Raw genomic sequence first — 57,671 nt, forward strand, 5'->3', positions numbered from 1 at the left:
CATCTTCGTCACTGCGCGGGCGACGACCACGTCCGCGACCCCGGTTCCGACCGCGGCCCCGGTCTCTTCGCGACGATCGATCGTCTTCTTCGACGCGATTGTTGGGCTCGTCTTGATCTTGTTCGCCGGTATCGACATCCAATGTGTCGGTTTCGTCGGTCCCTTCATCCAGAAAGATTCCGTCGAAGCCTTTAAAGTCGTCGTCGCTCGTTGCGCGGGACTTGGGCGCCGAGGTGCCCATGATCTTGGAGGCCCGTGTCTCTTCGGGCGAACGCTCCAGGGGCTCCTTGAAAGCAGCCAGGTGAGGGCTTTCCGCTTTCTTGGGCTCTCTCTTAGGAGCAGCGGGCTTTTCCGCTTTGACGATCACCTTGGGCTCTTCGACGACCTTTGCGACTTCCTCAACAACTTCTTCTTCGTCGTCGTCTTCCTCTTCTTCTTCGGAAGCGGAAAGGCCGAGCATCGAGGAGAGGGAAGCCCAGTGACTGCGTTTCTTAGGCTTCTTCTTTTTCGGTTTAGGAGCCTCTTCGGCTACGACTTCTTCGGCTTGAGCGACCGGCTCTTGGTGCGGCGGCTCGACGATCTCTTTATTGTCGGCAGGGCCATCGGCAACCTGCGAAAGCTCGTCTTCAGGCTCAATCGCGTCCTGAAACGCATCTTCGGCTGCCTCGATATCGGTAGTAGCCGCTTCTTCGGTTGGTTCGCCCGGAGGTGGGCTGGCCTGCTTCTCAGCGGCCTCTTTGGCTGCCAATTCTTTCGCAGCGGCTTCTTCGGCCGCTTGCTGCTCAGCCTCTTTAGCAGCAGTTTCGGCTGCTTCGGCTTTTTCGAGTTCGTCTTGAGATATGGCGCCAATTTGGGCGGCGAGAGATAGCCAATGCCCAGTTTTGTTCGAATTGCTCATGTATTACGTTAACGATTGCCCGAGTTACGGGCCATGCCTTCCTGCATAAAGGGGATCCCCCGCCCTAGGTAATTACGGGCCAATTGTGGCTCTTCGCGGCGACCTCACGCTACTTACGACAATTTTTGTGGTCGCCAACCCGGATGGCGGGGATGCTTGCATAGTCTCGCCTATCATACCGTGGGGGCAGAATCTTGGGAAGGTGATTCGCTGTTTGAAGATACGACACACCACCCGCAACCCGAATAAGCTCTAGAACCCTCAAGAACGCAAGCAAGCCGAGTCCTCTCGCGAAGGACTCGGCTTGCTAAATCCCCCTACGGATTGCCGATTATTCGGTCGGATACATCGAGAACGTACCGTTATGCGCCACATTAAACAGGGGGCGATAGTAGTTCTTGCCCGCACTAGCCGCGCTGGCCGCACGAGGGTACCAAACCAAGTTGATTCCGATATTCCAGGTTTCACAGGCACAAGGATCTCCGTCATCTTCGTTGCTATGACGAGGGACCAGGTACAGGAAATTAGTCTCCACAGCCAGGCTTTTGGTGATCGGCACGTTCAGGTCCGCACCCAGCAAACCGAGTTCATTGTCGGTCCAGCCGCCTGAGAATCGCATTTCGCCTCCGCAAACGTCCAGCGGAGTCCGGTAGAAGAACGCGAACATATTATGAGGTTGGAACGATTCATCGACGAAGATCGGTGCGGTACCGCCCGGCAAGTTGATCTGCTCGTCGATATCGCTCGTTTCGTCCGAAGCGGTAAACCAGAAGCCGAACTCGCCTTTGCACTGAAACTTCCAGCTGAGTTCGCCGCGGATCTGGCTGGCATCGATGTCGTAGTACCAGTGATCGCTCATATGGTCGTAAACAAGACCACCCTGCCAGCCCCAGTCGACGCGGCGGAAAAAACCGGCGGTCAAGAAGAACTGATCTCGATGATCTTCAGTAAAGCTTGCTCCGTGCAAGTTAGCATTGGTCCCGTTCACGCCCAATTGAACGCCGAAACCATTATCTCTCGAAAACAACGGAGCACCCCAGTTCACGCCGTACAGAAAACCAAAGCTTCCATCCATGCCTGCATTCAAAGGGCCTTTGAAGCCTTGAACACCGGCTCGGAACGAGAGGTTTTCCAGCGGTAAATTGAAACAGAGGGGAAAGCAGATCGTTGGGCAACAAGGGCCGCACGAATCGCACGTGTCGCTGCCACAACTCGTTCCACCTTGGCAAGACGAACAGCCGGGGCCGCCTTGATAAGTCGTGGGGTTGTGAATGCCAGCCACAGCATGGCCTTCCATCACAATTTCCCCTTCCATGGGCATCGTGCCGGAAGCATCGTGCAAGACCGAGTAATCCACCGTATCAATGTCGCCGGCTTGCACCTTGGAGGCAACATAGCTGGCTCGTGCAACCCGCTGCCGGGCCGCGAAGACCCGATCTTGATCGGTCGAGAACAGGCTCCGAATCGCTTTAACAGGCGACGGAGGACGATTGTAGTCATTGGAAACCACATCCTGCAGCTTTGCAGGTTCACGTGGTTCTGCTGCGGTCGCGAGATCCGCATTCATGCTGCCGCACGCGGCGGTTAGCAAGGTCAGAATCCAGGGGAAGACTCGCATGGTCTTTCCTTCCTTCAACAATTGAAACACCGAGGGGGGGACGGTTTACGGAAGCGCAAGACTGCGCTGTCCGCATCTAGGTATCGGCACCGGCAAAGTCGACACTTTCGGAAAAGTCGAGATAATCCGCAAAGTTTTCCCAGTTCGCCGAATGGCAGAGGCAACAGTAGCTACGCAGTCTTCCCAGACAACCCCTTTGGTTACCCTGTGGAATGATAGGTGGTTTGGAAAGGGAATGCCGGTCGATCTGGTTATTCTGTTTTTTTGTGTGGTAACGACTCGATAAATGATTCCATCGACGAAAACTTTTCCTTTGCCATAGCGCGTCACCCGGACGCTTTTACTTTCGAGAAGGATCTCAACCGATGAAAACGCAACTTCTGGCTGCCGCTGTCGTGCTGGCTACCAGCATCCAAGCCTACGGACAATCTTGTGGTTGCGAGAGCAACCATGTTGCCACCCGTTCTGTTGCTAGTTGTGGGTGTGACCGTTGCTGCACACCTTGCTTCAACCCACTAGGCGAACTGGTCGAAGGGGTTGGCTTTACGCTGAAGACTGGCGCTTGTGCCGTCAAACGCGGTGTACATAGCCTGTTCCACCCGATTCGATTTAACGGGTGTGGCTGTGATACGACACCTTCGTGCGGCAGTTCGTGCGGTTGCGATACTTGCGGCAGTGGATCGAACTGGGATGGCTACCATTCGCACCAACCCGGTGTGGAATACATCGAACAAGGCCATCCTTCGGTGCCGACCATTCCCGGCCCTCCGATGACCCCGACCTCGGAACCCACCCTCATGCGCGAACCAGGCAAATGGCAGCCGGTCGGCACCCAGGCCAAACGATCGAGCAACCAGGTTTCCCACTACTCGAAGCGGGTCGCCGCGAAACCCACCACGCGATCAGCGACCTATTACGCTCCGACGCCAGCCAAGTAATCGCCCCTTACTAGCTAGCCAAGCGGCGTCCTGCCAACTTAAAAAGGGGAGTCCCACTGGACTCCCCTTTTTGCATGCGCTGATACGTTTTTCGCGATGAGGTGCGTTCTAGATCAGATCGAGAACTTGCCCAAGGTCGGCGATCAGATCGTCCGCCGCTTCCAGTCCCACCGAGATCCGGATCAGCTCATCTTTGATCCCATGCGCCAGGCGGTCGGCTTTGTCGTAGCTGGCATGCGACATCGAAGCGGGTTGCTCGATCAACGATTCAACCGCGCCCAAGCTCACGGCCAGCTGAAACAACTGTGTCTGCTCGCACACCTTCTTCGCGGCCGCGAAACCACCTTCAACCTCGAAGCTCATCATCGCCCCGAAACCGCCGTCCATCTGCTTGGCGGCGATGTCGTGTCCGGGATGAGACTTCAGGCCAGGGTACAGAACTCGGGTAACCTTGGGGTGATCGTTAAGATACTCGGCGATTTTCTGAGCCGTACGGCATTGCTCACGAACCCGCAGTTCCAACGTCTTAATCCCGCGTGAGGCCAGAAAGCTGCCGAACGGATCGAGCACGGCCCCGGTCGCGTTTTGAATGTAGTAGAGCCGATCGAAAAGCTCTTGATCCTTCACCACCAAAGCCCCGCCCAGCACATCGCTATGGCCGGCCAGGTACTTGGTGACCGAATGCTGCACGATATCGATGCCCAATTCCAGTGGCCGCGTCAGTACCGGCGTGGCAAATGTACTGTCGACACCCAGCAGCACGCCGTGCTTCTTAGCAACCTGAGCACATGCGGCCAGATCGGTGATCGACATTAACGGATTGCCGGGGCTTTCGACCCACATCATCTTCGTGTTGGGCTGAATCACCGCAGCCAGGTTCTCCGGGTTGGTCGCATCGACAAGCGTGATCGAGATGTTGTTTTTCTGCGTGATCTTGTGCAGCAAACGATACGTGCCGCCATAGATATCGGTGCCGGCGACGACATGATCGCCAGCTTCCAGCAGCATTGTCGCACAGTGCGTCGCGGCCATGCCGGAAGCAAACGCCAACGCTCCACAGCCCCCTTCCAGTTCAGCGAGGGTGGTCTCTAAATTCTTGCGCGTCGGGTTGCCGCTGCGCGAGTAATCGAACTCGCCCCACTCCCCTGCTCCAGGCTGCACGAACGTGGAAGCGATATGAATCGGCGGAACAACGGCCCCGGTTTGTGGGTCCTTCTTGTTGCCGACATGGATGGCCCTAGTGCGAAAATGCATGGCGGATTCCCTTCTATGCGTTGTCGAGCGCTTGCTTCAAGTCTGCGATCAAATCTTCTGTGTCTTCAATGCCACAGGCGATACGGATCATGTTGTCGTAGATACCGAACTTCGCTCGGTTCTCAGGCGTTTGCTGGTAATAGCTCATCACCAACGGCTGCTCGATCAACGATTCGACGCCACCCAAACTCGGCGCGATTTTGAAGATCTTCGCGTTGTCGACCACGTTGGCCGTTTTTCGCCAGTCGGCACCCTTCACATTGAAAGTGACCAGCCCGCCGAAGCCACGCATCGTGGCCTTGGCGATGTCGTGGTAAGGGTGCGAAGCCAGTCCCGGATAATAAACTTTCTCGACCATCGGGTGATCTTCCAGGAACTGGGCGATCGCCATACCGTTGGCATTATGTCGCTGCATTCGAAGCGAGAAGGTCTTCAGCCCGCGAAGCAACAGGTAGCAATTGTGCGGAGCGTTGATGCCCCCCATCACGCCGCGCAGTTGACGCACATCGGCCAACTGCTGTTCACTGCCGATGATTGCCCCGGCCAGAAGGTCGTTGTGACCGGCGAGGTACTTCGTTGCCGAATGCAAGACATAATCGACGCCATATTCCAGCGGACGCAAGTTGTACGGCGTCGCCAGTGTGGCATCGATCAGCGTTTCAACGCCATGCTTCTTACCAATCTCGGTGAACTTTTCGAGGTCGACACAGCTCAAATGCGGATTGGTAGGCGACTCACTGATGAGCATCTTGGTGTTGGCGTCGATGGCCTTTTCCATCGCATCGTAATCGCCGGTCTTTACCGTCCTGGTTTCGACACCGAAGCGGGCTAGGTGCTTGCCGCAGAACTCGCGACTGCGGTGATAACACTCGTCGAAGAAGACCACGTTGTCGCCTGAGCTGACCTTGGCCATCAACAGCCCGACGAATGCCGCCATGCCGCACGAATAAAGGACGGCCGACTCGCCTCCTTCGATGGCGGCCAGTTTGGCTTCGGCAGTTTTCTCGCCCGGGTTACCGTAGCGGCCGTACTCTTCGCGAACCTGATTTTCTTCGATATAGCGAATAATCGAATCGGTATTGTCGAAGGTGTAGGTCGACGCGCAGAAGATGGCGTCGGTGATCGCATTGCCCGGCTTCATGCGGGCCTCGCCACCTTGCACGGCGGTGGTGGAGGTGCCTTGATTTGCTTTTCGTTCTGGAGCCACTGACATGACGGGTATTCTCGCAATCGATGCGGGAAGTAGCAGATCAAAGACGAGTACGCCTTACAAGAACGCCACGGTTCCCAGATGTTTGACAGGGCCGCAGCATGTGATCTGTTCTGAAGAAAAATTGCCGCTGGGAGGAGCGACAACGGCACTTTAGCAGACAGGCTGCAAGCGGCCACAAATCCCTATTAAACCAGCCCTGAGTGTAACCGAGCGCAATCTGCCCCGCAACGGGCCGCTTTCTCTATTTTCTCAAGGGGCAACCTATCTCATTCCCGGCTTATCAAGCCCCGTTTATGCGAGGGGATTGCCCCTAAGCGTTCAGGGAGTGTTAGCACGAAAGTTTACCTAATCGTCAAATCCAGCCACTTGCTATCGAGTTGAAATGCCCTTAAAACCGAGGCTTCGTTTACCGTCCCAGTTACGGATTTCGGATGGTAAGACCCGCTTCGTTTCCCGCCCACGGAGGTTGTTCTTTCCCATGACCCGATTGCCCCTTGCCCTTTTATTGATGCTGGTTTTGTCCACGTCGCTCGTTGCCGCCCCTGCCACCACCGACGGTAATCCCAAGCCGAAGGACGACGAGAAGAAGGAAATGGAAACCAAGAAAGCCGACGCCCAAGCTCCCGGCGACGACTTTCTGCATAAGCACCCCACGCTCGTGAAGATGTGGCATCACTCGAATCAGGTTCGCGCACGGTATCAGCTACCGGCTCAGCGGATCAGCCCGGAACTGACCAAAGCGGCCCAAGACCATGCCTGGTACATGGCGCGCACTGGCCAGTTCAGCCATTCCGTGAATGGCAGCTTCGTCTCGCGGGCCCGGCGACATCACTACCCAGGCTCACCGCACGGAGAGATTATCTTGTACGGTTCGAGCAGCATTTCCGAGTGCTTCAACGGCTGGCTCAACAGCCCTGGCCACCGAGCCATCTTGCTTAGTGGTGCGCGAGAAGTTGGCTACGGTTACGCCATCGGCCGCAACGGCAGAGCCTATTGGGTCGGCGTGTTTGGTAACTAATACGCTTGTGCTGATCGGACGAACTCAAAAGAAAGCGGCATCGAAACCTAAGGTTTCGATGCCGCTTTTTAGTTTGCCATTCTCGCGCAACAACCTTAATCGACTAGTTCGATCACGCCCAAATCGTTGTCGTTTTCTTCCACCGTGATTTCGATGCCTGACTTCTTAAAATTCGCGTAGCGGCTCGGCACGAGGTTCTTCTCGCGAATGCCGCCCGGCTCGCGGATCTCGGTCACGATGTTTCCGCTGGCATCGACCATCTGCACCTTGTGGACTGCCACGCGGTGCGTTCCTGGAGTGAGTCCATCACCAGAGTCGTACGTCTGGGCTTCAAAGTACCCCTGAGCGTCGGTAACGGCCGAACCCCCTTTGCCGGTATCGCCGACCGGTTGAAAGGTCACCACAGCATCGGCCAGGGGCTTACCTTGATAGGTGACCTGCCCCGTGGCCTCGTACACTGGCGGTCGTCCGCGGGTCCACTTGTCTTCTTTTTTACTGCTACAGCCGACCAGCAGTGCTGAGGCGACGGCCACCATCACGAAGACCTTGGCCGCCGATGGAATCGTATTCATAGAACGTCCTCCTGTTGAATCACAAGCGTTACAGCGAGGCGTTCGCTTCGCCGCCGGCCTTCGATCCGATCGCACCCCAGACACCAAATGGACTGATGCCAGAAGTAACCGGAGACGTCGATAAGTTGCCGGTATCGATCGTTTCCGGCACAAACCGGACCGATCCATCGGCAAACATCGAAAGGACGCCACCAGGATGACGGCTGGATGCCGAGTAAATACCGCCACCGCCTTGCGAACTGCACGTCGCACTATTGGGCGGCAGCACGGTGGTAATTGCGCAGTAACCGGGTCGACCATCTTGCCATCGCTGACCGTGGCAGCGGTACTGCGAGATGAGCGTAGCGGACGGGTAATCGTTGCCGACCAGATGAGCGCGACAGGCCAACGGATTATTTGTGGAGGAACCGGTTGCCCGTCCCAACTGCGATCCTGAAGGGGCAATGATGGTTTCTGAGACGGCCATCGTGTTGCTCAATCCATCGGTAATGTCGCGGAAACGTGTATAGATGAGATATCCGAAGATACCACGGACGTTAGTTTCGGGATCGGTCGCCGTACTAGACCCACCGAAGCTGAAGTTATCCCCCATGCACAAACCATAATTCAGCGGCGCATACTCGGCTGCGCGATCACCGCCAGATGGCGAATAGAGACCATCCGAAGGGCAGATGAACGCATCGATTTCGCCCACGTAGCCAGAAGTCGCACTGCTGCTCCAGGCAATCTGCTTGCTGGCAGTAATCTGATCGTATCGCGAGTTGGCTTCGATAAACGGCAACAGGTTCACAAACGCACTATGCCGGGTTGCCGGAGCCCCGGAGACCGTCGTCCAATCGGCACCACCCTGGCGCGGAGGCAGCGCCAGAAACGTATCGTGGTAGTTGTGCATGGCGATCCCGAGTTGCTTCAAGTTATTCGAGCAACTCATGCGGCGAGCCGCCTCACGGGCTTGCTGCACGGCGGGAAGTAACAAGGCAATCAAAACGCCGATAATGGCAATGACGACCAACAATTCAACCAATGTGAAGCCCCAACGGCCTCGACGAGCGCGGAACATTTGACAGACTTTCAATATCGAAGAAGGTGAAGGATGAGTGGTCTAAAGCAGAAGAGACGAATAGATTGTCGGCATTACAGGGGCGAACTATTACCCATTGCCTAGCTATTACGGTATTGTTCCATCTTTAGGCTGTAATTGCCAATGGTAAATTTAGAATTTATTTAGCATTTTAGCGATAACGAGGGAGACCGAACCCTTCTTACGAAGGGCTTTTTGCGCTTGATAATGCCTGATTCTTCAGAGTGGCGATCAAACAGATGATCGCCTGGCACAGCCAGGTCGTCGAACTAACTCTCAGTTGTCTGCAACGCTGCCCGTAGTGGACAGTTTCGTGGAATCTCTCTTCCGCTTCGATATTGCTGCAAAACTTCTTTCGAGCGTTGGGCTAACATGCGGCGAACCTCGCGCCGCTTGCCTTTGACGCGGGCAATCTTCATAGTGTCGTAGGCGGTGGTTTGATGCCGCATCCAGGCAATCACTGCAGACTCAGCACGCCGCTCGATGGGAATCCGCTGCGTTCGCGCCACGGTACCGCTACCGACCGGCGTTGAATGCTTGGTCACGGCTTTGGCCAAATGATTGGCCAGGTCAGCGTAGTCGGGATGAAAGTTCAGAAACGCAACTACCGATCCGAAGAAGTCTTCGACGTACTCTGTTTGTACTTTCTCGCGACGCGTGGCCGCTGCTTTCTGCTTTTTAGCGTAAGCATCGGTGGAACGCTCGGTATCGAGGTCTTTTCTAATTTTGCCGATGGTGGCCGTCGGAGCCCACACGCCCCGCGAGAACATCCGGCGTCCTTTCTTTTCCTGGACAACCCAGAACTGCCCGGCAGCTTTCACCCGCCGTGTTAGCCCAGCATCGCCCGGTGGTAGAAGCGACCAGTCGGCCGGGACACTCAGCACGTTACCTTGGGCATCGCGTACCGTGCGATCTCGCGGACCTGGTGCATAAGCTGGCTGGGGCATTGATTTCCTTTCAACCACTGTCGGATCCTTCCTGTGGGGCTCAGACTAATTCGTTGGGTAGCTCATGTTGTCGGCACGAACTCGGCAGCACGATTCTATCTTACAAAACGTCTATTGATTAGGACGCTTGTCAGCCAGAAGCAACGGTGAGTACCGTTCTAGATATGGTGCAGATGATCATCTTCTTCCGGCAAGACGCCTGCCATGAGACGCCCAATGGGCTCGGTCGTTTTGAATCGCATCAGCACAATTCGCACGCTGGCCGTAATGGGGGCGGCCAACAGCATGCCAACTGGCCCCCAAAGCATCCCAAAAAATGCCAATGCCAAGAGAATTGTCGCCGGATGCAATTGCAAACCGTCTCCCATGATCTTCGGCTCGATCACGTTGCCCATCGTCAACTGGACCGCTCCTGGCAGTAAGATCGCCATGGTAATCATCAGGGCCGAGTCGAACTGCACGATCGCGATCGGGATAGGCAACAGCGTTGCGATGATCGAACCGATCGATGGTATAAAGTTCAAGCAAAACGCAATCAAACCAAACATCGAAGCGAACTGCATCCCAATCATCGCCAGGCATCCCCAAACCATCAATCCGGTCAATGCCGAGATGAAGAACTTGGTCGCGATATACTTGCGAACATTGCGATCGATCTCGGCATAGATTCCTTTCGAGACCTTGTAGGGGTCGCGTCCTGCGAGCATGAAACCGACGAAGATCGAAGTGAGGACCGTACTGCTAAGAACATTTAACAGGGTGATGCCGGCCTGGGTTGCCCATTGAGGTGCCAGTTGTCGAAACAGGCTTAACAGCGTACGGATCAACTGCTGTGTACGGCTGGTGGTCGTCTGCTCTTTCACCGGCGGCTCGGCCACGACGGAGACCTCTTCACCTTCAGCCGGGATCTCGCTATTGTCGTCTTCCGGCGCGGTGAGGCTGTCCGCAATTTCTTCGGCGACCTCTTCGCTTGGGTCATCCGACGGCTCGTCCTCCATCGGCTCAGGCACCGTCTCCGGGGCGTCAACAGGCTCTTGGGGTGAAGACTGCTCGGCAGCAGGCTCCTCCAAAGGTTCGTCCGGAACGGTTGGATCAGCGGAACCGGAATCAGGCTCGTCAGGATCTTCGTCTTCTTCGGTATCCGTTCCAAAGACGCGATCGACGATCTTCGCCGCTGGCTCTACTAGACCTTCGATCCGACGTTCCAGCTTCGTCAAAAAGACCTTATCATTTACAACCGTTGTCACGTCTTGAATCACCGTACTGAACAAGAAGCTCATCAGTACCAAGACCAAAACGACCAGCAGCAACGTCAGCGAGACGGCGAAGAACTTGCTTAGTTTCAACCGGATCATCTGAAAGTCGACGATCGGGGCCACCAAGTAGTTCAAAAACAAGGCCAACGTAAACGGCACGAGTACCGCTCGGGCATACATGAGCCCGAACGAAAACGCGATGAAGGCTAGCACGAGAAGTGCGCCCGTCTGAAGCCACGATTGTTCTTCGGTAAGCTTCTTGACCGACAGTCCTTCTTGATTCATCAATTCTCCCCCTGCTTCCCAAATCTCGCCGGTATCGCGGTGTATTATCCCCGCGACCTACCCCGGCGTGCAATGGGATAGGAAGCGATGAATTACTCGTTCAATTCTTTGGTCAGGTCCTTCAGCAGCCGCGGAACATAGCCACCGGTGCGTGGAGGTGCCTGTTTCGCCCCGTCCGGCAGCTTTGCCAGCACAGGTGCCAACGGCTTAGCCCGCTCGTCCATGGCATCAATCGAATTAAGCGCCAGCATAGACACGTAGACGCCGTTCTCGGTCGGATCAGCCAATTTGCCTAGAGTATCCAGTGCCAGTTTCACGTCTTCGTCATTGCCGTAACAGCCAAGCGTTTCCGCCGCGATGCAGCGCACACTGGGAGACTGGTCGTCCAGCGCCGCACGAAGCTGCGAGCGAGCTTGCTCGACCGCCGTTTCTTTCTGCATCAGAATGCCGAGGGCAGCCCAATATCGAACGGCACTTTCCTGCGAGGAAAGCTGACTGATCAATACTGGCAACCTTTCCGGATCGCGTGTCGAGGCGAGCATGGCAACGCCCATGACTAGGGTCAGGGGGTACTTTTGTCTTAACTCGAAAGGAGTAAGTTCGCCACTTCGAGCATGAATTTCATCTTCCGGCAAGAAACCGATATCACCAATCGCCGCCTGCCATTGATACAGTACTTCCCTCAGAACCACGTGCTGCTCAGCATATTTCGGGTCGCCGGCCAGGTTGTTCACTTCGTCCGGGTCGTTAACCAAATCATAAAGTTCTTCCGACGGCTTCTCTTCCCAAAAGTGACTCTGCGATTCGTTCAATTCCCCGGCGTCGTACATTTCCTTCCAGACCTGGGTGGTTGGTGTCTGGAACATATAGTCGATGTGCTGGCCGTAAATCTTGTGCGGCATGTAATTCTTGATGTAGACGAACCGTCCGTCGGTCACCGATCGCACCATGTCTAACCGTTCGTCCATACGGCCACGGAAACCGAACATGTATTTCGGCGGCTTCGTTTCGTACTCGCCCATGAACGCATCCCCTTGCATCCACTCCTTCGGCTTCACACCGGCCAGACTCAGAACCGTCGGGGCTAGATCGATGAAGCTGACCAGCCGCTCGGAAGTGCCGCCCACTTCGTATTCTTTCGGAGCGAGCTGTTTGAACTTCTCGGGCACGTGAACGATCATCGGCACGTGCAAGCCGCTGTCGTACGGCCAGCGTTTGCTGCGGGGCATGCCGCTGCCGTGGTCGCCGTAATAGAAGACGATGGTGTCATCTTCCAGGCCGTCTTCCTTCAATTGGGCCAGCACTTTGCCGACCTGTTTGTCCATCTCGGTTATCTTGTCGTAGTACTGGGCCCAGTCGCGACGCACTTCTGGCGTGTCCGGGTGATACGCTGGCACGCGGACCTGGGCCGGGTCGTGCACTGGCGTGTGGGGCCGCTTACGAAGCTGGCTTTCATGGCTGGTCGTGAAGTTGAAGACCGCGAAGAACGGCTGGCCATCCTTTCGCTTCCGCCAGTGTGCTTTGCCGCCCGACTCATTCCATACGAAGCCCCGCTTAGCGAGGTTGTAATCTTCCTTCGAGTTGTTGGTGCAGTAATAGCCTGCTTCGTGCAGATAATAAGGGAACATGTGAATCCCATCCGGCAACTCGGTCTGACTTCGCATGTGCTCGCCCCCGGTCGCTGGCGGGTAGATGCCGGAAATGATGGTCGTGCGAGCAGGGGCACACACCGGTGCGTTGGACCAGGCTCGCTTGTACTTCATTCCCTTCGCCGCGATCGAATCGATATTCGGCGAGTCGGCGTAGGTGTCTCCATAGCAGCCCAGTTCCGGGCCGTTGTCTTCGCTGGTAATCCACAGAATGTTGGGGAGGTCGTTTCCGCTGTTCTCTGCAGCGGAAAGGGTGCCCGCACAGGCAAGTATCCAAGTGGCCGTGATTAGCAACAGATATCGCAGCATGAGGAAATCTCTTAATGAAGTGGGGTTGGGGCTGGCAGTAAAGAGAGGTCTATATGATTTGAGAACTTCTAGTTTACCTCTTCCAGCAGGCTTTGTCATTTTTCGCGAATCACGAAATTTCCTTGTTGAATCCAGCACGTTTCATAACAATGGGGGCCCGACTCCCGTTTTTCAACCTCTTGCCCAATCGCCGTGATGCCCCAGCCAGCCTACCCGATCATCGACACGCACCAGCACCTATGGGACCCGAAACGATTGAGCCTGCCTTGGCTGAAAGGTGCCGGTCCACATCTCAATAAACGGAACGCCATCGAGGAGTACACCGCGGCGGTCGAGGGCCTGCCGATTGCCTCGGCGATCTATATGGAGGTCAACGCGGCCCCCGATCACAAGCTGCAGGAAGCCCAACAGGTTCGCCAGTTGATTGAATCGGGCAGGCATGTCACCACAGCGGCGATCCTCTCAGCCGACCCAGGCCTGGAAAACTTCCGCGACTTCGTCGACCCATTTCAAATGCAATCTTGGGTGAAAGGTTATCGCCAGGTGCTGCACGGCGGTTCGGCACCCAAGGGCTACTGCCTAAAGGCCCGCTTCATCAACAACTGCCGTCATCTTGGCTCAACCGGTAAGACGTTCGATCTTTGCCCGCGACCGGCTGAGCTGAAGGACGCCGCTCGCTTGGCCGACGCTTGTCCCGATACCCGCTTCGTGCTGGATCATTGCGGCAATGTCGACCCGAAGGCATTTTTCGCCTCCAATGATTCTCGGCGTGGGTCGGCCCCGCCTAATGCTGCTCGCTGGAAAGAAGATATGACCGAACTGGCCAGGCATCCCAATGTCTTCTGCAAGATATCCGGCATCATCGCTCGCGTGCCAAAACAGTGGACGCCAGACGATCTTCGCCCGGTCGTTCAGCACTGCGTCGAAGCGTTTGGGGATGGCCGCGTGGTTTTTGGTACCGATTGGCCGGTCTGCAACGCAGGCGGCACGGCCCGGCAGTGGATCGAAGCGTTGCAGCAGATCACGTCCGACTGGTCTCCGGAAGCTCAACAGCGACTGTGGAGCAAAAACGCCGAAACCATTTATAACCTTGCTTAGCTCATGACTCCCCTTTAATAGAGCAAGGGCACTCCGATTCACGAAGTGCCCTTGCTGTTCAGGTAAATTGGTCACTGCTACGGAGCAGCAACTGGAAAACGACGACTACGCGATTTCGCAAGGATTGAAGAGATCGTCGACCTCTTGATCGTCCTCAGCAATCACATCGATGCCCTCCCCTTCCGGCTGACCATCCACACCGCTGACGGCTGCGGCCGAGACCGCGATCAGGATGCTATCGGCATCGGCCTTGGCACCACCGAAACCGGTATTGCCCAGGTCGTCGGTCACGATCGTCAGGGTGGCATTACCCTCGAAGGCCGAATCTGGTGTGTAAACCAGGCCGGTCAACAACGAGTTGATCTGATCGATCGAGCCGAGCAGCTTATGACGGTCGCTCTCGAAACCGTTGGAAAGGGTCAGCATGCCGCTATCGACACTAATGGTCACTTCGACCATCGCATCGGCAGCGTCAGGATCGGAAACCGAGATGGCGTTACCGTTGGCTTCGTCGAACACAATCGGCGTAGCCGAGTCAGTCGATTGTTCGCCTGGTACCGAATTGATCGGTGCCGCGTTCTCGTTATCCACGCCGCTTGGAGCCGAAACGGTGATCGTTACGGTCGCGTCGGCAGTCAAACCCAATGCATCGGAAACGGTATACCCGAACTCAACGGTGGCCGGTTCGACCAGGTCTTCAAACTCACCGTTAGGATCGAAGGTCATGCTTCCATCCGCATTGAGCGTCAGCATGCCGCCACCTTCCAGTGCGACCGGCTGACCAACATTCGCAGCGTCACCATCAACCGCCGAAACAGTCATCGTGTCGCCGTTATCGACGTCGCTATCGTTCCCCAGAACGCCAGCAACTGTCAGCGTCAGAGCCGTATCCGACTCAGTCGCGAACGCATCGTCTTCCGCAACCGGAGCGTCGTTGACACCGGTAATGGTGATCTCGACGTCTGCCGAGGCCGTACCCTCCGCCGAATCGGTGGTGGTGTACGAAACGGTTTCCGTTGCCGACTCACCATCGGCCAAAGCGTCGTAGTTGCCAACCGGATCGAAGCTCAGGCTACCATCGGCATTGATAGTAATCGTTGCTCCGGAAGCAAGTTCGACAGGCGAACCAACGTTGGCGGCATCGCCGTTGACATCAGAAACGACCAGCCCTTCACCGGTGTCGTTCAAAAGGAGGCCAGCGGCTTCCACGTCCAGCGGTGTAATGGCATCGGTGGCGAAGCTATCCGCTTCGGCAGTCGGGCCAGCAACCACTGCATTGACAGTCAATACGAACGATTCGGTCGTCGTTTCTTCGCCATCGCTCACGCTGATGGTGATATTGGCAGTACCGGTTACGCCAGCCAGCGGTGTGACGATCAAGGTCTTATCGGCACCGTCACCGGCGACAATAATTCCAGCGGCGTCCACCAAAGCTGGGTTGTCCGATTCAACACTCACGACCAAGTCTTCAACCGCCGACTCAGCATCGGAAACGGAAAACGCGAGGGGCGCAGTCGCCGAGTCCTGGTCGATCACCTGGTCCTCCACCGCACTGATCGTCGGGGCAGTGTTCTCCCCCACGAGTTCGGTCACCGTCAGCACGAACGATTCAGTCGTCGTCTCTTCACCGTCGCTCACGCTAATGGTGATATTGGCCGTACCGGTTACGCCAGCCAGCGGTGTGACGATCAAGGTCTTATCGGCACCGTCACCGGCGACAATAATTCCAGCGGCGTCCACCAAAGCTGGGTTGTCCGATTCGACACTCACAACCAGGTCTTCAACTGCCGATTCCGCATCACCCACGGTGAAGGCCAGAGGATCGGTAGCTGAGTCTTGGTCGATCGCTTGGTCTTCCACCGCCGACACAGTAGGAGCCGTGTTGCCAGCGACCACTTCGTTGACGGTCAAGACGAACGATTCAGTCGTCGTCTCTTCACCGTCGCTCACGCTAATGGTGATATTGGCCGTACCGGTTACGCCAGCCAGCGGTGTGACGATCAAGGTCTTATCGGCACCGTCACCGGCGACAATGATCCCAGCGGCGTCGACCAAAGCTGGGTTGTCCGATTCGACACTCACAACCAGGTCTTCTACTGCCGACTCGGCGTCACCCACGGTGAAGGCCAAAGGATCGGTGGCTGAGTCTTGATCGATGGCCAGATCTTCGACCGGCGAGATAGTTGGCGGTGTATTCTCGGCAACAACTTCGTTCACCGTCAGGAGGAACGACTCGGTGATGGTTTCTTCGCCATCGGTCACACTGATGGTGATGTTGGCCGAACCTGTCATACCGGCCAGCGGTGTGACGACCAACTCGCGATCCGTACCCTCTCCGGTCATAACCAGACTAGCCGCATCAACTAACGCTTCGTTGTCCGATTCGACCGAGACCGTCAAATCTTCCGGAGCCGTTTCGGCATCACCGACGGTGAAAGCCAACGGATCGGTGGCGGTATCTTGATCGATCGACTGATCTTCGATCGGGCTAATGGTTGGTGCCGTATTGGCGGCTTCAGAAACGGTCAGCGTGAAGTACTGGGCATCGGCCAGGCCATACTGATCGACCGCGAGAATACGAATGGTGTACTCGCCAGGATCGACATCTTCGCCGGGGGCGATGGAAAGCGTCGCTTCCCTTGAACCAGCTTCCTGCGTGAGCGTGACATACTCCGGCGTCTCGACGTCGAGCAGCATGTAAATCTCGTCGCTGTCGTTCTTGTCGGTAGCTGAAATCACGAACTCTTCGACCTGACCAATCTCGAGAGCCTGATCAGCAATCGGTAGCAGATCTGGAGCATGATTCACAGCGATGGTGCTAGTCGCCACGGCGCTGTCATACTCGCCGTCGCTGACGGTGATCTCCACCAAACGCGAGGCCGGATCGGCATCCGCATTGGTGTTGTTGTAGGTCAGCGTTTTAAGGACGTTGGCGTAGTTCTCGGCGGTGTCTTCACCCGACAAGATGATCGAGCCATCGGCGTATTCAACACTGATACTGGTACCTTCCACGTCGATGGAAAGCGATTCGTCGGCGCCGTCCATTGGGTTGGTCAGGGTGACCTTGGCCGACTGCAGCATGTCGTCGTTTTCGTCAGATACTGTCAAGTCGCTATCGACGACACTGACCGATCCGTGCCCCACTTGGAAGACCGCATCGAAGTCGATGCCCTCTTGGTCTTCACCATTGAGGTCGACAACCGGGCGACCGACACGCACGTCGATCATCAATTCTTCGACATCAGCGCTGGAAGGCTTGCCGTTTTCGACGGCAATGATCTTCACGCTATAAAGACCTTCTTGCTCGGCAGTGGGGGACCACTGAAAATCGCCTGAGAATGTCATGGACATTCCCTCAGGCCGCTCTTCACCATCCGGGTCGAGCTGATACATGACCGTCCTTGGCCCATCTTCCCCTTCGCTGACCGTAGCACCAAGTTCACCGAGGTTAAAGCTCAGTGACTCTCCGGCGAACACGGTCTGCGCGGGAACCGCTGACAAATCCAAGTCCAGCGGAGTTCCACTCAACATGCTGCGATCTTCCAGTTGTTCCCCGAGAGAAATTTGAAACTTGGGGCGTTTGAACCGCATTGAGAATCTCCGTTTTTAGATGGGCAATCATTTCGACCACGCTCCCATGCGCAGCCGGTTCGAGTGGCATTGTGCGTCCGACTTGAGGAAGTTCCATGGCCTGAAAAGTTTTTCTGGAACTTTCACCACCGATAGCGTTATCAAAGCTGCGGCAATAATTGCCGAGTTATCGTTACGCGTCGATGCGTCTGGGGGTAACGCATCGGCAGCAACTTTTTGTTCACGCTATCGGCAAAGAATTCTGATGTGACGTAAGTCCAACGCCGAGCACACTCTTGAATAGTTTTCACGCAGTTTATCAACACGTCGCTATCTATTGCTTATCAACGCGAGGGCACGCGTCGATGCATGCAGGTAGCATTAAGAAAATCTTCGCAATTAGGCTCAAGTTTGAATTGGACACTCCAACTGTCCAGTGATAGCAGGCTATCCGATGGCTATGCGGCAAGTACTAACCGGGTGGAAATGGCTTTAACCTGGGGTATTCGGGGTGTGTAACTTCCGTGTGAAGAGTTTCTTTTTCTACGAAGAACTATTCCCGTTGGGTGCGAGCAGAGCAGCGTATCGCACTATGAACGAACCTATTCGTCTGGTTACCAAGTGGAGACCGTATCTGGCGCGATACGTTCCGCCTTGCCTCACTTCTCGCCCCCTACGAACACCGCCTGCTAAGGAGAAGGGACGTGAACGCGAGGGGAGCTGTCCGTGACATGAAGGCCCGCGTTCTTAGGCTGGCCCGGGCACATAGCTTTTCAGAGGGAAGGCACGTTAAGACTCGTGCTTCAAGACGCCGCCGATGATATTTTTGTCGAAGTAGTTAATGCTCATGCCGGCGTCGACGGCGATGTTTTGGGCCTGGATGCCGCTCGAGCGAGGACTCAACAAGAAGACCGCCACGTCGGCTGCTTCCTGGGTGGTGACGGCACTCTTACGAGGAATGACCTGTTCTGCATACAGATACGCATCGACATAGCCGGGAATACCAGCCGAGGCCGATGTCTTCAACAGGCTTGGCCCCACAGCGTTGAACCGCACGCGGGAAAAGCTACTGAAGCTTTTAGTCAAAAACGCAAGAGATGAGTCGAGGGCCGCTTTGATGGGGGCCATGAAGCCGTAGTTCTCGCTGGCCATGGTGGTTGTTGAGATCGAAATCGTCACCACCGATGCGTCTTCGTCGAACACGTCTTTCAGCGCGTTGGAAAGCTTAACCAGCGAGAAGCACGAGATGTCGACCGCTTGCAGGAACTGGGCCTTGGTCGTTTCGTGGAACGGCTTCATTCCTTCCGAGTAGTCGGCGAAAGCCATCGAATGGACCAGGCCATGAATCTTGTGGCCTGCGGCGGTAAGGTCATCGCGTAGCTTGTCGATCTGCTCTTGGAATTCGACATCACAGACCAAAACCTGGCGATCGGCGAGCAATTTAGCTGTCGACTCTTTTCGGGCTTCGCTGCGAACGACATAGATAACCTTCGCTCCGGCCTCTTCCAACGTCTTGGCGATATGCCAGGCTACGCTTTTACGGTTAGCGACGCCAGTGACGACAATGTTCTTGCCGGCAAGTTTGAGAAAGTCGGTCACGTCGAAAACCTACCTATTTTCTGATATGGGGTACCACAGCGTTCTCGCTCTGCCTCGTCGGCATAGCAGAGCCTACGCGTCCATCTTGGCAACGGTGCAGGCGAAGTCGAATCGCATGGCTAGTTTGCCGTCGAGGGTGACCTTGCCGGTCATGAAGAACGCATCGGCCATGCGTTCGTTTAGCTTCACGTTCATTTCGATCGTGTCGCCGGGGCGGATCATCTTTTTGAACTTCACGTCGTTTAGCCGCGTTGCGACCGGCACGCCTTCGCCTTCTTGGACGAACTGCGAGAGCAAGATGGCCCCAGCCTGCATGGTTGCTTCGCACAGGATCACGCCGGGCACCAGCGGGTAGTCGGGGTAGTGCCCTTGAAAGAAGTATTCCTCGGGCGTGAACGTCTTACGACAGACGATGTGATCTTCCGTTTGCTCGACAACTTCGTCGACCAGCAGCATCGGACCGCGATGCGGAATGGCGTCTTCGATGGCGAATTTCGTCATGGTGGTTCCTGCGTTACTTGCTGCTATCGGCCAATTGCGATTGGGTCGAAGACTTCATGATGTACGAATCGACATCGTTCGACACGATCACGCCATAGTTGATGGCCCCCAGCCAGCCGGACATGATGATGCCGACGCTGCCGGCGTGGTACAAACCAGGCACCTGTTCAGGGATGGCGCGACTAACGGCCAATCCTTCAAACTTAGTCCCAAAGCTAGAGCCGAGCGCATGCTTGGTGTACCGCTGGAAGGTTTTCGGCGTCGAGACTTCGACGTGGTCGACCCGCTCGCGAACGTTAGGGACGTACTTTTCGAGCGCGTCGAGCGTAGTCTCGGCGAGATCGGCTTTGCTCGCTTTGTATTCGTCTTCCGACAGTTTCGCCCAGTCTTCAAAGCGAGCGTTGGTACTGGAAACGACCAGCGATCTCGGACGTCCTTCGGGCCGCGTCTGCGGATAATAGAACGAGTAGGTGCGGCTGGTGATGTCGCGACTAAGCAGCAAGTCGGTGCGAAATGCAGGGGCCGCGCTGCTGAAGAGCAGATCGCCGGTCTCTTCGGGGATCTGCTCGTCCGGCTTCATGGCCATGTAAACCTGGGTGCTGGAATTGTTGAGCCGCACCTCTTGAGCATCCTCGATAAACTTTTTATCGAAGTGCTGCTCGCCAACCAGGTCGAAGATGGTCAGCTTCAAGTTCGAGTTCGAGACAATCGACTTGCATTTGATCGTCTTACCGTTGGCGGTGATGCTTTGCACCCGGCCGTTCTCGAGATTGATTTTCTCGACGTCGACATTAATGCGCACGTCGACGCCTGACTTTTTCAGGTCTTCGTGCATCAACTTAATCAGCCGGTCAGTTCCCCCTTGAAAGGTGAAAACCCCTTTGCTCATGAAGTTCGAGAAGACGATCCCGTAGCTGATCGCCGGGTCTTCCAGGGTCGAACCGTTGGCGTAGGTGATTGGCTCCATCAACAGCCGTACGACATCTTCGCGTCCAGGGAAGAACTTGTCGAACAACTGCTTGGTGGTCGTTCCCTGGTCGTCGTAGAAGTTCATGCTGCGCGCCGTGTCAAAGAACTCCTTCACGGTCGCTTCCGGCACGTTGAACTCTTGGATCAGCAGCTGCGAGAAGTCGTCGCGATTGAAGGTCGTCGACAGCGAGAACATCGGGTTATCGAAACGAATGTTCTTTAGCTGCACGATCGAGTCGGCGATCTCGCGGGTCCAATAGCGCTTGCAACTCTTGATCATCCCGATCGGAAAACCGTGCAGCGAGATATCGAAGATGTGCCCGCCAGGTCGCTTGAACCAGGTTGCCATCCCACCGAGCTTGTAGTGCTGTTCGCAAAGAAGAACGCTACGCCCCTGACGGGCCAGCGTGTTGGCAGCGGTAAGCCCGGCCAAGCCACTTCCGATCACGACCACGTCGTACTCGTCTTGGGTATCTTTCAGAAAGTCTTTCGGCATGATTCTTATTCCTGTCCCCTTGCCCCTGCAGGGAGAGGGTTAGCTGGGGTCTTGTAGGCAGTATCGGTTGGCAACCGATACGCCGCTCATGATGGAACCTATGATCCCGACGTAGCCTTGATCGGTTCCGCAAATGTACAGGTTGTTCAGGTGCGTGGTGCCGTCGAGATGTTTCTCGGGGGCACCATACACGGCACCGTTTTTGTGCCAGGTGTATCGATGAATCGTTTTGGGAGTGAACATATCGACGGCCACCACATGCCGGCGGAACTCGGGAATGAACCGCACCACACTGTCGCTTACCAGATCGTACCAGCGGTTTTTCTCGAAGCGGTACTGCTGTTCCGGCAGATTCACCCAGCGGTCGTAGTCGGCCAGAGCCGTGACGCGAAGGTAGCCCTCGTCGAGATTGGCTCCGTCGTGATAGTCGAAGTTGTTCGGCGAACAGATGACGCCGGTACGGACGTCGCACAGATCGTTTTCCGGTTTTACCCAGTGAAACTTGTTCGAATCGTTGAAGAAAACAATCGTCGAATCGTAACCGACTTCAACCGGCTGCTTCTTGATGACTGAGATCGTTTCGACAAAGCTCAAGCGGCCTGGCTCTCCGGTGGGCGGCTTGATTGCTTCGTCGCACATCCGCATCGTTTCCCACCAACCGGCCGAGGAAATAACCTTGCGGCCCATCAGTTCGGTACCGTCGTCGAGCGTCACGCCAACGCACTGGCCGTTGTCGATCTTCAGCCCGGAAACACCCGTTCGCAGTTTAAGCTGGCCCCCCAGTTCGCGGAACTTTTTGACCAGGTTCTTCAGTAGCAGCCGCACTCCTTTGAGCGGTCGGGCGAAGCCTTCCATGTAGATGCTGCGGAACATGATACAGAACTGGCCCCAGTCCATGTCTTGCTCGCGGGCGTTGCCGTACCACATCAGCGGGCACAACAGCATCTCGATCAGCAGCGGGTCGGTGATGATCTCGGCCAGTCGCGTGCGGGCCGAGCCAGCGTAGTTATCCGGCGTGATGTCGTCGTAGTCCATGATCTGCCCGCGGAGGCGATCGAAATTGTCGGCCTGCTTGGGAAACCGTTGGGCGATCTCGCTTCGTAGGAGTTGAATGTCGTTGTCGAATTTCAGTTCGACCCCGGGAAACATCACCTTCGAGCCCAGTTGTGGGCACAACGCGAATTCATCCCATTTGAAACGCAGCTGCCGCAGAAGCCGACCCAGCGGCCCCTTCTTCTCACCCTTCTTGGTGAAGTTGGTCACCGCGTGAAGGCCGACATCAAAGTCGCGACCGGCCATGCGATAGAAGGAATTCAGCCCACCGATGGTGTTGTGACGCTCGAGAATACAGACATTCTGACCGAAATAAGCCAAGCGAATCCCGGCCGCCAGCCCGGACATGCCTGCGCCGATAATGATCGTGTCGTACATCGTGACGAGAAAGTCCTTGTGGCGGTTTCCGCATATAGCCCCGAAGGGGCGGCAGAAGCTCAAACCTCTACCAGGGGCATACGCCCCTGGCTATTATCTTTCGCCCCATTGGGGCAATGAGAAATAAGTGCGACATCCATCGTTAGGGCTTGGTGCGATATGCTTCGCTGCTCGCACCCTACAGGATTTCGCGATGCGCGGTGGTCGAAATTACAGATCTTTCATCTTCGGTTCGAGGTAGGTCACCGTGCTTTTCATCGATGCGAGTTCCGGGTATTCCTCTTCCGGAATTTGCACCCGGTGACGCTTACGGAGTTCCATGACGATGTCCAGGAAGTCCATGCTGTCCAGCTCTAGCTGGTCGCGAAAGGGCTTCTCGTCGTCGATATCCGTGATGTCGTCATCCGGTGCGATGTCCCGCAAAATGTCCAATACTTCTTCACGGATTTCCGCTGGCGTCATCCCGATCTGGCTCCTCAACCGTGTGCTTTACAGCTTCTTGATGATTACTACTGAGTTAATACCCAACATTCCGAACGAGTTGTTCAAAATGACTTGGGCTTTTCCGAGTTCTCGCGGCTGATTCAAAACCAAACCGTCGATGGCACATTCAGGGTCCAACTCGTCGACGTTGATCGTGGCATGACAGATGCCATCTTCAAACGCAGGTAAGTTGCCGGCTAGTTCCAATGCCCCAGCCGCTCCCATCGCGTGCCCGATAAAACTTTTTGTATTGTTGATTAGCGTCGTTTCGCTTTTTCCGAAGACTTCGCGAATCGCCGTGCATTCCTGCTGATCGCCGAGCGTCGTGCCGGTGGCATGCGTGCTGACAATATCGATGTCGTCGACATTCATCCCGGCTCGCTTCAGGGCCAGGTTAATACACTGCACTTGCCGCTCGGGGTTGGGCAGCACGAAGTCGGTCGCGTCGGTGTTCATCGCGTAGCCGGCCAACTCGCCGTAAATCTTCGCACCGCGTTTTTTCGCGTCTGATAACCGCTCGAGCGTATAAATACAGCCACCTTCGGAAACGACGATGCCATTTCGCTGGGTATCAAAAGGGCGCGATGCCTGAGTGGGGTCTTCGTGATGGGCCAGCGCCCCTTGGCTTTTGAAACCGGCGAAGATCCCGAAGGTTTGCACACTTTCTGAGACGCCACCGGCCAGGGCCAGGTCGCATTCGCCCAGTCGTAGCATCTGGGCCCCTTGAATCAGCCCGGCGTTACCGGCGGCACATGCGGCCCCAATGGTATAGTGCGGGCCAACGATTCCCATCGTCAGGCAGATCTCGCCGGCCGGGTTATTGGCCACAGTTCGCGGGTTGTGGTGGTGCGACCAGAACGACGTATCATAGTCGTAACCCTTGATGTTGTAGACTTCGTTTTCCGTCTCGACATTGCCGTGCTCGGTCACGCCGATGTAGACGCCGACCATGCTTTTGTCGGTATTTTCCCAGTCGATGCCGCTATCGGTGACTGCTTCGCCGGCACAATAGATGCCGATACTGCCGGCACGTGTGCCGCGGCGGATATCGCGTTTCTTTTGATAGCGGGTCGCTTCGTAATCGCAGAGGCCGGCCAGGGTTTCGCCGACATAGCGAATTTCGTAATTCTGAACGCCGCTCTTCCCCGCGAGCAGAGCAGCTCGGTAATCGGCATACGAGTTGCCATTAGGCGCGGTCAGACCGATGCCCGTGATGACAATTCGCTGCGAATCGGGAAGTTGTTCGGCGGTGGCAATCATTTGCCCATCCTCGGCAATTTAACGGAAACCGTTCAAGCTACCGATTCCCAGGAACCTTGGCAAGTCACCTGCGGCAAGCCAAATCGTCATTCAGCCGCTGCATTCCCTCTTCTGTCGAGACTTTTGGGGAGTATCCCAAGTCGTGTCGGGCAGCCGAGATATCGAAATAATGGTGCGTGGCAAGCTGCCTCGCGAGGAACCGTGTCATGCGTGGTTCTTCGTGCATTCGACCGATCATTTTGTAGGTCGTTTCCATGGCAGCCCCCGCATAATAGGCAACGTTTGCCGAAACGTGTTTCCGAATCGGAAGAATGTCTTCCATGGCCAGAATCTCATTTATCCAGTCCCAGAGACGGACCGGAGCCCCCTGGGTGACGAAATAAGCCTTGCCGCCGACCTTCTCGGGCGTGTTCACCAATGCTCCGGCGGCTTGAATATGGGCCGAGGCGGCGTTTTCGACATAAACCATGTCGACCAGATTTTTTCCGTCCCCGACAATTCGCAATTTCCCCGATTTTGCCCGCTGAATAAGCCTCGGAATCAAGTGGCCGTCGCGTGGTCCCCAGATCAGGTGAGGTCGCAGAGCACACGTTGCCAGCGCGCCCGGCCGATTGGCCTGAAGGACTGCCTGTTCGGCAATAGCTTTGGAATGCGGATAATGCGCCAGCCATTTTTCTGGATAAGGGGCCGACTCGTCGACTCCCTTCTGGTCTGACCCGTTGAAGGTCACGCTGGGGCTGCTGCTAAAGACCAAACGCTCGACATTCCAAGCCAGGCAGGCATCGATAATGTTTTGTGTGCCTTCGACGTTGATGCCGTAATAATCTTCCCAGCGTCCCCAAATGCCGGCCATCGCAGCGACATGATAGACGACCTCGCATCCCTTCACGGCCCCTTCGACAGCAGCCCGATCGCGTAGATCCCCCTGAATGCACTCGACCCGCAGCGATTCGAGTTCGGGGTATCGCTGCCGCGAGAGCACACGCACGTTTTCCCCGTGCATGAGAAGCTGTTCCACGATATATCGACCGAGGAATCCTCCTCCGCCGGTGACCAGCACGCTCAAGTGTTGCTCCGGATGCTTATCTTGTAGAGGGGGCCTTGGCTCTTTTAGAGACCCTGAATCATGGACTTAGGTATCTTGAACCGGTACGAACCACTTTTGCCAATCGCTTCGCCTGGCAGGTCAAGGTAGAGGTTCTCGACCTGGTTGGGGTCGAAGTCCTCTGGCACGTCAAAAACAATGGCGTCGGTGCCTTCTTCCGCCGGTTTGAAGGTTTTGCTGGGAGTCCACCATTTTAGGTCGGCCAGATCATCGAACTTGAGGGGATAGTACATGTTCTTGTCGTCGTCGGAAAGCTGGGCCGTGCGAATCGCTCCATTTTGTGAGTTAAATTGGTTGCCATACCAGCTTTTGAAATCAAACGTCTTGTCTGATCGATTCGATAGTTCGAGATAGACGTTCATATATGGCCGACCGTTGGAAGTGACCAGTTCGCCCGACTCGTCGCGGCCACGCACTTCGCCCCAATCGATGTGATTAATCTTTACCTTGAAGCCTTCCATGGTGGCTGAATTCTTGGCCGGAACCCAGTTGATGTAGATATCGCCCTTCTCGGCGGCTTCCATGACGTCTTGGATCTGGTTGCCACTGTTAGCTACGCCGTCGTCTACGTAGGGGGAATCGTCGACGACATCGCCGCCTGATCCGATTTCCAGGATGCCCATCGAGACCAAGACAAAGAACAACACCACGGCCAGAAACATCGGCAGCACGACGACCTTGGCGATCTTCAGAATCAAATCGACGGGGATTCCGCCCGATTCAAGCTCTTCTTCCCCTTCGGCACCTTCTGCCCCCTCGGCCTGCTCGGTCTTGGACTGGGGCTTTTTCCTGAGTGGCTTGCTCCCCGGCTCACGAGGTGTAATCACCGGTGCACTGACTTGGGGTGTTGCCTGAGGAACGACAAACATGCCCTGGCAGGTAGGACATTGAACCTGGGTCCCGGCAGGACTAGTCACATTGAGTACGGTCGAACAGTGAGGGCACTTGAGATGCATGGGTTGGAAAAACCTTGAATCGACAGATTAGTAACCAGTGCTGGGCGTGGATTCACTGTGAGTAAAGTGAAACGGGTTAGCTCTCATAAGCCCCGAAGGGGCGAAAGCCTGTTCTTTATACAAAAGAAAAGGCCAAGCCACAGAGCACACGGAGGGGAGAAGACCAACCACGAATAGGAAATTATCCTTGATTAAAAACCCTTCTCTCGGTGCTCTCTGTGGCTAATCTCTCTTTCGACATGCAACACGCTCGTCCCGTGGGGCTGACAGATCACGATGCGAAAAAACACTTCACACTCTGTCTATTGAGGCGAGCCGGTCTCGATCCGTTCCTCAGCCCACACCTTGAGTTTCTCGCGGAAAATCTTCGAGTTGTGCCGCACGTCGACCGGGAAATTTGGATGCAGCAGGAAATGGTCTATTCGCTCGGTCAATGCGTTTTTATTGCCGATTTCACGCAGTTGGTCCATCAGTTGGTCAATCTCTTGCGGCGTATCTGGGTACATACCAGGCCACGGCTGAACGATCACGACAGGCACCTCGTCCCCTGGTTCACCGAGCCCCACCAGCGCACTGCGGAAGATCTTCTCATGCGTGTTGAAGATCGATTCGACCGGAATCGTAAACATCGGCCCCTGGGCCGTTTGCAGGCGATGCGTCTTTCGCCCGCAAAACCAGAACCGATCGTGGGTATCGAGATAGCCGACGTCTCCCATCCGATGCCACACTGCGTCGCCATCGTAGATTTTCGAGTTGCGGGTCGCCTCGTCGCTGGTCGCGTACCGCCGCGTAATCACCGGACCGCGGACGATCAACTCGCCAATCTCACCACGGGGTAGAGGTTCGACCTGTTCGACCGTTTCGATGGCTTCGTCCGAAATGGCGATGACCTGCCAGTCGATGCCCTCGAAGCGCGAGCCAACGCAAGTGCCGGCCCCTTCACGTGAACGCTCGTTCGTTTCTCCTAAGACCTCGCTGGCCGCGATCGAAGCCACTGGCAACGCTTCGGTTGCCCCGTATGGCGTGTACATCTCAGCATTGGGTGCGGCCTTTTTCATTCGCTTCAACACATGCGGAGGGACCGGAGCCCCAGCCGATAGAACGCGCCGGAGCGACGGCATCCACAGGTTCTCGCGTTCGCAAAACTGGCCAACGGCGTTCCAAACGGCCGGGGATGCAAAGGACTGCGTCGCTTTCCAGTCGGTAATCGCTTCCAAGATGTTCCGCGGATCAACGGCCGCAGGGCAGCTGAAGTCCATGTCGGGAATAACCGACGTCACCCCCATCGCGCTGTTGAAAAGCCCAAACAAAGGGAAGCCGGGCACATCGATTTCGCCAGGCTCAATCGCGTAACGCTCTTGAATGAACTGAACCTGGCGGCGGAATCCCTCATGCCGAAACTCGCCCCCCTTCGGAGGCCCAGTGCTGCCGGACGTGAAGATGATTGCCGCCTTGTCATCGGCAGTCGACTCGAACGGCTGAAACTCGCCGATATCGGTCTGACGCAGTTGCTCGAGAGTTGCCCCTCCCCAAAACCACTTGCGACCGACCGTCACATTCAGTTTGGCGGCCTGATATCGCCGACCACATAGCTTGCGAACGGCATGCACGATAGGGATCGCCACGAATCCTTCCGGCTGAACCTGATCGAGACAGGAAAGCACGTTCTTCTTCCCCATACCAGGATCGATGAGAATGCTGACCGCCCCGACTTTGAACAGGGCAAACACCAGCGAAACGAAATCAATCCCCGGGCGAACCATCATGGCCAGGCGTGTGCCAGGGACGACCCCCATCTTTGACAAGCCTGCGGCGATCACGGTGCTGTCGTGGGCAAGTTGGGCAAATGTGATTGTTTCGTACTGTCGTTTCCCTTGGACGTCTCGCTTTCCGGCAACGGCAATCGCGGTCGCGTCCGGCCTGACGACCGCGACTTCATCGAGCAGCAGCCCCACATTGAAAACCGTTGATGTCATCGTGGCATCCGCCATTCAACTACTCTCTAATCCCTTAACCGGCTGGAGGAATCGGCCATGCCGACAAGTGGCTCCAGAGTTGAGTTTTATAAGGATAAACGCTTCCAATTTATATCCGGCCGGGAACATGAGCCGCTTGTGGTCTTCGCCCATCCAGAGATAAATCTCTGGGTCAATCTGTTGTTCAACAACTCTCTGGTCCACTCGCCCCTGAGGGGTATGGGGCTTTCCGCTGATCATTGATTCTTGCCACAACATAATCCATCAGTTCGGCGGCGACATCCACATCACAGGCCGCTGAAAGCCCTTTCCATCCTGGAACAGCATTGGCTTCCAGTAAATACCAACCCCCTTCGCCGTCGGGCAGAAAGTCGAGCCCGGCGATTGATAGTTCCAGCGTTTGCATGGCTTGCCGCGCGACCTGCGCGACGTCGTCGGGGATTGGCGCGAGGGTGGCACTAGCACCGCGGCTGAGATTGGTTCGCCAACTATCGGCCGAAGTTCGTCGCATTCCCCACATTCTCTCACCGAGCACCAGCACCCGTAGGTCGTAGCCTGGGTGGGGTACAAACTTCTGCAAATAGATAATCTGCCCCATTTGCTGCAGCGTTTTGAACACGCGATGGGCAAGATCGGCGTCCTCGACCCGCATGATCCCCCGCCCTTCTCCACCAAAGATCGGCTTGACGACGACCGACGGCCCTATTTCTTCGAAGGCGGCCATCGCATCTTGCCAGGTCTGACAGACGTGCGTTTGCGGAACCCGATAGCCGGCCGCCGATAGCTTGGAAAGGGACAGATACTTATCAATCGCCAGTTCCATCGACTTGGGTGGGTTGATGATTAACACGCCTTGCCGCTCGAGTCCGGCCAACGCATCCATGCGGAAGACCACTTGTTCGAGTGATCCTAGCGGCATCGTGCGGACGATCACCGCGTCGAAGTTTTCCGACAGTATCGTCTCGGCAGAAATCGACTCGCCAGCACCAATGCGCGATTGCAAAGACGAGAATTCCAAACGCTCGAGTAGGGCTTTGCCGCGCGCGGCCCTCTGCAGATCTTGGAAGTACCAGCTATCTGCGTTAGCGAGCACGCCGATGCGTGGCAATCGAGCACTTCGATTCATGGCCGTACTTAACCTTGCCCGAACGAATTGGCCAGCACTTCCAGGTTTTTCTTGCCGAAGATGGTCGATTTGCCATCCTGCAGGCTGACCAAACAGACTTCCGCCGGACTAAACAGCAGCGGGTCGATTTGGTAGAAGTCGAACTTGGCGTCTCGCAGAATCTGTTCAAAGGGTTGCCCATACATCAACGATGTACTGCTGGGCAGTTTCTCGCCGAACTCGCTCAGCCGCTGCGATGTTTCGTTAACCCATAACGTCACCGTGCCGCCGTACAGGATAGCGTCGTTCGTGCGGCCAATGCCCACCACGTCGTCAGCGGCAATCGGCGGAAGTGGGGCCGCACCGAACCCGCTGGCAATCTTCGAGAGGTCGAACTTCAGCTCGTGCAGCTTGTGCAAACACGTTTCGACGCTACGAGCGACCACCTGGACGTGTCCCGCGATACTGGCGGTTCGCGCGACAAGCAGCACCAGTTTTTTGGGATCGACGTGGCAATCAGTGGCAATTTTCTGACAAACGTCATCTCCGGGAAGCTGAGATGCTTCCAGCACCCCCACGGCGACGGGGTACTCGTCGGTTAAGTTCAGCTCTTGGATGACCGGCTCCTTGGCCGCTTTAACACGCATCGGCCCCGAGCCCATCCCGAAAAAATTCTCGGTTTTAATCTGCCAGCCGGCGTACTGCGAAGCGATACAGGCCAGCTCTGGGCGATCAGTACACACGTTAACAAACGTCCGCGTCCCGGGAGCATCGCCCAGCGAGAACGACACTTCGCCAAGCCCTGCCAGGCAAATCTCGGCCATCTGGCGTCCGGCTTCCAGTCCCCCCCGGCCTGCGGTCACCCCTAAATCAAGCACTTTAGCGCCACACGCAAGCTGAACCAGCTCTGCTCCGATTTCCTGCGGCGTATCGATAATCGGCTGTACCAGGGCATGAGCCCGCTGGTTTAATTCCAAGATTTTCTCCTTGGTTTTTAAGCGTTTTACGTGTTTTGCGTCGGCGTCAGGGTGGTGGTCGTTTAAATTTTCGCTGAATGCCAGAAAACTTCACATGGGCGAAGTCCCTCCATCATCCCCGTCTTACCCTAATGCTGCAATGACGCTCGATGCTGGGGGGCGGCAGTGCTATTGACGCTTTTTGCCGCATTCTCCTATACTCAGTCGCTTGTTTGTAAGCATTTTATACGAAACGCTTTAGTGGCAACCACGCTTCGATCGCGTTTCCCGCAGGCCCCACTCTTAAAGCGTTAGATCAGCGATGAAGTCGGAACGTCGGCACGAAATCCAAGAGAATTCCCTAGCTCACTTTCTCGAAGGTCTTCTGGAGCGAGCCAAACCTCACGCGACGATGATCGGCGGGGTGGCCTTGGCGCTATTATTAGGATTCGTCGGTTACGTCATCCTGAATACCGAAAGCGGTGTCGTAAAGAACGAAGAGTGGGGTGCTGTTTTCACGACGCTCGACGAGTCGTTCCGTGTTGGCGAAGACGACGTCAAACGCCAGGAAGTCGCTCAAGAGTTCGCTACTCTATCGACCGACTACGGCACGTCGCGTCCGGCCTTATGGGCCGAGTACTTCTATGGTCAACAAAACCTGACACAAGCCAGCGACCTGGCGTTCAGTGACCCTCAATCGGCCACCGCAGATATTGAGCGGGCACTAAAGTCCTTCCAAAAGGTATACGACGAGTCTGACCTGCCGGTTCTCAAGGTGAAAGCACTTTGGGGAATGGCCGAGGCTTACGAGCTTCAATCAACCAAGGAATCGCTGGCTAAGGCCAAAACCAACTACGAAGAAGTTCTGGTCATCTGGCCCGACACCAACACGTCAACGCTTGCCAAACAGCGTATTGAACGACTCGACAACCAAGGGGTCGATGGTTTCTATGCCTGGTACCGCGATCAAGACTTCGTCGCTCGTGCCGCAGAAGTCGAGCGAGAAAACCGGGCTCCGATCGGTGGTGGACTGCCAGGCATGGATATGGGTCTAGAAGCCCCCGGCGGCGGTGGACTGTTCGATTCGCCAGGCACAACGCCCGCCCCAAGCGACAATCCTCTCTTCACGCCCAGCATGGATCTGAAGGGTGCCGAGGGTGAAGACACCCCGTTGAAGCCATCCACATTCACCGAAAAGGAGAAGGAAGCCGCCAACAAGCCGGCCTCCCCAACCGGTGAGAAAGCAGAAGACGATGCCGATGGGCTCATCGAAGGATCCGCAAAACAGAATGCCGGTTCGCTAGAAGAATCTTCCGCAGATGAAGAGCCTGCGGAAGAGAAGCCTGCCGCCGAGGAACCCGCCAAAGAAGAACCTAAAGAAGAGAACGCTGATTAAGCGAACCTCCCTTTCGGCAGAACTCTTGATAAAATATCTGCATGGCCACTTACCGGTGGCCATGTTTTCTTTCTTGGGTCTCATTGCATGCGATACACGGTCGACATAACAGACGCCGGTCAGCGGCTCGATCAATTCGTTACACGCCGCATTAAAACGGCGAGCCGCGGGCAAGTCCGCGAGGCGATTGACAGCGGACAGATCACCATCAATGGTCAACCGATGAAGCCTTCGCACAAACTTCGAGATGGTGACGTCCTCGAGTATCCAGAGATTGGTGCACGCGTCGAAGAGCAGACGCCTGAGCATGTCGACCTGAATATCATCTTTCAGGACGAACACTTTGCGGCGATCAACAAACCCTCAGGCATGGTCACTCACCCGGCGAAAGGGCATTGGGACGGCACCCTGACGGCAGCACTCATTGCCAAGTTCAGCCAACTGAGCGACATCGGTGGTGCTTCACGCCCCGGCATCGTCCACCGCCTGGACCGAGATACGAGCGGCGTGCTGGTGATTGCCAAGAACAATCAGGCCCACGAGGCCCTTTCACAGCAATTTGCCGACCGCTCGACCGAGAAGGAATACTTTGCGCTGGTCGCTAACTGCCCCGATCGCGACCGAGACGTGATCAATCAACCGATTGGTCCTCACCCGCGTTATCGCGAGCGAATGTCGATCGTCCGAGACGATCCCGAAGCAAAAGAAGCCCAGACGTTCTACGAAGTCACCGAACGTTTCGACGGATTCTCGGCCTTCAAGGTATTCCCCAAAACAGGTCGCACCCACCAGATCCGCGTGCACCTGGCCCATATCAAACACCCGGTGCTTTGCGATCGAGCTTATGGCAATCAAGCCCGGATGACGCTCGGAGAAATTGCCAGAACCGATGACGAACAAATCATCCTTGCCAGAACCGCGCTGCATGCCCGGCGCTTGAAGATCAACCACCCGGTCACCGGCGAGCCCCTCGAGTTCGAGGCGCCGATCCCGGAAGACCTTCACTCGACTCTGGAAATCTTACGCAAGTACCGCTCGGTATAGACGCGATCGTCAGGGTACAGCAGCTGCATCATATCTGGCGTACCGACGGCCCGCGTCGTGTAGAACAATTCTCCGGCCCCATACCCGGCCGTGGCCCCTAGGTAGATTGCCGCCCCCTTCACGCGTTCAAAGACGTAAGCCTTTTCTTCGGGAAACTGCGTTTGATAGCAGCGAATGCTCTCCAGTTTCCGCTCCAGGCAATCGGTAATATCGTGCACGAAGCTGCCAGGAGCGTCGAGCTTGTGGATCGGCTCAAAGGCGATTTTGTAATACAACTGCCGACCGATGGTGTGCACCGGGAGGTGATCGAACGTCTCGTCCCACTTCGTCAGCCGCGAATAAAAGACGGCCGCGTCGGTGATTTGCATGGCCTGCCAATGATCGGGCGAGGCCATCGGCGTGCGATCCCCAAACCCAATCACCACCTTGGGACGATACTTGCGAAATTCTTTGGCCAGCGTGACGCGTGCTTCGAAGCTGTCGAAAAGCTTACGATTGGGAAGATCGAGCGTAATCCTTTTCTGAACGCCCAACACCTTGGCCGCTTCGGCAGCTTCCGCCAATCGGGTTTCTGGGTCAGGCGAACGTGGTGTAGGTTCGCCATCGGTCAGGTCAATGATCCCCACCGAATGCCCCAGGTCGGCGAGCTTGGCCAGCGTACCACCACAGGCGATCTCGACATCATCCGGATGGGCACCAACCGCCAGGATTTCGATCTGGGGATATTCTTTTTCAACGTCAACAGTCAATAGATTCTCTCCAGATAGGTTGGCCCAGAGATTTATCTCTGGGTGGCTGTAGGCCACAAGCGGCTAGCGTTCCCGGCCGGATAAAAAATGGCAGCCGCTATTCTGTTTCAGCTCAACTCATTAGCCGCTTGTCGGCGACGCCGACCCAGAGATAAATCTCTGGGCCAACCTTCGCTGGGAGTAACGGTTCGCATGCACCTGGTTTGTCCTCTCCCCGTTGGGGGCGAGGGAACCGGAGGGTGTTAGCTCTTCTTGAGTGGCTTCTTGGCGCTAACCAAAAAGGTTGGATTCGAAGCTTCAAAGCGGTGGCGTTCCAACTGATACGTGGAGTGCGAGATGTTCACCATCGTGACTTTGGCCGATTCCATTTCGCTGTCGAACAGCTGGTGCATTTCGGCCAGGTTTTCGATACTACTCAGGTTGCACACAATTCGGCCACCGGGCTTAATTCTGGTCATTGCCTGTTCGCAGATACCGCGAACCTGGCGACCGGTGCCGCCGATAAAGACACAATCAGGGTCCGGCAAGTCGGCCCAGGCCTCGGGGGCTTTACCAAGCACGGCATGCACGTTCTTCACGCCGAAGGCCTCGATGTTGGCGCGAATTAGGCCGTGGTCTTCAGCATCCATTTCAATCGCGTAAATCGAACCCTTTTCAGCGATCATGCCTGCTTCGATCGAAACACTACCGCTACCCGCACCGACATCCCAAACGACACTCGAGTCGCCTAGGTCTAACAGCGATAACGCAATGCAGCGAACTTCCATCGGCGTGAGCAGGCCCCGTTTGGGCTTGGCCTGACGGAAGACATCGTCCGGGTTGCCGAACTTGCGTTTGCCCACCAGCGACATCGGCCGATCGGGCACGTCTGGCTTGCGTACCAGGATCATCACATTGAGCGGGCCAAAGCTTTGCTCGCTGATTTCCTTCAAGTCGCCTTGGGTGACGCACTCGTTCGGCGAACCGAGGTTCTCGCAGACGTAGGCATGGAAGTAGTCGAGATCGTGCCCCAGCAGCGTCTTGGCGACTTCCCGTGGTGGGATCTCTTCGGTAGTGAACAGCCCGATCGCTTCGGAAATCCGGGCGGCAGCCACCACCGATTCCAACGGTTGGTTGGCCAGATTGGCCAAGTGGGCATCGTCCCAGCTTTCTTTGATCCGCGCAAAAGCCAGCTGCATACTGCTGACATGCGGAATGACATGAAAGAGGTCTTTGCCGAGCTTATCGCACAAGTACCGCGACACTCCATAGAAAAGGGGATCGCCGCTGGTCAGCAGGACGACATCTTGGTCATCGTGCTTTTCCAACGCCTCCACGATTTCGTTCAGGTCGCCGCCGACGGGCACCTTTTCAGCAGTGACTTTCTCGACATGGACCAGGACCTGCGGATTTCCGATGATGACCTGGGCATCGCCGAGGATCCTCGTCGATTGGCTGGTCAGCCCGTCGAGACCATCGTCGCCAATACCTACGATAACTATTCTGGGAGTTTTACTCACCGATTGTTCCAATTCCAAGCGTCAGAAGTAGAAAAGACTTAGGTCAATTTTACGAGATGCGACGGTCCCTGGAAAGTTCACCCGCCCAGTCCCCCAAATCCTAAACCACCTGGAAGTGGTGATCCTCCTCATGATTCAGCAAACTGCGGTTTGATGAGCTAGAATTCGATTGTTTCCCAGGGCAACTCTTAGATAGGAATTGGGCATGTCGATTGAATCGGTAAATTTCTGGATCACCACGATCCTTTTGACCTTAGCGACAGCACCGGCTGCGATGGCCTGTACGCGCGTTTTGTGGAACGACAATGATCTGGCTGTTGTTTCCGCTCGCACGATGGATTGGCCTGAATCGACCGAGCCCACGCTTTTGGTCTTTCCTCGTGGAATTCAACGCGACGGCGGCAATTTGGTCGGGCACGAGGTTATTCCTGAGAATCCGGCCAAGTGGACCTCGAAATACGGTAGCCTGATCACCACCGTCTATGGCATTGGTACTGTCGATGGAATGAACGAAAAGGGACTCGGCGTTCATGCGTTGTACTTAACCGCCACGAACTACGGCGAGCGAGACCCCAAAAAGGCAGGCGTACATGCTGGATTGTGGGCTCAATACATCTTGGACAACGCCAGCAGCGTGCAGGAAGCACTGGAACTGAACGAGAAAATTCAGGTCGTCATGGTCGAGGCACGGGGCCGAACGGCATCGCTTCACCTGGCTTTGGAAGATGCCAGCGGCGATTCGGCCATTATCGAATACATCGACGGAAAGCCGGTTGTGCACCATGGCAAGCAGTACAAGGTTATGACTAATGACCCTGCTTACGACGAGCAATTGAAACTACTCAAGGCCGTCGACTTTTCCAATCCGAGCAGTGACCTGCCGCTACCAGGTAACGTCAACCCGCGAGATCGCTTTCAACGGGCCAGCTATTATGTGAACTTGCTTCCCAAGCCCGAATCGCAACAGCAGGCGATTGCCGGCGTGTTGGCAATCGCTCGGAATGCTTCGGTACCTTTTGGCGCGCCGTACAAGAGCTTTGGCGTCTACAACACCGAGTACCGAACGGCCATGGACCTGACCAACCTGCGGTACTTCTTTGAACTGACGACCAGCCCGAGCGTTATTTGGGTCGACCTTAAACAGCTCGACCTTTCGTCCGGCGCACCGGTCCTGCAGTTGGATCCGTATCACAATACGTTGGAACTGTCTGGCAACGTCAGCCAGAAATTCCAGAAGATCGAAGCCGCGCCGTTTTAGTTCGGCGCATGAGAAAACGCCCTTGCATTTGCCAGGGCGTTTTCCGATGTTCGGGCTGCTTGGATTGCAGCTTAAGCCTGGAACGACGAACCGCAACCGCAGCTTCGTGTGGCGTTCGGGTTGTTGAACGCGAAACCGCGTCGATCGATGCCGTCGTAGAAGTCGACCGTGGTACCATCGAGGTACAACGCGTGCTTCTTATCGACAACAACTTCCACACCGTGAAAGTCGTACTTGGAATCCTTCTCTTCGTTGAATTCGTTTTCCAGCGTCAGGCTGTACGAGAAGCCACTGCAACCACCGGCGGTGATACCGATACGCAGCTTGGTACCATCTTCGTACTTCTGGTCTTCCAGGATCCGCTTGACTTCGCCGGCCGCTTTTTCGGTGATGACGACTGCCATGTTATACTCACTCCAGACGTTAAATTAACGCAAACTTGTATGTGTTTATTATTATCGATGCCCCGAGACGGGGAAAGGGTGCAAATTTTTTTGGGGAAACCCCAACGCCCTATTATTACCGATTCTACCTAAAAAATCGAGGGTACCGGCACCCGAATTCCCTCTTTAGGCAATCAACTTACGCAGTTTATCCACGGCAGTCGCCACGACGTCAACGGCAAAATCAACTTCTTCGGTCGTGTTGAACCGCCCAATCCCAAATCGCAGGCTGCTTCGCGTTAGGTCCTCGGAAAGCCCAATTGCCTGCAGCACGTGGCTGGTCTGTGGATTGGCCGAAGTACATGCCGAACCGCTGGAAACGGCGATCTCGCGGACATTCATCATCAACGCCTCGCCATCGACTCGATCAACCGCGAAGTTCAAATTACCCGCCAACCGGGCTTCTGCCGCCTCAAGCTGGGGCCCATTGAGTTGCAGCCCGGTGATTCGCTCGTTAAGCCCTAACCACAGCTGATCTCGCAACTGGGCCAATCGCTGCGACTCTTCGTTCATTTCGGCCAAACTCAAACGGACCGCTTCTGCCAGGCCGACGATGCCCGGCACGTTGAGCGTGCCGCTACGCATTCCTCGTTGCTGTCCCCCGCCGAAGATCGCCGGCTGAAGACGAACCCGCGGGCCGCTTTTCCGTACAAACAGCCCACCGATACCCTTGGGCCCGTACATTTTGTGGGCTGAAAAACTCATCAGATCGACACCTAGCCGCTCGACGTCGACGGGAATCTTCCCCACGGCCTGAGTTGCATCGCAGTGTAAGAGCACGCCCTGCTCTTTGCATATCTGGCCGATCTCGGCGATCGGATGGATCACGCCGATTTCGTTGTTAGCGAACATTACGGAAACGAGCGCTGTATCTGACCGGATTGCCTGGCGAAGCTGATCGGCGTCTAGCATGCCGGCCAGATCATCGCCGGCTTGGCGGGGCGATAGCCGTGTGATCTCGAAGCCTTGTTGTTCCCTCTGCTCGAGCGGATCGAGCACTGCTTTATGCTCGGTCGTGACGGTCACCACGTGGTTCCCGCGGCGACGACGCTGCGAGAGCACGCCGCTAAGGGCCAAATTATTGCTTTCCGTCGCCCCACTGGTAAAGACAATTTCCGTGGCCGAGGCCCCAATCGCCGTGGCAATCGACTGCTGCGACGATTCGACCAACCGCTTGGACTCTTCTCCGAAGAGATGTCCTACGCTGGACGGGTTGCCGTACGCCTGGGTAAAGGTCGGCAGCATCGCCTCGACGACACGAGGATCGACCTGGGTGGTAGCGTGATTATCGAAGTAGATGGGCACTGTCGCAGCCAAAATGGTGAACCGGATCGTCAACGGCCACCATTGTACTCGATTGCGTGGGCAGAAAACCTCTCGCGCACCCCGCAAGGGGCACGCCGGTCATTCAGCTCAGATCAACCGCTAGTTGCCGTAGATCGCCTTCAGGCACATGCTCGACCAGGTCTCGAACTCTTCGAGCTTGGCCAGCAGATCTCCCACCGGGCGGAAACCGGCATCCAGAATGTCTTCTTCGTTGGGAATCACTTCCGGGCGTTCAATCTTGCACAGATAAACCACCCCCAAGTGAACGCGACCGACTTCCGATTCGTCGTCGTTAATCAGGCCGGCACAGACCATTTTGTGCGGAGCGTTGAAAGTGACTTCTTCCTCCAGTTCGCGTCGCATGCCTGCCTGAAACGGGTCTTCGGCATCGCTGGGAGCATCTTCCGACGAAACATGCCCGCCAATGCCGACACTGCGTTTGCTATGCAAGCGAGATTCGCCTTGCCCCTTGCCGCGGACGTACTGAAAGACGTGCTTGGTCCCTTGGTCGTCTTTGTATTCAAAAATAACGTAGGGGATAAGCTGCTTGAACTCGGGCGACTTTTCCATGATGTCGCGAGGGCGGAAGCTCATCTGCTCGGGTGTCAGCAGTTGATTCAAATAGGTCTCGACATCGTCGTGAAACCCCTGAAATTGCCCGATCTCGTGGAACTTCTCGGTGGGAACCACTAAGACCTGTTCGACTTCCGCTATGCTCATCTAACTTTCCCTTCCTTGTGGGGGCTTACCTTGGGACGTTTTACGGGGCTATCGTACCCAATTGCTATCATGCTATCGACTCCCCCCTTCGCGTTTGTCTCGCGATGCAGGGAAAGGATTGATTTCGCTCGTCACGAAATGATTTGCTTTCTCAGTTTCAGCTCGTAAGAGCCGTTATACACGATAATTCCCCGCGAAATCATCCGATTTCTGAGAAAAGCCTGATAACGCGAGGATCCGCACCACTACGCCCTCGCCCTAAAGGATCAGCATGGCATCCCCATAGCTGTAAAAGCGGTACTCTTCGTTGATCGCTTCCTTGTATGCCCTACGCAGGAGCTCGTCTCCGCCGAAGGTCCGTACCAGAATCAAAAGCGTTGATTTAGGCACGTGGAAGTTCGTCAGCAAAGCGTCAACGGCTTTGAACTGGTAAGGGGGGCGAATGAACAGATTGGTTTTGCCTGTCCATGGTTCAAGCTTGCCACTTGCGGCTGCCGTTTCCAGTACCCGCGTGGCCGTCGTTCCCACGGAAATCACCCGGCCACCATTGGCTTTAATTTCGCCTAAACGGTCGACGGTCGCTTGATTGATTTCGCCATACTCGAAATGCATTTCATGCTGGTCGATGTCCTCGACACCGATCGGACGAAATGTCCCCATGCCGACATGCAGCGTGACAAATTGCCGGTCGACCCCTTGGGCGCGGACCTTGTTGAGCAGTTCGTGCGTGAAATGGAGCCCTGCGGTGGGGGCCGCTACGGCCCCTGGGTTTTCGGCGAATACGGTTTGGTAGTCTTTCCAATCCTCCGGCATCATCTCGCCGCCGCGAATATAGTGCGGCAGCGGAACGCGGCCGACGCGTTCGAGCACATCGAACGGCGACTCACCGGAAAGCGGCTTTACGGCCCACTGCCCGCCACCTAGATTAGCAAGCAGTTCCAACTCGGTATCTTCGCGTGCTTCGCGGTTCTCGAGAATGACCTTTTCGCCCGGCTGGATCTTGCCGCGTGTTTTCGCCAGGACCAGCCAGTTACCTTGAGGATCGGTTTCGATAAACAGCCCCTGCCAGCGGCCGCCGGTGGTGGCTCGCCGGCCCATTAAGCGGGCTGGTACCACTTTGGTGTTATTCAACACCAGGCAGTCGCCTGACTTCAGGAATTCCGGCAAGTCCCGCACGTGCTGATGCAAGATTTCCTGTGTCTGTCGGTTGACGACCAGAAGCCGCGCGTCGGACCTTTTCTCCAAAGGTTGCTGCGCGATCAAATCGGAAGGAAGATGGTAGTCGTACTGGTCGATATTGGTCATAGAACTCGCAAAACATCAGTGAGAAACTGCTGGTCGACGTCCGTCCGTTGTGTCGTCCATGGTTGAGTATACGCCGTCAGCGGCAAACTCGACTAGGCCCGCACCTTCTGCCATTGGCTACCAACACCATGCCTGAACCCCTGAAGCGCATCTTGATTGTCACCACCGAACTGGGCCTGGGCGGTGCCGAACGATGTGTTGCTAATCTGGCGTGCGGCCTCGACCAGGCGAAGTACGCGGTGCAAGTCGTCGCCTTGGCACCGTCTCCGGAGCCCCCCAAAGATGCACTTATTCGCCAGCTTCAGGACGCCCAGATACCGTTCACATTTTTAGGTTGCCGCACCAAGTGGCAGTTTCTTTCCGCCACCAGCCAGCTGAAACGCATCATCCGCGAGACCCAGCCGGACGTCGTTTGGAGCTTTCTATTCCACGCCAATATCATCGCCGCGATGGCGACACGTGGGGAGAACGTGGTTCGGCTGCAATCACTTCGAGTCATCGAACAAGGGGGCTGGCGAAGATCGCTTCAGGCGTGGGCCGCCAAGGGTGCCGATCGCGTACTGTGCGTCAGCGCTGGTGTACGGCGGTTTGCTGCTGAGACACTTGGCATTGCTGAAGCCAAGTTGCAGGTCATTCCCAACGGCATCGATGTCGACTCAATCGTACCGACCACCTATGCCGAGCCGGTCGATCGTAAGCATCGAATCATCGCCGTAGGTCGGCTAGATCCGCAGAAAGACTACGAAACCATGCTGCAAGCGGTCTCAAACGTTACCGTCGGCCAAGACAAATGGGAACTCGTGATCGTAGGTGATGGCCCCGAACGAAAGAAGATCGCCGAGGCCGCACTCCGCTATGACACGACCGAAAGGATGCAAATGGTCGGCTGGCAGCCTGACGTCTCTTCGTGGCTGCGCGACGCCGAGATCTTCCTGCTCACCTCTCGCTGGGAAGGCATGCCCAACGCACTGATCGAAGCGATGGCTCATGGTCTGGCCGTGGTCTCTACCAACGTCGAAGGCATACCTGAGCTACTGCCCGGTGAATTGGCCGCTCAGATTGCTAGCAAAAAGCAACTGCTAAGCGGACAGTCAATTCTCGAAAAGCTGATAGCAAACCCGGCACTGCGCCAGCAACTGGGCCAAGCCAACCGCAATCAGATCGAAGCTCACTTTTCGCTTCGCCAAATGTTGCAGTCTTACGAAACCATGCTGGACTACGTACTTTCCAATCGGCCCCCACAACGCTAGCAGCACCGATTACATAAGCTGCAAAACTTTTTCTGAATGGGGGAAAGCTCGCAACTCAGGAGGTGGTCGATCGTTAGCCACGCTAGCGATATCTGCTAGCGACATTTTAACGTGGGTTTCTGGATTGACGAAAAATGCCCACCGAATATCCTCAAGCACATGCTCATCAGGTGACATCGATTTTTGATGTTTTGCTGAATAACTAACAACCAACTAACGAATATTTTCTTACGTCCGAAGCTTGCTCGACGCGACGATGCCATCCCGATTAGGCCACTATCGGGGGAATGTTTATCGTCACGGAATCAAAGATTGAAGCCGGGTCGGGCAAGCCCTGTGAAGTCGCTAGTGCAGCGGCGACTTCACAAGATCCGTCGATTTGGGGCACGGATGCGCCACGACGGATTTTTTCTCTCCCGCCCTGCCCTGCGGCGGATTGCTCCGGTAAGCTGGACGTTTTGCCCGAATTCTCTCTACTGATCCTATGGCCGCTCCTACCGTTCACATCCCAGTTCTGCCGGCAGAAGTCCTGCAGTGGCTCGATCCCCAGCCCGGTAAAATCCTTGTCGATGGCACCCTCGGTGGTGGCGGGCACACACGCATGATGGCCGAAAAACTGGGGGACGAAGGATTCGTCGTTTCGGTTGACCGCGACGTGATTGCCCTCCAGCGGGCCGAAGAGACCCTGGCCGGGCTTCCCGTAAAGATCGCTCACGCTAACTTCGTCGAGATCCCGAAGATCCTCGATTCACTCGAAATCGACCAAGTAGATGGCATTTTACTCGACCTTGGTTTATCGAGCGATCAACTGGTCGATGACGATCGCGGGTTCAGCTTCGAGTCTGACGGCCCGCTCGACTTGCGATTCGACCTGCGCGACAAAAAGACCGCGGCCGACCTGGTCAATCATCTGAAAGAGAAAGACCTGGCCGATTTGATCTATCAAAACGGCGAAGAACGCTTGAGCCGGCGGATCTCTAAAAAAATCTGCCACATTCGCAAAGAAACCCCCTTCGAGACCTCGAAGCAACTGGCCGACGTCGTTATCAGTTGTTATCCGCCGATTGGTGGAAGTGGCCGGGGAAGAATTCACCCTGCCACACGCACCTTCCAGGCTCTGCGAATCGCTGTGAACCGCGAACTATCGTCGCTGGAAACAGCCCTGGAAACCCTGCCAGATCGTCTGAAACCGGGCGGCCGTTTGGCCATCATCAGCTTCCACTCTTTGGAAGATCGCCCGGTGAAACAAGCTTTTCTGGAAGACCCGCGTCTGAACCGTCTGACCAAAAAGCCCGTGACGGCCAGCGACGAAGAGATTGCCCAGAACCCAAGAAGCCGCACCGCGAAAATGCGGGTCGCGGAACGGGTTTAAAATAATAAGAGATGCCCCGCTCGACACGGGGCATCTCTTATTTATCTAACCGTTAATTCCCAAGTACGTCCATTATCAGAATGGAAACGGGAAGGGAAATGGAAACGGTAGCGGGAAGGGGAAGTCGTTTGCCGGAGGCTCGTAGCCATCATCCAGCGTCGCCAAGAAGGCGACAATCGCGAGCTCTTCTTCTTCGGTCAGCCCCAGATCACCCACGATTCCAGCGGTAAGATTGACCGGCACCTCAGGCTCATCCCATTCGCCAGGTACATCTCGGGTGTTGTAAAAGTGGACGATCTCTTCCATCGATTTGAACACGCCGTTATGCCCATAGGCTTTGACAAATCCAGTAAAAGGCCGCATGTTGACATTTCGCAAGGTGGGCGTCTTGTGACGTCCTTCTGCGTCATCAACGTCCTGCTGGGTAAGCTCCTTGTTCAAGACCTTTAGCGGCGTTTCTTCGACGGGAGTTGACTGCTGCGACAAGAAGAAGTTTTCCAACGTGGCAGCCAAGCCGCGATCGACGAAGTTACGACGGTCGGGATTGAAGCGTCGTGGCATGAAGTAGAACGGATTGTCAGGATTCTTGGGAATGCCGATATTGTGGTAGGCAAAGTCGGTAAACAGCGGAGGCAACGTTTCGCCGTCGACTTCCCGCGGAGAACTAGGATGACAAACCCCACAACGCCCCTTGCCATGTTCGGCAATCTCTTCGAACTTTTCCTGATCTTCATCGCTCAACAGTGAGGGTGCTCCGAATGGAGTTTCAAACAGCCACAAGCCAAACTTTTCTTGCTCAGTAAATTCTGCTTCACCGGCCAACCAAAGATCGAACTTGGAACTGAATGGATTGACCTCGCTCGAACGCTCAAAAGCGGCAATCGCTTTGCCGATTCGATCGTAGGCTTGCTCAACCACTTCTTCGTCTTGGAAATCAAGCGAACCAGGGCCCCAGACATTGAGGAACTGTTGTCGATAACGCGAGAAAAACACTTTTCGAATGACGGCCTTTTTGTTAGGGACGTTGTGCTCCAAAGGATTCAAGAAAGGTCCCAGAGCCTGTTCGGCCAGCGGATCGTACTCTGGACTGCTGTCCGCCTCGGCGAACATCGCATGCAACCCCGCTGCACGCCCATCCCAAAACATGCCCCCTTCCCAGTCGACTCCGAAAGGATCAGGACCAATAAAACGCAGGTCACCGGAATCGCCTGCATAGGCGGCAGAAGGTGGCTTCCGCGATCCGAAGCGGCTAGGTATGGCTCCGAAGTGCGGCCCCCAAAGTAAGTTCACAAAGAGATTAGGACTCGTAAACCCAGTGTCTGGTGCATGGCAAGAGACACACCCTTGCCCTGCCGGTACCGAAAGATTGGTGTCGTTATAGAGCGATCGCCCCAACTGTTCGATCGGCTCTAGGTTGTCTTGTTGTGGGGCGAGCGGAAACCCAAACGAGAGTAGCCCTTGGGCCATACAGGTTTGGCCGCCGGCCAAGATAAGCATCAAACTAAAAAAAGATACGCGTCGCAGATATGTATTCACTTCAAACTCCCCCGAAGTCTGTCATTTAGATTCTCAGTCCAGCAAAAGTTAGCAATGGCGAAGGAGAATCCGGGGGTGGCCTGGCGTTGGGCCTTTTTAGAGAACGAAGCACGACAGCCACACGAAGGGGCCAGAGAAGCGATGCCGATAACATCGCTTCCGCAAGATCGAATACTACATTCCGACCTTTACTATCCATGCCCCTGCGCTACAATTGCGTGCTAGTGTCATGAGAGCGCATACCAATAGCGCTCTTCGATGCATCGGTCAGTAAGCCTTCCGGTTGGCGCTGGGACTTACTGGCCATTTTTATGCGCGTCCACTGATGGACACACTTTGGATTCAAAAGGTTGGTGTTCTGCTCTGCGTCGATTCAATCAGTCGCGCTTAATGCATTGCTGAGGAATCAAAAAAAAGTCGCCCTAATTAGGCAGCCGAGCATGCGTTGGCCCCCTGACCCTAACGCAATTCGCAAAGAACATATCACAACGTCTTTAAGACCTCGCAACTTTAAATGCGAGCGACGCTGTAATTACAAGAGGTTTCGTGGACCTGCTAACTCCCCCAAAAGCGATTGTGTAAGGTTGATTCATGGAATCGCACAAAAACACACCACGCCACCCAATTGGCGTAGACTCGACTTACAGAGGAAGCCCGCGCTGCCCTCAACAGGTCTATACAAACTGCGTATTCGTCAAAGTTTGACATTGAACACGCTTTACGTTTTACCCCGTTTTCCGATCAAGTCAACGATCTTTGATAAGAAATCCTCCAACAATAGGGGGTATTTACGCCACTACTTTAAACCAGTCATATAGAAACGCGCACGATCGGGTCAAGAAACAAAAAAAGCCACTTCGCACAGGGCGAAGTGGCTATACAAGTGAGACCGCTGGGGCTCGAACCCAGGACCTACGGATTAAAAGTCCGTTGCTCTACCGACTGAGCTACAGTCTCGGTTGGGAAGGGGACCAGTTTCCGCCGGATGGCTTAAATTGTCAAGGGGCGGTTCACAGCGATATCGTCGTAACTGGTGTCAGGCTGAGGTCTTGCTACGAAATTAACTTCCTTCAATCTTATCCAGTAGACCGCACGGACGAAGAAATGTTCACCTTTAGGGGTGGAATTCTTCGGCGTGACTAGGCCAGGATATCGTGCAGTACGTGGCCGTGGACGTCGGTCAGACGCATGTCTCGGCCACTAAAGCGGAACGTTAGACGACGGTGGTCGACCCCCAGCAGATGCAAGATAGTGGCGTGTAGATCGTGAATTTCGACGCGATTCTCGACCACCTTGTAACCGAACTCGTCGGTGCTGCCGTAGACGGTGCCTCCTTGGACGCCACCCCCGGCCATCCACATGGTGAAACCGAACGGATTATGATCGCGGCCATTTTTGCCTTGGGCGAACGGGGTTCGGCCGAACTCGCCGCCCCATACGACCAGCGTCGAGTCGAGCATCCCCCTTTGTTTCAGATCGGCCAGTAGCGCGGCGATGGGTTGGTCGACGGCTAGGCTATTTTTCTCATGACCGCCCTTTAGATTGTTATGTTGATCCCAACGGTCGTTGCCGACGTTGGGGACCGTCAACTCGATGAAGCGAACCCCGCGTTCGACCAATCGCCGAGAAAGCAGGCACAACCGACCAAAGGTCTGCGTATGCTCGAATGAATGGTTCAAACCATATTCTTCCAGCGTCTGCGGAGTCTCGTCGGCGAGGTCCATCAGGTCAGGCACGGCCGATTGCATGCGATAGGCGAGTTCATAATTTGCGATCGCCGATTCCATCTGATCGTTCTTGCCTACCTGGTCGAGCGTCAGTTGATCGAGCCTACTGAGCAAATCCAACTTGCTGCGCTGTGCGGCAGGGCTTTTGTCTCTTGAGCGAATGTTGGCCACCGGAGGATCGTTGGCAGCAAAGATCGATCCCTGATACGCCGCCGGCAGAAAACCGCTATTGAAGTTATCGAGACCACCCGGCGGGACCAACCCACCATTGAGCACCACGAAGCCGGGCAAGTTGTCGTTTTCACTTCCCAGACCATAGGTTGTCCATGCACCCATGCTGGGCCGCCCTTGCAGCCCGCTGCCGGTATGTAGGAAGTAATTAGCGTTGGTGTGCTCCGAGAAATTCGAGGTCATCGAGCGAACAACCGCCAAGTCATCGACGTGCTTGGCGACGTTCGGAAAAAGTTCGCTGACCTCGATTCCGCTTTGACCGTGCTTTTTAAACTTCCAAGGGCTCGCTAGCGTTCCGCCCAGGTTATTGAACTGCGTGGGCTCCGTTTCCGCAGGAAATGGCTTTCCGTCGTACTTCTTCAACAGCGGTTTAGGGTCGAACGTATCGACCTGAGACGGTCCGCCGTCCATGTACAAAAAGATGACACTGCGGACCTTAGGCGAGGCGTGCGGAGCCCCCAGCAGCCCGAGCCCATCGGCTGCGACTGCGTCGCGCTGTAGCATCCAGTTGAGCGCTACCGAGCCAAAGCCACATGCAGCATGGCCTAGCCATTGGCGGCGGCTTAACATTTCGGAATTTCGAGGACAACAATCCACGCGGCGACTCTCCCGTTAGCGAACAAAAATAAACGGCTTGGCATTCACCAGCACATGCGCCAGGTCGCGCCACAACTCGACCGACGAAGCCGCATGCTGAGGATCAATCGACAACGTCTGCCTATGGCTTTCCAAAAACTGGTTCGCCAGCACAAGCTCTTGGGCAGTGGGCTTTCGTGAGAAGGCCTGCTGAACCATGCGTTCAATCCGCAGCTGCGTATCCTGCGGCGTCTGAGCGATGGCCTGTTGGGCCCAATGTTCGCATTGCTCGATCACCATCGGATCGTTGAGCAAAATCAGCGATTGAGCCGGCACGTTCGATTGATTGCGGCGGCCGATGGTCGTGATCGGTTGCGGCGTATCGAAGGCCAACATCATCGGCGAAAGAAAGTTTCGTCGGACCTCCAGATACACGCTTCGCCGCCCTGCCCCGTTTATGGGACCACTCTTGCCTGGCCGCCCGCGACCTTGCATGAAGGAGGTTAAGTGCACCGGCACGCTCGGGCCATACATCGTTTCGTCGAGTTGTCCGCTCACCATCAACAGGCTGTCACGGATGGCCTCGCCAGAAAGCCGTTTAACTTCGGCTCGATGAAACAGATCGTTCTTCGGGTCGGCCTGTTCGGCAGAGCCTACTTGAAGCGACGACATCTGGTAGATCTGCGAGAGTACGATCCGCCGAATCATTTGTTTGAGCGACCACCCGTCTTCGACAAACTGCACCGCGAGGTAGTCCAACAACTGCGGGTGCGTAGGCAGTTCTCCGAGGACACCGAAGTTATCGACCGTGCGAACGATGCCACGTCCCAGTAGATGATGCCAAACTCGGTTCACGGCTACTCGCGAAGCAAACGGATTGTCGGCATCCATCATCTGACGGGCCAATTCCAGGCGTCCACTGCCGTGTTGATCGTAAGTGTTTTCCGGTCCGGCTATCGCGGTAAGCAATTGCCGCTCGACCTGATCGGCCGGGGTTCGTGAATTGCCTCGGATCAACAGGGCTTCCATTTCCGCCGAGTTATCCCACATGCCAGGAGCCGTTCGCGATCGCCACTTCACGTTGGCCAGTAGCTGCTTCGATTGATCGTGATAGGCCGTGGCGAGCTCGCTCCAGGGACTCTCCTGGTCAGGCATCAGACGGGCCCAATTCCGCACAAGCCAGTCGGCCAGCGGTGCCGTCTCCGGCGAAGCAGGTGCACGCTTCAAGGTTTCCAGAAAACGCTGAATGTTCGCATCGCCAGCGGTCAAGTCGCTGCCGAGTGCCTGAGCGGCTTGAGCCTGATCGTTCATGACCGAGGGTGGCTGCGGTCCTTCGGCAACCTGCAGGATCTCTAGCGGCTGATCGTCGATCGGTGTGAACTCGACGTGGGCGGCATGCCCTTGATAGTCGCGCAGGTCCTGGGTGATCCACTGGGTTGTCGTAGCGTCGCCGGACTTCCACTCTTTGACCGTCACGTTGTGTAGCGGCCCCTGCACCAGACGATGCGAATCGACGACCGCAAACGCCCGGCCGCTTCCCTTGACCAGGTAATGGATGCGGCCATCGCTGAGCGCGAAGGTGTCGGTCTTGAGCGTTCGACCGGCGCGATTCCAGTTGCGAATCTTACCGAAGTCGTCTTGCACACCCTTTTCTAACTTGAGTGCACCCCAACGCACGTCGTACACGGCAGCTTCGTCGGTGCGTACTCCGTTGATTCCCACTTCAGGCGAGGCGTCCCAACTAAACGCTCCGGCCGGCTGAGGACCGCTGCCAAACACGACGCCATCGGTGCGCCACTTTTGCTCAGGCAGCTGGGCATAGTCGTGTATCAGTTGGCCATCGTAGCCTGTAATTGCCGCATGCTGCTGCTGGACCAACTGCTGGGCCTGAGCAATCACTTGGGGGCGTTGATCTGCCGCAGCAGCCAGCACTTGGGCCCAATAGTGCAGCGGATGCTTGGCATCTTGGGCCGCTTCTGTCATAGCCTGGTTCCAAGGCGATTCAGGCGTTTGCAGTTCCTTTTCCCAGCGGCTGAACGCTTGATCGATCGCGTTTTGATAGGCTGACTGGGCTTTCGTTTGAAACTCGATGTTCAGCTTTTCCAACGAATCGGCAATCTGCTGGTTGTGCTGGGCCGATTCAAAACGAACCTGGCGATAGGCCGAACTTTGCAGGAAGCCTGCCTGGGCGTAGTAGTCGGCCTGCGAGATCGCGTCGAACTTATGATCGTGGCAGCGTGCACACGTCACCGTTAGTCCGAGGAACGCTTTGTTCATCACGTCCAACATGTTGTCGAAACGATCGGTTTCGTCCTGGCGAATGTCGACCGGCGAGTGCACCCAGTCGCCCAGATGCCAGAAGCCGGTTCCCAAGACCGATTCGTTGTCGCCCGTTTCGGGATTAGTGCGTGGCGTCTCCAGTAAATCACCGGCAACGTGTTCCACCACCAATTCGTTGTAGGGAACATCTTGATTCAGGGCTCGGATGACGTAGTCGCGGTACTCGTGGGCGTTGGGAATGTCGTAGTCGAACTCGTGCCCGCGCGATTCGGCATAACGCACCAGGTCGAGCCAACGTCGTCCCCAGTGTTCACCAAAGCGGGGAGAAGCCAGCAGACGGTCGACCACCTTCTCGATGGCGATGGGCGATGGGTCGGCCAGAAACGCTTGCGTCTCTTCCGGCGTGGGAGGCAAACCGATCAAGTCGAGATAGAGCCGGCGAATCAGAATGGTAGGCTCGGCCGGGCCGTTGGGGGCGAGATCAGCCTTTTCCAACTTGGCCAAAATGAAACGATCGACCGGGTCCTTCACCCACGCGTCGTTCTGCACATCCGGCAACTCCGGCCGCACAACCGGTTGCCAGGCCCAGTGCTCGGCCTTGCGTTGTTCGAGATCGAAGACTTCCTTGCGGGGTGTATTTTTTTCGTCGCTTACCGGCCAAGGGGCACCACTGGCAACCCACTGTTCGAGCTTGGCGATCTCGTCTTCTGGCATCCGCGATTTGGGCGGCATCTGATAGATACCGTCGTAGTGGATCGCTTCGATCAGCAGGCTTTGGTCGGGCTTGCCTGCGACTAACGACGGACCGCTGTCGCCACCTTCAAGCAAGGCTCCGCGCGACGTAAGGAACAATCCGCCGCCGGGTGTTTCCGAATCAGGCCCGTGGCACTCGTAACACCGCTTTGCCAAAATGGGGCGGATATCCTTCTCGAAGTATTCGAGTTGGGCAGCGTCGAATTGCGGCGTATCGAGTTCCGCAGCGACAGCGGTAAGCGTTGTCGTCGAAATCAAAACGCAGGCAGCCAAACAGGACCGTATCAAGAGTGGTACCATTATTTCCGCAGGGGCAGGATTGTTCGAGGCAGGAAAGCAAGATCAGCAGTCTCTAACTTAGCAATTTGACCCTTGGATAGCCATATTTTCTGATCCTATTTTAGCTTCTGCGCTATTTTATATTCAATACGATAACCCAATTTGCGAGTGAATCCGACGATATGTCCTGTCAACTTGCCCTGAAAGAGTGGAATGTCGTCTGCGAAGCGATCGCTCGCGGACAGCAGATTGTCCTAGCCCGCAAGGGTGGCATCGCCGAGCCTGAGGGGGAGTTTGCACTGCCCAAGAATCGCTTCTGGCTGTATCCCACCCATTTCCACGAGGCCCAATCGAAGCTCAATGGCCTGGGCAAGAAGCTGTTAGAGGACCATCCCGAATTCTCGCAGCCCCCCACGTCGCCCGAAGTGTCTATGAACTTGGTGTGCGAAGTGTCTGAGGCGATCTACCTGGAAGAGGAAGCCAAGCTGGATGTCTCGCTGTTCGAGCAAATTCTCAGCCGAGAAGCGCTTCACCTGCGATACCACTACCGGGCCCCAGGGATCCACTTGCTACTCGTGCGGGCGTACGAGGCAAGCCAGACAGCGACGGTCATTCCGACCGCCGCAATGTCGGGCTGTAAGAGCTGGGTCGAGTTGAACGAGCCGCTAGAGACTGGCGATCTTCGACCGATTGTCGATGAAGCTGATTTCGAGATCCGCAAGAATTTATTACTTTCCGCACTCAAAGCGTGAACCTACAATTCAGTGCCCTGTCCTAAAGGGGCGTTCGCAGCGAACGGTGTTTTTGAAAATGGTCTTGCCATTTGACATTTCATCGTTCAAAGTGAAACTTACCTAGGGACGCGTTAACGCAGCGCGTCATTACTGAAGACCTGCGGTCGGCTCTACACGGCGTTCTGTCCGACCAAATGGTGAGCTTTAGTAGAAAGGAGGTGTTCCAGTGGAATATGTCTGTATTAGCCGAAGAGGTGGCTCTGCCTAACGGCTACCGGCGGGTTGCCGGTAGGCAACCACATTCCTATCGGAACCTCTTCTGAGAATCCGATCAGGCTAGATATGAGGCTCCGCAAGTCCCACGTGGATTTGCGGAGTTCTCTTTTTCTTGGCAGTGTCTTTCGGATAGCGTAGCAAGACGCCAGTGGTCCAGCTCATCGAAAAGACATCAACATTGCTGACATCCGGCTTCTAGATTGACCCTATTCAAGATGGAAGCAAAGTGTCGGGGTCTCTCCGTTTGCATTAGCCGCTAGTGGCCGCTGGGCAAACAGCGCATAAAAAAACGCAGGACAAATGGTCCGGCGTTTTCATAGCGAAGTTTTCGTGAATTACGTCTACTTCTTCAGGTCAAATTCGTAAGTATTCTCGGCCTTATCTTCTACCGTCGCGGTGAGCGTGGACGCCGTATTGTACTTCTTGGGAATGTACGGCACATAGTTAGGCAAGCCGTCGGGGGCTGGCTTATCGCTTACTTTGTTGGCGGTGATCTCAATTTTCTTTTCGCCTGGCGAGGCGGTAATAGAGAACTCACCGTTGGTAATCGGACCGGCTCCAACGAGCCCTTCCCCATTGACCGGAATGAACAATATTTCGCCTGTTTCGACTGGTTCTCCTTCGTACTTTACCGTTCCCTTTACCACGATTTCGGTCGGGCCGCCACAGCCGAGAAGGGGAACCATCAGGCCTAGCACAACGAGCAGGGCCATCGATTTGCATGCGTATTGCATCGTCTTCCTTTCTGGAAACGAATCTTTCAAATTCCAATCGGACAGCGGAGCTGCAAGCGATTAATACTCGCCGGGAACTTCGCCGCCGGCCTTCGTTCCCAGATCTTGCCAGGTTTGCGTATTGACCGTTTCCGAGACGAACTGCACGCTGGCATCCATCAGGGTCACCATCGCGCCGCCTGGGTGTTGGCTGCGGGAATAGAGGACCTGCGTGTTGGTGTCACTGGCACACGGTGCATACGATGGCGACTGTGGCGAACCTTGGCAGATACGTGTTTTGTCCGCTGCGGTCGTATTCGGAGGTAAACGCGTGCTGACGATGCTACTCAAGTGATCGGCCCGGTAATAACGCCCTCGCCAGTCGCGGGCACCTGACACATTGGATTTCACCAGCAAGATTTCCGCTGCCATGACGGTGTTGGCCGTACCGTCAGTGCAGGACGAAAAGTCGGTGTCCGAAAGGTAATAGAACATGCCGGTCGCGTTGTTGTCGGTGGTCGTCGTGATTTCTTCGTTACCATGACACAGCAAATAGTTGCCATGAAAACCGTCGTTAAAGTCTGGCGGTGGATCCGCTGTCCCGTGAACTTCGCCTGTTTGACCGCGATTAGGATCCGAAGGGCACATCAACGTTTCGATCTTCGTATTCATCAGATCGCTGGGAAACGCATTCGAGTTTCTGGTCAGCATGTACGGTTGAAGCTGATCGTGGAGTGGTCCCTGTTCGAGAAACGGCAGAAGCACCGGCATCCAGGACATCGAATGAGGCGGCGTGTTGAGCGAGTCATTTAAACCATCTGCGAACACCCCAGGCGGAAACACCCGGTGCGTGTCGTGGTAGTTGTGCATTGCTAAGCCCAACTGTTTTTGGTGATTCGAGCATGTCATGCGGCGGGCTGCTTCACGGGCTTGCTGCACCGCTGGCAGTAAAAGCGCAATCAGCACCCCGATGATCGCAATGACAACAAGTAGCTCGACGAGCGTGAAGCCCGTCCGTCTGAGAGTCATGGTGTGATCCTTCAACGCGGAAAAGAGAAGATAACGGAAAAGAATTCCTCACACGCATTCTACAAGGTGGCAATGATTTACATCCATAGGTTTTTAACAAAACATATAATTTAATGACAGCACCCCTCTGCAGCCGATCGCTATTTCAGGTGGAAACAAATTACCGTAAGAGTCTTGGCTCAACGCATAAAAAAACGCCGAGGTGTTCACCTCGGCGTTTTCTCTGATTTAAATATCTTCAGATCAGGAAATGCTTAGGGACGCGAGAGCGTCAGTTCGGCATCGAGAACCTTTTCGATGCGTCGCGTCGTTTCCAAGATATGGGCACGCGTATAGGAATCGAGTTCCAGTTCTTTCTCTTGCAGGTCCTGCAGTTTCTCGTGCAGATCGATCAGCTGGGCATAAGCAATCGTCTGGCAATCTGCCGGAGCATAAGCGTTCCCCATGGCTAACGTTGACAAACGCTTCAGGTAGTCTCGCTGCAAGTTGCGACGAAGACTGCTGATCGCTGGCTGGCGAACCGAGTACTCGCCTTCTTCCAGCGAATCGACTTCGCTGAAGATCGAACCGGTCAGGCTCTCGATCATTTCCGCCGTCGAGAACGCATCTTGATCGGCAGGAACTTTCAACTCAGCGTCGTGCATCCGTTCCAGCGTGATCGACGAGAGCAATCGCGAAAGGATTGTCGACTGCCAGCGTGAGATCGTATCGTGGACCGGGTAGTCGCCGCGAATATCGAAGCTGGTTCCCCAGTGATTCCAGTGCGAAGGAGCCAACTTGTTGTACAGTTCGGCGTCGAACTGGAATGGCTCGTCACTGAAAACCTGATCGGCAAGCAACTGCATAGCCTCGCGTTGCTTCTCGACTTCGACCACTTCAAAAGGTGCTGGTGCATCTTTTTGTCCCTTGTGCGAGCGATTCACGTGCACACCGCCGATGTAGCGGGATGCGAAGTACATCGCTTGACCATGGGTGTTGAGCAGCGTGTTGAAGGCCTGACGAACACGGGAATAGTCGTCACCATCTTCCACGACGCGATCGGCTAAACCATCCATTGCCGCCTTGACGACTTCCGATTGGTTCTTGGCGAACTCGAGTGGATCTTTGCCGAAGTCGAACCGGTTCGAGTCCGGATCTGGCGACATGCTCGTCGTGTCTTCATCGGTCAGGAAGGCCAAACCAGGCTCGGTGCTTTTGGAAGCAACCTTCTTGAGTTCACCTTTCTCACCGTCGGTACCACCACTAAATGGCTTGTAGCCATACTCGATGGCCCAAACATCGTAGACACCAACCGACTGCGGGAAGAACTGACCCTGCTTTTCGCCAGGAGGGGCGATGTGCGGTGGGACATAGTCCATCACGCTGGAAACGGTCGTTTCCCCATCTTCCAGTTCGGCAATCTCTTCCAAGCTAAGGTACTTGCTGGCCACAAAGTTATGACGCAGGCCCAGCGTGTGACCCACCTCATGCATGGCCACTTCCTTCAGGCCTTCCATGATCATGCGATCAAGCAACGCTTCGCGCTGTTTCTTGATCTCATCGGCCGAAGGTTCTTTTTCTTCCTCTTCTTTGGACTCGTCTTCCTTGGAATCCTCGTCCTTCGCATCTTTCTTATCTTCCTTCTTGTCGTCGGAAGCTTCTTCTTTCTTCTTGTCCTTATCCTCGGACTTATCGCCGTCCTTCATCTCTTCGTCGGACTTGGCTTCTTCCTTTTTCTTCTTCTTTTTCTTCTTCTTTTTCTTCTTCTTTTTCTTCTTCTTTTCGGCCTTTTCCTTCTCAGCATCGGCCAAAACAGCCGCAGCACCATAGGCGAACTGGTGCGACATTCCGCCAGAGAGCATGCACTGATGACGTGGCGAGATCGAACCGACACGCTTCAGGAATTCTTCCTGGCTATTAACGTCTAGCGGGCCACCAATCAGCGCTTCGGTCGCTTGCGGATTGTAGTTCTCGAAGGCCATCTTCCAGTAATTAAGGAAGTCGGCGTCGAAGATGATGTCCGCGTCGAGGATCTGCCCTGTGTAAGGATTCACACGGCTCGGGCCCATCGCGAAACCAGCGTCGGAGGTAATCCAACGGAAGGTGTTATAGCGAACGTCTTCCGGATCCCAATCAGCGTCGTCTTCCTGCTGGCGAACGTGAATCGCATCGATAAAACCGGCCTTTTCAAAGGCCTTATTCCATTCCAGAATCCCGTCGCGAATTGGCTTACGATACTTATATGGAATCGTGTTTTCCATGTAGAAGATGATCGGTTCTTTAGGCTCCGACAACTTAGCCGATGGGTCGGCCTTCTCCAATTTCCAGCGATTGACGTATCGCACGAACTGGTTGTCGTCCGACTTCGAGTAGTTCTTCACCGCAGTCAGGAAGTAACCCACGCGATCGTCGGCAACGCGCGGCGTGTAGCCACCGGTGGGGATCTTGCTGATCGAATAATGCACATCGATCGTCAGACCACGCGAATCCGGCACCGAGTCGATCGACGAGCGTCCGCTCGACTGATAAGTTGCTTCGACTTGTAGTTCCAGGTTCTTCTCGAAACCCTTCACTTCACCGAAGATCGACTTGCTGGCCGAGAACCCGAAGCCTGGCAACACGTCGCCGATCATCGGCAGGTCGCTCATGAAAACGGGTGTCACTTCCAACAAGTCACCACCACCGGGGCCTTTGGTGGCAATCGGAATGCTGAACAGCACGCTGTCGTTGTAAGCGTGCTTCACAGCGCGTGATTCAGGCTTGCCGTCTTGAGCTTTGAAACGCACGTTCTTGCGAACGATGTGAACGCGATCGTCCACTTTGCGAAAACTCCAGACCCAGTCATCGCCGAAGCCCCACGACATGCCGCCGTACAGCGGCTCAACGCCGGCACCCCGGGCAATCGAGATCAGCACGATGAACTCGCCATTGTAATGCGAGTTGTTCAACTCGAAGAACATCCGATTCCCTTTGTGATAGGTGGGAATCAGGCCGTCTTGTTTCTTGAAGTCCTTCAAAATCGCGGCGTGTGCAGGCGAACCAGAACTGCTGGAACTTCCACCGCCGGAACTGGAAGAACTCGATCCACCAGTCGTCGCGGCGACTTCAGAAGGGATGCCTGCTTTGGCCTTGTCCCCGTCCGTCTTCGTCTCGTCCGCCATGGCAAGGCCCGCTGTCGTCATGGCAAACATCGCCGTGACACACCAAGCCGTCGACCAACGCAACAATGTATACACCTTCATGCGTACAACTCTCGTACTATAAAAAGGGAGGGAGATTTCGATAAGCTTTCGGAATATCGTTCTCTCGTTTGTTTGCCTATAGCGACTGCTACTCACCGCGACGGCAGCGATCGCCCCTCAGGTAGAGGTTTCTCACCGAGAAATCTTGCAACATTTGACAACGAAATTCGGAAAACGTTCCAATGCGGCACATTTAGATCGCTGGGAAAATATACCCCACTTTAAGCGACTTCCGTATTTGTTCTATTCTGCGCATGGGATTTTGGGAAAGAAAAGCCGGTTATACCAATAAAAACGTCTAGAGTCACCGATTCATCCATAAACCTTGCTGGTAAACTGCTCAGGAAAGTTGCTCGAAAACGCCGAAAAATGACTGACTTTGCCCCAAACCCCATCCAGGTTCTTTCCGAGTTTCAGCTACCTCCAACTGAAATTCGCAGCATCATAGCTTGGGAAGGAGGGCTTAGCGGAAGCGAGGTATGGAAAGTCCAAACGGACCAGGCAAGTTACTGCTTGAAGCTTATGCCGCCTGAATTTTCGGTCAATCGTTTACTCGCCGCCCACCAAGCAGCCCATCATCGCCGCCGCTTGGGGATGACGACCTTGGCCGGCTACCTCCCAGCGTCTACAGGGCAGACCTATGTCGAAGCTAACAACCGGCTATGGGAACTTCAGACCTGGATGGACGGATTGTCGCCGTCTGTTCCCTACTCCGCACCGCATAGGAAGGCCATGTTTCACGCGATTGCAGAGTTTCATACCTACCGCGAAACACCCCCGCGCGAGACGGCCATTTCGCCCGGAATCACCACCCGCAGCCAACTCTGCCAGAAGTGGAGCTTGCGGCACACTCAAAATCAATTTCCTTCGCTTCGCAGCTTCGGGCATCCACACTGGAAACCGGCGATCAAGCAATTCCTAGACAGTTTTGTTCTGTATCACACACGCCTGCAGACTTTGTTGAAGTCCCAGAAGCAAGAGCGCTATGAGCTAGAAGATTGTATTGCCGATCCACGTCCAGAAAACTTTCGCTTTCACGAAGACCAACTGACCGGCCTGTTCGATCTGGGCTCGATGCGGTGGGACAATATCGCCTTGGATGTCTCTCGTTTGGCAAGCGAAGTCTCCTCCGACGGAAAGGTCGACTGGGATTTTGCATTCCACGCCGTTAGCACGCTTCGGCCACTTACCCCTTCGGAAGAGCGGTTAGCAATGATCTTCGATGCAGCAAACGTCCTGTTGACTGGGTTAAACTGGGTACAGTGGCTCGTGATCGACGAACGCCGTTTCGCAAACTGTAACCATGTCAGTTCTCGATTATCTCATCTCACGGCACGGTTAGCGAAAATAGACCAGCACACGGTCTGGCAGTTGAAATAGATTTGCCGTGAAACGAACGGACGTATCCGAC

At 55.5% G+C, this 57,671-nt stretch carries 43 protein-coding genes and 1 tRNA gene (1 of these 44 only partly in view); 10 read left to right on the forward strand and 34 right to left on the reverse strand.

The features are described from left to right. A protein-coding gene (locus HOV93_RS05460; RefSeq protein ID WP_207395451.1) for a hypothetical protein crosses the window boundary here: on the reverse strand, positions 1-898 show its 5' portion. The gene continues 575 nt to the left of window position 1, outside the view; only the first 898 of its 1,473 coding nucleotides appear in the window; the start codon lies at positions 896-898; the stop codon falls past the left edge of the window. 331 nt (positions 899-1,229) lie between these two features. Next, the gene (locus tag HOV93_RS05465; protein WP_207395452.1) at positions 1,230-2,516 is read right to left on the reverse strand and encodes a DUF6666 family protein; all 1,287 of its coding nucleotides are present in this window, start codon (positions 2,514-2,516) and stop codon (positions 1,230-1,232) included. 365 nt (positions 2,517-2,881) lie between these two features. Here HOV93_RS05465 and HOV93_RS05470 point away from each other — a divergent pair, with 365 nt between their 5' ends. Further along, positions 2,882-3,454 carry a hypothetical protein gene (locus tag HOV93_RS05470; RefSeq protein ID WP_207395453.1) on the forward strand — a complete coding sequence of 191 codons (573 nt, stop codon included), beginning with the start codon at positions 2,882-2,884 and terminating at the stop codon, positions 3,452-3,454. 108 nt (positions 3,455-3,562) lie between these two features. Here HOV93_RS05470 and HOV93_RS05475 read toward each other — a convergent pair whose 3' ends face one another. Both HOV93_RS05475 and HOV93_RS05480 read right to left on the reverse strand, forming a co-directional pair. Next, entirely contained in the window at positions 3,563-4,708 is a 1,146-nt protein-coding gene (locus tag HOV93_RS05475) for a trans-sulfuration enzyme family protein (protein WP_207395454.1), read from the reverse strand. A 13-nt stretch (positions 4,709-4,721) separates the two neighbouring features. Then, on the reverse strand, positions 4,722-5,921 hold the full coding sequence (locus HOV93_RS05480; protein ID WP_207395455.1) for a trans-sulfuration enzyme family protein: 1,200 nt from the start codon (positions 5,919-5,921) through the stop codon (positions 4,722-4,724). A gap of 478 nt (positions 5,922-6,399) precedes the next feature. Here HOV93_RS05480 and HOV93_RS05485 point away from each other — a divergent pair, with 478 nt between their 5' ends. After that, on the forward strand, positions 6,400-6,939 hold the full coding sequence (locus tag HOV93_RS05485) for a CAP domain-containing protein (RefSeq protein WP_207395456.1): 540 nt from the start codon (positions 6,400-6,402) through the stop codon (positions 6,937-6,939). 95 nt (positions 6,940-7,034) lie between these two features. Here the strand turns inward: HOV93_RS05485 and HOV93_RS05490 are convergent, their stop codons facing one another. The 5 genes from HOV93_RS05490 to HOV93_RS05510 form a co-directional block, all read right to left on the reverse strand. After that, positions 7,035-7,511 (reverse strand): carboxypeptidase regulatory-like domain-containing protein, encoded by a 477-nt coding sequence (locus HOV93_RS05490; RefSeq protein WP_207395457.1) that lies wholly within the window; start codon positions 7,509-7,511, stop codon positions 7,035-7,037. A 28-nt stretch (positions 7,512-7,539) separates the two neighbouring features. Next, positions 7,540-8,571, reverse strand: a complete 1,032-nt coding sequence (locus tag HOV93_RS05495; RefSeq protein ID WP_207395458.1) for a DUF1559 domain-containing protein — start codon at positions 8,569-8,571, stop codon at positions 7,540-7,542. A gap of 290 nt (positions 8,572-8,861) precedes the next feature. Continuing rightward, positions 8,862-9,539 carry a DUF2293 domain-containing protein gene (locus HOV93_RS05500; RefSeq protein ID WP_207395459.1) on the reverse strand — a complete coding sequence of 226 codons (678 nt, stop codon included), beginning with the start codon at positions 9,537-9,539 and terminating at the stop codon, positions 8,862-8,864. 158 nt (positions 9,540-9,697) lie between these two features. After that, positions 9,698-11,080, reverse strand: a complete 1,383-nt coding sequence (locus HOV93_RS05505) for an AI-2E family transporter (RefSeq protein ID WP_207395460.1) — start codon at positions 11,078-11,080, stop codon at positions 9,698-9,700. 92 nt (positions 11,081-11,172) lie between these two features. Then, positions 11,173-13,038 carry a sulfatase-like hydrolase/transferase gene (locus tag HOV93_RS05510; protein WP_207395461.1) on the reverse strand — a complete coding sequence of 622 codons (1,866 nt, stop codon included), beginning with the start codon at positions 13,036-13,038 and terminating at the stop codon, positions 11,173-11,175. Between the two features lie 195 nt (positions 13,039-13,233). On the opposite strand from HOV93_RS05510, the gene HOV93_RS05515 reads away from it, so the two are divergent. Continuing rightward, positions 13,234-14,136 carry an amidohydrolase family protein gene (locus HOV93_RS05515; RefSeq protein WP_207395462.1) on the forward strand — a complete coding sequence of 301 codons (903 nt, stop codon included), beginning with the start codon at positions 13,234-13,236 and terminating at the stop codon, positions 14,134-14,136. A gap of 105 nt (positions 14,137-14,241) precedes the next feature. Here HOV93_RS05515 and HOV93_RS05520 read toward each other — a convergent pair whose 3' ends face one another. From HOV93_RS05520 to mch, 12 genes are all read right to left on the reverse strand, one after another. Then, positions 14,242-17,727, reverse strand: coding sequence for an Ig-like domain-containing protein (locus HOV93_RS05520; protein ID WP_207395463.1), 3,486 nt, complete (start codon positions 17,725-17,727; stop codon positions 14,242-14,244). Between the two features lie 768 nt (positions 17,728-18,495). Further along, entirely contained in the window at positions 18,496-19,305 is an 810-nt protein-coding gene (locus HOV93_RS05525) for an enoyl-ACP reductase FabI (protein WP_207395464.1), read from the reverse strand. Positions 19,306-19,377: 72 nt separating this feature from the next. Then, positions 19,378-19,806 (reverse strand): 3-hydroxyacyl-ACP dehydratase FabZ family protein, encoded by a 429-nt coding sequence (locus HOV93_RS05530; RefSeq protein WP_207395465.1) that lies wholly within the window; start codon positions 19,804-19,806, stop codon positions 19,378-19,380. 13 nt (positions 19,807-19,819) lie between these two features. Then, the gene (locus HOV93_RS05535; protein ID WP_207395466.1) at positions 19,820-21,271 is read right to left on the reverse strand and encodes a phytoene desaturase family protein; all 1,452 of its coding nucleotides are present in this window, start codon (positions 21,269-21,271) and stop codon (positions 19,820-19,822) included. A 39-nt stretch (positions 21,272-21,310) separates the two neighbouring features. Beyond that, the gene (locus tag HOV93_RS05540; protein WP_207395467.1) at positions 21,311-22,702 is read right to left on the reverse strand and encodes a phytoene desaturase family protein; all 1,392 of its coding nucleotides are present in this window, start codon (positions 22,700-22,702) and stop codon (positions 21,311-21,313) included. Positions 22,703-22,912: 210 nt separating this feature from the next. Then, complete coding sequence (locus tag HOV93_RS05545; RefSeq protein WP_207395468.1) at positions 22,913-23,164, reverse strand: acyl carrier protein; 252 nt, start codon at positions 23,162-23,164, stop codon at positions 22,913-22,915. 27 nt (positions 23,165-23,191) lie between these two features. Beyond that, complete coding sequence (locus HOV93_RS05550; RefSeq protein ID WP_207395469.1) at positions 23,192-24,445, reverse strand: beta-ketoacyl-[acyl-carrier-protein] synthase family protein; 1,254 nt, start codon at positions 24,443-24,445, stop codon at positions 23,192-23,194. 64 nt (positions 24,446-24,509) lie between these two features. Continuing rightward, positions 24,510-25,505, reverse strand: coding sequence for an NAD-dependent epimerase/dehydratase family protein (locus tag HOV93_RS05555; protein WP_315853356.1), 996 nt, complete (start codon positions 25,503-25,505; stop codon positions 24,510-24,512). A 50-nt stretch (positions 25,506-25,555) separates the two neighbouring features. Continuing rightward, entirely contained in the window at positions 25,556-26,506 is a 951-nt protein-coding gene (locus HOV93_RS05560; protein ID WP_207395471.1) for a hypothetical protein, read from the reverse strand. A 302-nt stretch (positions 26,507-26,808) separates the two neighbouring features. Continuing rightward, complete coding sequence (locus tag HOV93_RS05565) at positions 26,809-28,497, reverse strand: fatty acid CoA ligase family protein (protein ID WP_235989833.1); 1,689 nt, start codon at positions 28,495-28,497, stop codon at positions 26,809-26,811. Positions 28,498-28,666: 169 nt separating this feature from the next. Then, positions 28,667-29,608, reverse strand: a complete 942-nt coding sequence (locus HOV93_RS05570) for an ATP-grasp domain-containing protein (protein WP_207395472.1) — start codon at positions 29,606-29,608, stop codon at positions 28,667-28,669. Between the two features lie 8 nt (positions 29,609-29,616). Next, a complete protein-coding gene (gene mch / locus HOV93_RS05575) occupies positions 29,617-30,564 on the reverse strand; it encodes a methenyltetrahydromethanopterin cyclohydrolase (protein WP_207395473.1) in 948 nt (315 codons plus the stop codon). A gap of 301 nt (positions 30,565-30,865) precedes the next feature. Between mch and HOV93_RS05580 the strand changes: the two genes are divergently transcribed. Further along, positions 30,866-31,939, forward strand: coding sequence for a tetratricopeptide repeat protein (locus tag HOV93_RS05580; RefSeq protein ID WP_207395474.1), 1,074 nt, complete (start codon positions 30,866-30,868; stop codon positions 31,937-31,939). A gap of 87 nt (positions 31,940-32,026) precedes the next feature. Next, positions 32,027-32,983 carry an RluA family pseudouridine synthase gene (locus tag HOV93_RS05585; RefSeq protein WP_207395475.1) on the forward strand — a complete coding sequence of 319 codons (957 nt, stop codon included), beginning with the start codon at positions 32,027-32,029 and terminating at the stop codon, positions 32,981-32,983. On the opposite strand, the gene HOV93_RS05590 is transcribed toward HOV93_RS05585, so the two are convergent. Both HOV93_RS05590 and cbiE read right to left on the reverse strand, forming a co-directional pair. After that, entirely contained in the window at positions 32,941-33,732 is a 792-nt protein-coding gene (locus HOV93_RS05590; RefSeq protein WP_207395476.1) for a PIG-L family deacetylase, read from the reverse strand. The genes HOV93_RS05585 and HOV93_RS05590 overlap by 43 nt on opposite strands. Before the next feature lie 242 nt (positions 33,733-33,974). Next, on the reverse strand, positions 33,975-35,231 hold the full coding sequence (cbiE, locus tag HOV93_RS05595) for a precorrin-6y C5,15-methyltransferase (decarboxylating) subunit CbiE (RefSeq protein WP_207395477.1): 1,257 nt from the start codon (positions 35,229-35,231) through the stop codon (positions 33,975-33,977). A 205-nt stretch (positions 35,232-35,436) separates the two neighbouring features. Between cbiE and HOV93_RS05600 the strand changes: the two genes are divergently transcribed. Beyond that, positions 35,437-36,489, forward strand: coding sequence for a linear amide C-N hydrolase (locus tag HOV93_RS05600; RefSeq protein ID WP_207395478.1), 1,053 nt, complete (start codon positions 35,437-35,439; stop codon positions 36,487-36,489). A gap of 71 nt (positions 36,490-36,560) precedes the next feature. On the opposite strand, the gene HOV93_RS05605 is transcribed toward HOV93_RS05600, so the two are convergent. The 4 genes from HOV93_RS05605 to queA all read right to left on the reverse strand — a co-directional run bounded on the left by HOV93_RS05605 (position 36,561) and on the right by queA (position 40,283). Continuing rightward, positions 36,561-36,893 (reverse strand): HesB/IscA family protein, encoded by a 333-nt coding sequence (locus HOV93_RS05605; protein ID WP_207395479.1) that lies wholly within the window; start codon positions 36,891-36,893, stop codon positions 36,561-36,563. A 165-nt stretch (positions 36,894-37,058) separates the two neighbouring features. Next, entirely contained in the window at positions 37,059-38,270 is a 1,212-nt protein-coding gene (locus HOV93_RS05610) for a cysteine desulfurase family protein (RefSeq protein ID WP_235989834.1), read from the reverse strand. Between the two features lie 87 nt (positions 38,271-38,357). Further along, the gene (locus HOV93_RS05615) at positions 38,358-38,978 is read right to left on the reverse strand and encodes a phosphoesterase (RefSeq protein ID WP_207395480.1); all 621 of its coding nucleotides are present in this window, start codon (positions 38,976-38,978) and stop codon (positions 38,358-38,360) included. A gap of 258 nt (positions 38,979-39,236) precedes the next feature. Further along, positions 39,237-40,283, reverse strand: coding sequence for a tRNA preQ1(34) S-adenosylmethionine ribosyltransferase-isomerase QueA (queA, locus tag HOV93_RS05620; RefSeq protein WP_207395481.1), 1,047 nt, complete (start codon positions 40,281-40,283; stop codon positions 39,237-39,239). A gap of 128 nt (positions 40,284-40,411) precedes the next feature. Here queA and HOV93_RS05625 point away from each other — a divergent pair, with 128 nt between their 5' ends. Beyond that, positions 40,412-41,533 carry a glycosyltransferase gene (locus HOV93_RS05625; protein WP_207395482.1) on the forward strand — a complete coding sequence of 374 codons (1,122 nt, stop codon included), beginning with the start codon at positions 40,412-40,414 and terminating at the stop codon, positions 41,531-41,533. A gap of 484 nt (positions 41,534-42,017) precedes the next feature. After that, on the forward strand, positions 42,018-42,905 hold the full coding sequence (gene rsmH / locus HOV93_RS05630) for a 16S rRNA (cytosine(1402)-N(4))-methyltransferase RsmH (protein ID WP_207395483.1): 888 nt from the start codon (positions 42,018-42,020) through the stop codon (positions 42,903-42,905). A gap of 75 nt (positions 42,906-42,980) precedes the next feature. On the opposite strand, the gene HOV93_RS05635 is transcribed toward rsmH, so the two are convergent. The 4 genes from HOV93_RS05635 to HOV93_RS05650 form a co-directional block, all read right to left on the reverse strand. Beyond that, entirely contained in the window at positions 42,981-44,441 is a 1,461-nt protein-coding gene (locus HOV93_RS05635; RefSeq protein WP_207395484.1) for a cytochrome-c peroxidase, read from the reverse strand. Between the two features lie 884 nt (positions 44,442-45,325). Beyond that, a tRNA-Lys gene (locus HOV93_RS05640) sits at positions 45,326-45,398 on the reverse strand. Positions 45,399-45,580: 182 nt separating this feature from the next. Next, on the reverse strand, positions 45,581-46,969 hold the full coding sequence (locus HOV93_RS05645) for a DUF1501 domain-containing protein (protein WP_207395485.1): 1,389 nt from the start codon (positions 46,967-46,969) through the stop codon (positions 45,581-45,583). A 42-nt stretch (positions 46,970-47,011) separates the two neighbouring features. Beyond that, positions 47,012-50,296 carry a PSD1 and planctomycete cytochrome C domain-containing protein gene (locus HOV93_RS05650; RefSeq protein WP_235989835.1) on the reverse strand — a complete coding sequence of 1,095 codons (3,285 nt, stop codon included), beginning with the start codon at positions 50,294-50,296 and terminating at the stop codon, positions 47,012-47,014. Positions 50,297-50,469: 173 nt separating this feature from the next. Here HOV93_RS05650 and HOV93_RS05655 point away from each other — a divergent pair, with 173 nt between their 5' ends. Further along, the gene (locus HOV93_RS05655; RefSeq protein WP_207395487.1) at positions 50,470-51,039 is read left to right on the forward strand and encodes a DUF1802 family protein; all 570 of its coding nucleotides are present in this window, start codon (positions 50,470-50,472) and stop codon (positions 51,037-51,039) included. Between the two features lie 599 nt (positions 51,040-51,638). On the opposite strand, the gene HOV93_RS05660 is transcribed toward HOV93_RS05655, so the two are convergent. The 3 genes from HOV93_RS05660 to HOV93_RS25650 form a co-directional block, all read right to left on the reverse strand. Beyond that, positions 51,639-52,031 (reverse strand): hypothetical protein, encoded by a 393-nt coding sequence (locus tag HOV93_RS05660; RefSeq protein WP_207395488.1) that lies wholly within the window; start codon positions 52,029-52,031, stop codon positions 51,639-51,641. Positions 52,032-52,091: 60 nt separating this feature from the next. Beyond that, positions 52,092-53,039 carry a DUF1559 domain-containing protein gene (locus tag HOV93_RS05665; RefSeq protein WP_207395489.1) on the reverse strand — a complete coding sequence of 316 codons (948 nt, stop codon included), beginning with the start codon at positions 53,037-53,039 and terminating at the stop codon, positions 52,092-52,094. 254 nt (positions 53,040-53,293) lie between these two features. Continuing rightward, positions 53,294-56,260 carry a zinc-dependent metalloprotease gene (locus HOV93_RS25650; RefSeq protein ID WP_235989837.1) on the reverse strand — a complete coding sequence of 989 codons (2,967 nt, stop codon included), beginning with the start codon at positions 56,258-56,260 and terminating at the stop codon, positions 53,294-53,296. A gap of 369 nt (positions 56,261-56,629) precedes the next feature. Here HOV93_RS25650 and HOV93_RS05675 point away from each other — a divergent pair, with 369 nt between their 5' ends. Beyond that, entirely contained in the window at positions 56,630-57,640 is a 1,011-nt protein-coding gene (locus tag HOV93_RS05675) for a phosphotransferase enzyme family protein (RefSeq protein WP_207395490.1), read from the forward strand. Positions 57,641-57,671: the final 31 nt, after the last annotated feature.

This window comes from Bremerella alba (assembly GCF_013618625.1).
Classification (GTDB): Bacteria; Planctomycetota; Planctomycetia; order Pirellulales; family Pirellulaceae; genus Bremerella; species Bremerella alba.

Coding starts and splice junctions, on each gene's coding strand:
- HOV93_RS05465 (WP_207395452.1), bottom strand. CDS start 2,516: ATGCGAGTCTTCCCCTGGATTCTGACCTTGCTAACCGCCGCGTGCGGC.
- HOV93_RS05470 (WP_207395453.1), top strand. CDS start 2,882: ATGAAAACGCAACTTCTGGCTGCCGCTGTCGTGCTGGCTACCAGCATC.
- HOV93_RS05475 (WP_207395454.1), bottom strand. CDS start 4,708: ATGCATTTTCGCACTAGGGCCATCCATGTCGGCAACAAGAAGGACCCA.
- HOV93_RS05480 (WP_207395455.1), bottom strand. CDS start 5,921: ATGTCAGTGGCTCCAGAACGAAAAGCAAATCAAGGCACCTCCACCACC.
- HOV93_RS05485 (WP_207395456.1), top strand. CDS start 6,400: ATGACCCGATTGCCCCTTGCCCTTTTATTGATGCTGGTTTTGTCCACG.
- HOV93_RS05490 (WP_207395457.1), bottom strand. CDS start 7,511: ATGAATACGATTCCATCGGCGGCCAAGGTCTTCGTGATGGTGGCCGTC.
- HOV93_RS05495 (WP_207395458.1), bottom strand. CDS start 8,571: ATGTTCCGCGCTCGTCGAGGCCGTTGGGGCTTCACATTGGTTGAATTG.
- HOV93_RS05500 (WP_207395459.1), bottom strand. CDS start 9,539: ATGCCCCAGCCAGCTTATGCACCAGGTCCGCGAGATCGCACGGTACGC.
- HOV93_RS05505 (WP_207395460.1), bottom strand. CDS start 11,080: ATGAATCAAGAAGGACTGTCGGTCAAGAAGCTTACCGAAGAACAATCG.
- HOV93_RS05510 (WP_207395461.1), bottom strand. CDS start 13,038: ATGCTGCGATATCTGTTGCTAATCACGGCCACTTGGATACTTGCCTGT.
- HOV93_RS05515 (WP_207395462.1), top strand. CDS start 13,234: ATGCCCCAGCCAGCCTACCCGATCATCGACACGCACCAGCACCTATGG.
- HOV93_RS05520 (WP_207395463.1), bottom strand. CDS start 17,727: ATGCGGTTCAAACGCCCCAAGTTTCAAATTTCTCTCGGGGAACAACTG.
- HOV93_RS05530 (WP_207395465.1), bottom strand. CDS start 19,806: ATGACGAAATTCGCCATCGAAGACGCCATTCCGCATCGCGGTCCGATG.
- HOV93_RS05535 (WP_207395466.1), bottom strand. CDS start 21,271: ATGCCGAAAGACTTTCTGAAAGATACCCAAGACGAGTACGACGTGGTC.
- HOV93_RS05540 (WP_207395467.1), bottom strand. CDS start 22,702: ATGTACGACACGATCATTATCGGCGCAGGCATGTCCGGGCTGGCGGCC.
- HOV93_RS05545 (WP_207395468.1), bottom strand. CDS start 23,164: ATGACGCCAGCGGAAATCCGTGAAGAAGTATTGGACATTTTGCGGGAC.
- HOV93_RS05550 (WP_207395469.1), bottom strand. CDS start 24,445: ATGATTGCCACCGCCGAACAACTTCCCGATTCGCAGCGAATTGTCATC.
- HOV93_RS05560 (WP_207395471.1), bottom strand. CDS start 26,506: ATGCATCTCAAGTGCCCTCACTGTTCGACCGTACTCAATGTGACTAGT.
- HOV93_RS05565 (WP_235989833.1), bottom strand. CDS start 28,497: ATGGCGGATGCCACGATGACATCAACGGTTTTCAATGTGGGGCTGCTG.
- HOV93_RS05570 (WP_207395472.1), bottom strand. CDS start 29,608: ATGAATCGAAGTGCTCGATTGCCACGCATCGGCGTGCTCGCTAACGCA.
- HOV93_RS05580 (WP_207395474.1), top strand. CDS start 30,866: ATGAAGTCGGAACGTCGGCACGAAATCCAAGAGAATTCCCTAGCTCAC.
- HOV93_RS05585 (WP_207395475.1), top strand. CDS start 32,027: ATGCGATACACGGTCGACATAACAGACGCCGGTCAGCGGCTCGATCAA.
- HOV93_RS05600 (WP_207395478.1), top strand. CDS start 35,437: ATGTCGATTGAATCGGTAAATTTCTGGATCACCACGATCCTTTTGACC.
- HOV93_RS05605 (WP_207395479.1), bottom strand. CDS start 36,893: ATGGCAGTCGTCATCACCGAAAAAGCGGCCGGCGAAGTCAAGCGGATC.
- HOV93_RS05615 (WP_207395480.1), bottom strand. CDS start 38,978: ATGAGCATAGCGGAAGTCGAACAGGTCTTAGTGGTTCCCACCGAGAAG.
- queA (WP_207395481.1), bottom strand. CDS start 40,283: ATGACCAATATCGACCAGTACGACTACCATCTTCCTTCCGATTTGATC.
- HOV93_RS05625 (WP_207395482.1), top strand. CDS start 40,412: ATGCCTGAACCCCTGAAGCGCATCTTGATTGTCACCACCGAACTGGGC.
- rsmH (WP_207395483.1), top strand. CDS start 42,018: ATGGCCGCTCCTACCGTTCACATCCCAGTTCTGCCGGCAGAAGTCCTG.
- HOV93_RS05645 (WP_207395485.1), bottom strand. CDS start 46,969: ATGTTAAGCCGCCGCCAATGGCTAGGCCATGCTGCATGTGGCTTTGGC.
- HOV93_RS05655 (WP_207395487.1), top strand. CDS start 50,470: ATGTCCTGTCAACTTGCCCTGAAAGAGTGGAATGTCGTCTGCGAAGCG.
- HOV93_RS05660 (WP_207395488.1), bottom strand. CDS start 52,031: ATGCAATACGCATGCAAATCGATGGCCCTGCTCGTTGTGCTAGGCCTG.
- HOV93_RS05665 (WP_207395489.1), bottom strand. CDS start 53,039: ATGACTCTCAGACGGACGGGCTTCACGCTCGTCGAGCTACTTGTTGTC.
- HOV93_RS25650 (WP_235989837.1), bottom strand. CDS start 56,260: ATGAAGGTGTATACATTGTTGCGTTGGTCGACGGCTTGGTGTGTCACG.
- HOV93_RS05675 (WP_207395490.1), top strand. CDS start 56,630: ATGACTGACTTTGCCCCAAACCCCATCCAGGTTCTTTCCGAGTTTCAG.